General features: G+C 40.7%; 59 protein-coding genes and 6 tRNA genes (2 of these 65 cut by a window edge). 46 read left to right on the forward strand and 19 right to left on the reverse strand.

Going from position 1 to position 57671, the window contains the following annotated elements:
• The 15 genes from PISS_RS05320 to PISS_RS05390 form a co-directional block, all read left to right on the forward strand.
• Positions 1-493, forward strand: partial view of a monovalent cation/H+ antiporter subunit A gene (locus PISS_RS05320; protein WP_058154385.1) — the 3' end only. Its footprint begins 2300 nt before the window's first position; only the last 493 of its 2793 coding nucleotides appear in the window; the start codon falls outside the window, past its left edge; its stop codon occupies positions 491-493.
• Complete coding sequence (locus tag PISS_RS05325) at positions 493-840, forward strand: Na+/H+ antiporter subunit C (RefSeq protein WP_013464542.1); 348 nt, start codon at positions 493-495, stop codon at positions 838-840. Before PISS_RS05320 ends, PISS_RS05325 begins: the two co-directional genes overlap by 1 nt.
• Entirely contained in the window at positions 837-2354 is a 1518-nt protein-coding gene (locus PISS_RS05330) for a monovalent cation/H+ antiporter subunit D (protein ID WP_024602786.1), read from the forward strand. The genes PISS_RS05325 and PISS_RS05330 overlap by 4 nt, the downstream gene beginning before the upstream one ends.
• Positions 2354-2890, forward strand: a complete 537-nt coding sequence (locus PISS_RS05335) for a Na+/H+ antiporter subunit E (RefSeq protein ID WP_016899457.1) — start codon at positions 2354-2356, stop codon at positions 2888-2890. The genes PISS_RS05330 and PISS_RS05335 overlap by 1 nt, the downstream gene beginning before the upstream one ends.
• Positions 2884-3153: a K+/H+ antiporter subunit F gene (locus PISS_RS05340; RefSeq protein WP_008114565.1), complete on the forward strand. Its 270-nt coding sequence runs from the start codon at positions 2884-2886 to the stop codon at positions 3151-3153. The genes PISS_RS05335 and PISS_RS05340 overlap by 7 nt, the downstream gene beginning before the upstream one ends.
• 9 nt (positions 3154-3162) lie before the next feature.
• Positions 3163-3495: a Na+/H+ antiporter subunit G gene (locus PISS_RS05345; protein WP_013464546.1), complete on the forward strand. Its 333-nt coding sequence runs from the start codon at positions 3163-3165 to the stop codon at positions 3493-3495.
• A gap of 128 nt (positions 3496-3623) precedes the next feature.
• On the forward strand, positions 3624-4121 hold the full coding sequence (locus PISS_RS05350; protein WP_013464547.1) for a DUF2059 domain-containing protein: 498 nt from the start codon (positions 3624-3626) through the stop codon (positions 4119-4121).
• A gap of 209 nt (positions 4122-4330) precedes the next feature.
• Positions 4331-4768 carry a MerR family transcriptional regulator gene (locus PISS_RS05355; RefSeq protein ID WP_058154386.1) on the forward strand — a complete coding sequence of 146 codons (438 nt, stop codon included), beginning with the start codon at positions 4331-4333 and terminating at the stop codon, positions 4766-4768.
• Positions 4765-7008 carry a heavy metal translocating P-type ATPase gene (locus PISS_RS05360; RefSeq protein ID WP_058154387.1) on the forward strand — a complete coding sequence of 748 codons (2244 nt, stop codon included), beginning with the start codon at positions 4765-4767 and terminating at the stop codon, positions 7006-7008. Before PISS_RS05355 ends, PISS_RS05360 begins: the two co-directional genes overlap by 4 nt.
• 22 nt (positions 7009-7030) lie before the next feature.
• On the forward strand, positions 7031-7384 hold the full coding sequence (locus PISS_RS05365; RefSeq protein ID WP_058154388.1) for a cupredoxin domain-containing protein: 354 nt from the start codon (positions 7031-7033) through the stop codon (positions 7382-7384).
• Between the two features lie 69 nt (positions 7385-7453).
• Positions 7454-7669, forward strand: a complete 216-nt coding sequence (locus PISS_RS05370) for a TIGR02450 family Trp-rich protein (protein ID WP_016899463.1) — start codon at positions 7454-7456, stop codon at positions 7667-7669.
• A 578-nt stretch (positions 7670-8247) separates the two neighbouring features.
• Positions 8248-8460 (forward strand): EF-hand domain-containing protein, encoded by a 213-nt coding sequence (locus PISS_RS05375; protein WP_008467122.1) that lies wholly within the window; start codon positions 8248-8250, stop codon positions 8458-8460.
• Positions 8461-8620: 160 nt separating this feature from the next.
• Positions 8621-8833, forward strand: a complete 213-nt coding sequence (locus PISS_RS05380) for an EF-hand domain-containing protein (RefSeq protein WP_008467121.1) — start codon at positions 8621-8623, stop codon at positions 8831-8833.
• A gap of 69 nt (positions 8834-8902) precedes the next feature.
• Entirely contained in the window at positions 8903-9118 is a 216-nt protein-coding gene (locus PISS_RS05385) for an EF-hand domain-containing protein (protein WP_058154389.1), read from the forward strand.
• Positions 9119-9349: 231 nt separating this feature from the next.
• The gene (locus tag PISS_RS05390; protein ID WP_016899465.1) at positions 9350-10297 is read left to right on the forward strand and encodes an EAL-associated domain-containing protein; all 948 of its coding nucleotides are present in this window, start codon (positions 9350-9352) and stop codon (positions 10295-10297) included.
• A 31-nt stretch (positions 10298-10328) separates the two neighbouring features.
• On the opposite strand, the gene PISS_RS05395 is transcribed toward PISS_RS05390, so the two are convergent.
• Positions 10329-11942, reverse strand: coding sequence for a M28 family metallopeptidase (locus PISS_RS05395; protein ID WP_058154390.1), 1614 nt, complete (start codon positions 11940-11942; stop codon positions 10329-10331).
• Between the two features lie 162 nt (positions 11943-12104).
• On the opposite strand from PISS_RS05395, the gene PISS_RS05400 reads away from it, so the two are divergent.
• The gene (locus PISS_RS05400) at positions 12105-13475 is read left to right on the forward strand and encodes a Gfo/Idh/MocA family protein (protein ID WP_058154391.1); all 1371 of its coding nucleotides are present in this window, start codon (positions 12105-12107) and stop codon (positions 13473-13475) included.
• Between the two features lie 53 nt (positions 13476-13528).
• Here PISS_RS05400 and PISS_RS05405 read toward each other — a convergent pair whose 3' ends face one another.
• Complete coding sequence (locus tag PISS_RS05405; RefSeq protein WP_058154392.1) at positions 13529-15106, reverse strand: lytic transglycosylase; 1578 nt, start codon at positions 15104-15106, stop codon at positions 13529-13531.
• 153 nt (positions 15107-15259) lie between these two features.
• A complete protein-coding gene (gene gloB, locus PISS_RS05410; protein ID WP_058154393.1) occupies positions 15260-16033 on the reverse strand; it encodes a hydroxyacylglutathione hydrolase in 774 nt (257 codons plus the stop codon).
• A 53-nt stretch (positions 16034-16086) separates the two neighbouring features.
• Here gloB and PISS_RS05415 point away from each other — a divergent pair, with 53 nt between their 5' ends.
• A complete protein-coding gene (locus PISS_RS05415; RefSeq protein ID WP_008465729.1) occupies positions 16087-16848 on the forward strand; it encodes a class I SAM-dependent methyltransferase in 762 nt (253 codons plus the stop codon).
• A gap of 14 nt (positions 16849-16862) precedes the next feature.
• Here the strand turns inward: PISS_RS05415 and rnhA are convergent, their stop codons facing one another.
• Complete coding sequence (gene rnhA, locus PISS_RS05420) at positions 16863-17327, reverse strand: ribonuclease HI (protein ID WP_013464557.1); 465 nt, start codon at positions 17325-17327, stop codon at positions 16863-16865.
• Positions 17328-17395: 68 nt separating this feature from the next.
• Between rnhA and dnaQ the strand changes: the two genes are divergently transcribed.
• From dnaQ to PISS_RS05465, 9 genes are all read left to right on the forward strand, one after another.
• Complete coding sequence (dnaQ, locus tag PISS_RS05425) at positions 17396-18109, forward strand: DNA polymerase III subunit epsilon (RefSeq protein ID WP_058154394.1); 714 nt, start codon at positions 17396-17398, stop codon at positions 18107-18109.
• 9 nt (positions 18110-18118) lie between these two features.
• On the forward strand, positions 18119-19489 hold the full coding sequence (locus tag PISS_RS05430) for a TIGR03503 family protein (protein ID WP_058154395.1): 1371 nt from the start codon (positions 18119-18121) through the stop codon (positions 19487-19489).
• A 98-nt stretch (positions 19490-19587) separates the two neighbouring features.
• Positions 19588-19664, forward strand: a tRNA-Asp gene (locus PISS_RS05435).
• 27 nt (positions 19665-19691) lie between these two features.
• Positions 19692-19768 (forward strand) — tRNA-Asp (locus PISS_RS05440).
• Between the two features lie 41 nt (positions 19769-19809).
• Positions 19810-19886, forward strand: a tRNA-Asp gene (locus PISS_RS05445).
• Between the two features lie 31 nt (positions 19887-19917).
• Positions 19918-19994: transfer RNA gene (locus tag PISS_RS05450), tRNA-Asp, on the forward strand.
• A gap of 38 nt (positions 19995-20032) precedes the next feature.
• A tRNA-Asp gene (locus PISS_RS05455) sits at positions 20033-20109 on the forward strand.
• 37 nt (positions 20110-20146) lie between these two features.
• Positions 20147-20223 (forward strand) — tRNA-Asp (locus PISS_RS05460).
• Positions 20224-20557: 334 nt separating this feature from the next.
• Positions 20558-21121, forward strand: a complete 564-nt coding sequence (locus tag PISS_RS05465; RefSeq protein ID WP_232311339.1) for a transcriptional regulator — start codon at positions 20558-20560, stop codon at positions 21119-21121.
• A 63-nt stretch (positions 21122-21184) separates the two neighbouring features.
• Here PISS_RS05465 and PISS_RS05470 read toward each other — a convergent pair whose 3' ends face one another.
• Positions 21185-23128, reverse strand: coding sequence for a S9 family peptidase (locus tag PISS_RS05470; RefSeq protein ID WP_058154396.1), 1944 nt, complete (start codon positions 23126-23128; stop codon positions 21185-21187).
• A 162-nt stretch (positions 23129-23290) separates the two neighbouring features.
• Here PISS_RS05470 and PISS_RS05475 point away from each other — a divergent pair, with 162 nt between their 5' ends.
• Together PISS_RS05475 and PISS_RS05480 are read left to right on the forward strand one after the other, a co-directional pair.
• Entirely contained in the window at positions 23291-23881 is a 591-nt protein-coding gene (locus PISS_RS05475; RefSeq protein WP_013464562.1) for an ABC transporter ATP-binding protein, read from the forward strand.
• Positions 23878-24990, forward strand: a complete 1113-nt coding sequence (locus tag PISS_RS05480) for a DUF6136 family protein (protein WP_058154397.1) — start codon at positions 23878-23880, stop codon at positions 24988-24990. The genes PISS_RS05475 and PISS_RS05480 overlap by 4 nt, the downstream gene beginning before the upstream one ends.
• On the opposite strand, the gene fadE is transcribed toward PISS_RS05480, so the two are convergent.
• Positions 24991-27453 (reverse strand): acyl-CoA dehydrogenase FadE, encoded by a 2463-nt coding sequence (fadE, locus tag PISS_RS05485; RefSeq protein ID WP_058154398.1) that lies wholly within the window; start codon positions 27451-27453, stop codon positions 24991-24993.
• A 308-nt stretch (positions 27454-27761) separates the two neighbouring features.
• Here fadE and PISS_RS05490 point away from each other — a divergent pair, with 308 nt between their 5' ends.
• On the forward strand, positions 27762-28526 hold the full coding sequence (locus PISS_RS05490) for a class II glutamine amidotransferase (RefSeq protein ID WP_013464565.1): 765 nt from the start codon (positions 27762-27764) through the stop codon (positions 28524-28526).
• A gap of 113 nt (positions 28527-28639) precedes the next feature.
• Here the strand turns inward: PISS_RS05490 and PISS_RS05495 are convergent, their stop codons facing one another.
• From PISS_RS05495 to cmoA, 5 genes are all read right to left on the reverse strand, one after another.
• Positions 28640-29437, reverse strand: a complete 798-nt coding sequence (locus tag PISS_RS05495) for a DUF3108 domain-containing protein (RefSeq protein WP_232311360.1) — start codon at positions 29435-29437, stop codon at positions 28640-28642.
• Positions 29391-30038 (reverse strand): phosphoribosylglycinamide formyltransferase, encoded by a 648-nt coding sequence (purN, locus tag PISS_RS05500; protein ID WP_036956951.1) that lies wholly within the window; start codon positions 30036-30038, stop codon positions 29391-29393. Before purN ends, PISS_RS05495 begins: the two co-directional genes overlap by 47 nt.
• Complete coding sequence (purM, locus tag PISS_RS05505; protein WP_013464568.1) at positions 30038-31090, reverse strand: phosphoribosylformylglycinamidine cyclo-ligase; 1053 nt, start codon at positions 31088-31090, stop codon at positions 30038-30040. Before purM ends, purN begins: the two co-directional genes overlap by 1 nt.
• 196 nt (positions 31091-31286) lie before the next feature.
• Positions 31287-32255 carry a tRNA 5-methoxyuridine(34)/uridine 5-oxyacetic acid(34) synthase CmoB gene (cmoB, locus tag PISS_RS05510; protein ID WP_024600781.1) on the reverse strand — a complete coding sequence of 323 codons (969 nt, stop codon included), beginning with the start codon at positions 32253-32255 and terminating at the stop codon, positions 31287-31289.
• A gap of 15 nt (positions 32256-32270) precedes the next feature.
• Complete coding sequence (cmoA, locus tag PISS_RS05515) at positions 32271-32996, reverse strand: carboxy-S-adenosyl-L-methionine synthase CmoA (RefSeq protein ID WP_016899475.1); 726 nt, start codon at positions 32994-32996, stop codon at positions 32271-32273.
• A 116-nt stretch (positions 32997-33112) separates the two neighbouring features.
• Here cmoA and PISS_RS05520 point away from each other — a divergent pair, with 116 nt between their 5' ends.
• Positions 33113-33796 (forward strand): DUF3334 family protein, encoded by a 684-nt coding sequence (locus tag PISS_RS05520; RefSeq protein ID WP_008111638.1) that lies wholly within the window; start codon positions 33113-33115, stop codon positions 33794-33796.
• A 233-nt stretch (positions 33797-34029) separates the two neighbouring features.
• On the opposite strand, the gene PISS_RS05525 is transcribed toward PISS_RS05520, so the two are convergent.
• Positions 34030-34527 carry a M48 metallopeptidase family protein gene (locus PISS_RS05525; protein WP_058154399.1) on the reverse strand — a complete coding sequence of 166 codons (498 nt, stop codon included), beginning with the start codon at positions 34525-34527 and terminating at the stop codon, positions 34030-34032.
• A gap of 27 nt (positions 34528-34554) precedes the next feature.
• Complete coding sequence (locus tag PISS_RS05530) at positions 34555-35403, reverse strand: DUF72 domain-containing protein (protein ID WP_058155471.1); 849 nt, start codon at positions 35401-35403, stop codon at positions 34555-34557.
• Positions 35404-35640: 237 nt separating this feature from the next.
• Here PISS_RS05530 and aspS point away from each other — a divergent pair, with 237 nt between their 5' ends.
• Positions 35641-37419, forward strand: a complete 1779-nt coding sequence (aspS, locus tag PISS_RS05535) for an aspartate--tRNA ligase (RefSeq protein ID WP_058154400.1) — start codon at positions 35641-35643, stop codon at positions 37417-37419.
• Positions 37420-37508: 89 nt separating this feature from the next.
• A complete protein-coding gene (locus PISS_RS05540) occupies positions 37509-38108 on the forward strand; it encodes a pentapeptide repeat-containing protein (protein WP_058154401.1) in 600 nt (199 codons plus the stop codon).
• 35 nt (positions 38109-38143) lie between these two features.
• On the opposite strand, the gene PISS_RS05545 is transcribed toward PISS_RS05540, so the two are convergent.
• A complete protein-coding gene (locus PISS_RS05545) occupies positions 38144-38467 on the reverse strand; it encodes a hypothetical protein (RefSeq protein WP_008111621.1) in 324 nt (107 codons plus the stop codon).
• A 129-nt stretch (positions 38468-38596) separates the two neighbouring features.
• Between PISS_RS05545 and PISS_RS05550 the strand changes: the two genes are divergently transcribed.
• Positions 38597-39343, forward strand: a complete 747-nt coding sequence (locus tag PISS_RS05550) for an alpha/beta hydrolase (protein ID WP_058154402.1) — start codon at positions 38597-38599, stop codon at positions 39341-39343.
• 70 nt (positions 39344-39413) lie between these two features.
• On the opposite strand, the gene PISS_RS05555 is transcribed toward PISS_RS05550, so the two are convergent.
• Entirely contained in the window at positions 39414-40616 is a 1203-nt protein-coding gene (locus PISS_RS05555) for a bifunctional alpha/beta hydrolase/OsmC family protein (protein ID WP_058154403.1), read from the reverse strand.
• A 426-nt stretch (positions 40617-41042) separates the two neighbouring features.
• Here PISS_RS05555 and PISS_RS05560 point away from each other — a divergent pair, with 426 nt between their 5' ends.
• Complete coding sequence (locus tag PISS_RS05560) at positions 41043-41882, forward strand: isopenicillin N synthase family dioxygenase (RefSeq protein WP_013464577.1); 840 nt, start codon at positions 41043-41045, stop codon at positions 41880-41882.
• 171 nt (positions 41883-42053) lie between these two features.
• Positions 42054-43451, forward strand: coding sequence for a DEAD/DEAH box helicase (locus PISS_RS05565; protein WP_024601635.1), 1398 nt, complete (start codon positions 42054-42056; stop codon positions 43449-43451).
• A gap of 70 nt (positions 43452-43521) precedes the next feature.
• On the opposite strand, the gene PISS_RS05570 is transcribed toward PISS_RS05565, so the two are convergent.
• Entirely contained in the window at positions 43522-44268 is a 747-nt protein-coding gene (locus PISS_RS05570; protein WP_058154404.1) for a DUF3307 domain-containing protein, read from the reverse strand.
• A complete protein-coding gene (locus tag PISS_RS05575) occupies positions 44268-44891 on the reverse strand; it encodes a hypothetical protein (protein ID WP_013464581.1) in 624 nt (207 codons plus the stop codon). Before PISS_RS05575 ends, PISS_RS05570 begins: the two co-directional genes overlap by 1 nt.
• Before the next feature lie 139 nt (positions 44892-45030).
• Between PISS_RS05575 and PISS_RS05580 the strand changes: the two genes are divergently transcribed.
• From PISS_RS05580 to PISS_RS05615, 8 genes are all read left to right on the forward strand, one after another.
• Positions 45031-45525: a LabA-like NYN domain-containing protein gene (locus tag PISS_RS05580; protein ID WP_033103902.1), complete on the forward strand. Its 495-nt coding sequence runs from the start codon at positions 45031-45033 to the stop codon at positions 45523-45525.
• A 187-nt stretch (positions 45526-45712) separates the two neighbouring features.
• Positions 45713-46639, forward strand: a complete 927-nt coding sequence (nudC, locus tag PISS_RS05585; RefSeq protein WP_058154405.1) for an NAD(+) diphosphatase — start codon at positions 45713-45715, stop codon at positions 46637-46639.
• A gap of 3 nt (positions 46640-46642) precedes the next feature.
• Entirely contained in the window at positions 46643-47821 is a 1179-nt protein-coding gene (locus PISS_RS05590) for a cystathionine beta-lyase (protein ID WP_013464584.1), read from the forward strand.
• Positions 47822-47963: 142 nt separating this feature from the next.
• Complete coding sequence (locus PISS_RS05595; protein WP_024601640.1) at positions 47964-48791, forward strand: ABC transporter permease; 828 nt, start codon at positions 47964-47966, stop codon at positions 48789-48791.
• Complete coding sequence (locus tag PISS_RS05600) at positions 48788-49696, forward strand: ABC transporter ATP-binding protein (protein WP_058154406.1); 909 nt, start codon at positions 48788-48790, stop codon at positions 49694-49696. Before PISS_RS05595 ends, PISS_RS05600 begins: the two co-directional genes overlap by 4 nt.
• Positions 49696-50070: a PH domain-containing protein gene (locus PISS_RS05605; protein ID WP_013464587.1), complete on the forward strand. Its 375-nt coding sequence runs from the start codon at positions 49696-49698 to the stop codon at positions 50068-50070. Before PISS_RS05600 ends, PISS_RS05605 begins: the two co-directional genes overlap by 1 nt.
• Before the next feature lie 208 nt (positions 50071-50278).
• Positions 50279-51067: a putative porin gene (locus PISS_RS05610; protein WP_013464588.1), complete on the forward strand. Its 789-nt coding sequence runs from the start codon at positions 50279-50281 to the stop codon at positions 51065-51067.
• A 213-nt stretch (positions 51068-51280) separates the two neighbouring features.
• On the forward strand, positions 51281-53557 hold the full coding sequence (locus PISS_RS05615; protein ID WP_058154407.1) for an acyl-CoA dehydrogenase: 2277 nt from the start codon (positions 51281-51283) through the stop codon (positions 53555-53557).
• Positions 53558-53683: 126 nt separating this feature from the next.
• Here the strand turns inward: PISS_RS05615 and PISS_RS05620 are convergent, their stop codons facing one another.
• Positions 53684-54133: a hypothetical protein gene (locus tag PISS_RS05620; protein WP_013464590.1), complete on the reverse strand. Its 450-nt coding sequence runs from the start codon at positions 54131-54133 to the stop codon at positions 53684-53686.
• A gap of 145 nt (positions 54134-54278) precedes the next feature.
• Entirely contained in the window at positions 54279-55247 is a 969-nt protein-coding gene (gene cysK / locus PISS_RS05625) for a cysteine synthase A (RefSeq protein ID WP_028835324.1), read from the reverse strand.
• A 377-nt stretch (positions 55248-55624) separates the two neighbouring features.
• Here cysK and PISS_RS05630 point away from each other — a divergent pair, with 377 nt between their 5' ends.
• From PISS_RS05630 to uvrC, 3 genes are all read left to right on the forward strand, one after another.
• Positions 55625-56776: a dicarboxylate/amino acid:cation symporter gene (locus tag PISS_RS05630; RefSeq protein ID WP_016899481.1), complete on the forward strand. Its 1152-nt coding sequence runs from the start codon at positions 55625-55627 to the stop codon at positions 56774-56776.
• Between the two features lie 167 nt (positions 56777-56943).
• Complete coding sequence (gene uvrY, locus PISS_RS05635) at positions 56944-57594, forward strand: UvrY/SirA/GacA family response regulator transcription factor (protein WP_016899482.1); 651 nt, start codon at positions 56944-56946, stop codon at positions 57592-57594.
• Between the two features lie 9 nt (positions 57595-57603).
• Positions 57604-57671, forward strand: the beginning of a protein-coding gene (uvrC, locus tag PISS_RS05640) for an excinuclease ABC subunit UvrC (protein WP_058154408.1). Its footprint extends 1756 nt past the window's final position; only the first 68 of its 1824 coding nucleotides appear in the window; the start codon lies at positions 57604-57606; the stop codon falls past the right edge of the window.

The following is a 57671-nucleotide window of genomic DNA, read 5'->3' on the forward strand; positions in this document are numbered from 1 at the left end:
TTATATGCCAGCAAGCGACAGTGAAGGGCGCCCATGGTCTAAAGACCGTCACCCTATTTTATTGGCTTGTATTTCACAAAGCTTATTACCATTGGCGCTATTAGTATCCGCTTATATTTTCTTACGTGGTCATAACTTACCGGGCGGTGGATTTATTGCCGGCCTCGTGACCTCTATTGCCTTTATTTTACAATATATGGCCCATGGTACTGCGTGGATTAATGAACGTTTTGATGTTAACTATCGAAAAATTATTGCATCAGGTATCGCTATCGCCATGTTTACGGGTGTCGGAAGTTGGTTCTTCGATAAACCATTCTTAACTACCTGGTTTGATTACTTTGATATTCTGTTTGTTGGTAAAACAGAGCTAGCTAGCGCCATTGTATTTGACTTGGGCGTGTACTTAACCGTTGTTGGCGCGACGCTAATGATCCTTGCGAGCTTAGGTAATATGACAGCGAACGCAGAGAAAGAAGAGGTAAATATTTAATGGAACTGTTATACGCATCTTGCGTTGGCGTGCTAGTCACCTGTGGTGTGTTCTTATTATTAAGAGCGCGCACATTCCCAGTGGTACTGGGGCTGACAATGATTTCTTACGCGGTTAATTTGTTTTTATTCTCATCAGGGCGCTTAACTATCAATAAAGCGGTGGTACTTGGAACTGGCGCTGATTACGCCGATCCGCTGCCACAAGCCTTAGTATTAACAGCTATTGTGATAGGATTTGCCATGACTGCGTTTGTGGTTATTTTATCGATACGAGGGCGAGCAGATTTAGGGAATGATCATGTTGATGGCACCCTAACCAGAAGTAAACGCAAGGAGAGAAAATGATTCAGCATTTAGCATCTTTGCCTGTTTTAATGCCTATGTTAGCGGCAATCATTCTGCTACTGCCACCGTGTGGCAAAAGTTTATTTGCACGGCGATTAACTTCAAGCCTAATGGCTATTTTAACCTTTGTAATTACAGTATTACTGCTGGTTCAGGTTAAAGATAACGGGATTATTGTTTATGCAATCGGTAACTGGTCAGCGCCGTTTGGTATTGTACTGGTAGCAGATATGCTCTCAACTTTACTGGTTACTTTAACCGCTTTTTTAGGCCTTGGTGTGGTTTTATATGGGTGTGCCGGCGATGACGAGCAAGGCAGCTTTTTCCATCCCTTGGTTCATTTTTTAATATTAGGGGTAAATGGTGCATTTTTAACGGGCGATTTATTTAACGTCTTTGTCTTTTTTGAAGTGTTACTAATTGCTTCTTATGCGCTATTAATGCACGGCGGCGGTAAACCAAAAACACGTGCAGCACTGCATTACGTTATTTTAAACTTAGTTGGCTCAAGTGTATTTTTAATTGGCTTAGGTATTTTATATGGGGTATTGGGTACCCTAAACATTGCTGATATGGCTAATAAAGTACCGCAGTTAACTGGTGATGATGTTTATTTAGCTAAAGCGGGCGGGTTACTATTGCTTGTGGTATTTGCCCTTAAAAGTGCACTATTACCACTGCATTTATGGCTCCCAAATGCCTATTCAAGTGCGACACCTGTGGTTGCTGCATTATTCGCGATTATGACCAAAGTAGGTGTTTACGCCACTTTACGCGTATATACAGTGGTATTTGGTGAGCAAGCCGGTGAACTTGAGCATATGGCGCAGTCTTGGCTATGGGCGTTGGCCATTGCTACCATAGTGATTGGGGCAATCGGGGTGTTGGCAGCACAAGATTTACGTAAGCTTACCGCAAACTTAGTACTGGTTTCTGTGGGTACTTTAGTGGCACTGGTTGCACTTCAAAATATAAACGCCACAGCTGCACTATTGTATTATTTGGTGCACTCAACGTTAGTGACTGCAGCACTATTTTTACTGGCTGATTTAATTGCAACTCAGCGAGGTAAAGCCGGCGACAGATTAGTTGGCGGACGCGCAGTTAAACAACCATTCTTGTTGGGAGCGTGTTTTATTATCGCTGGACTAACCGTCATAGGTATGCCGCCACTTTCAGGTTTTGTAGGTAAAATTTGGATTTTAAAAACCACCTTAAACAGTGAGCAAGCACTGGTATTTTGGCCTGTTTACTTAATTATGAGCTTAGCGTTAATTGTTGCTATATCACGTGCAGGCACGAGTTTGTTTTGGGAGCATAAAGACAAAGGCGGTGAGGCTGCTGATGTTGCTAATGCACATCCGTTGCAAGTTATCGTACTTGTTGGCCTGCTCACAAGCTCAATACTGTTGGTTGTTTTTGGTGATTTGGCAACGCAATATGCACTTGAAACAGCAACTCAACTTCATGATATTAGTGGTGGTATTAATGCGGTACTCAAGGGAGGTCTGTAATGCGCTTAGAAGCTCGTTTTCGTTGGTTACCCACACCGTTTCGTAGTCTATTTTTATTTATAGTATGGCTATTATTAAATAACAGTGTGTCTGTAGGGCATATTATATTGGGTGCATTGTTAGCACTGCTTATTCCTTTATTTAGTATGTCGTTTAGAGATCCACAACCACTCATATTAAAGCCTGGCTTGGCGTTTAAGCAGTTACTTATTGTGCTTTACGATATTATTGTGGCTAATTTACAAGTGGCCTTATTAATACTGGGCCCTTCAAAAAATTTACGTCCAGGTTTTGTTAAAGTGCCTATCGATTTAATGCATGAAATGCCAATTACTATTTTAGCTAGTTGTGTGTCTTTAACGCCGGGTACAGTCAGTGCTGAGGTTTATCCTCTCATTAAGTCACTTAATGAAGACGATGAACCGGCGCAGCGATATTTATTAATTCACGTGTTAGATTTAGATGATGAGCAAGCACTTATCAAACAAATTAAAGCACGCTACGAAGCTCCCCTAAAGGAGATATTTCAATGTTAGATACAGTATTACTGATTGTTTTTTCAATGGTTGGATTGTCATTACTACTAAATCTATGGCGACTTATTATTGGTCCATCAGTACCAGATCGTATTTTGGCGCTCGATACAATGTACATTAACGTTATTGCATTGATTATTTTATATAGCATCAGTATGGGAACAGGTTTATATTTTGAAGCCGCTTTGCTTATCGCAATGTTAGGCTTTATAAGTACGGTGGCAGTATGTAAGTATTTACTTCGTGGCGATATAATTGAGTAAGGTATTAAAATGATAAGTGAATGGATCGTATCAATATTGCTGTTATTAGGTGGGCTCTTTATTTTAATTGGCTCTATTGGCTTAATTAAACTGCCGGACTTTTTTATGCGTTTACATGGGCCAACTAAAGCAACCACTTTAGGGATGGCAAGTATACTCACGGCTGCGATGGTATTTTTTGCCAATTCAGCTAGTGGCTTAAGCGTAAAAGAAATATTAATCACTATATTTTTATTAATCACGGCGCCCATTAGTGGTTATATGCTAATTAAAACCGCTATTCATCATAAGTTAAAAGCCAAAGATGGAACGAAAGGACTCGATAATATCGAAAAAGATTAACCCTAACAAACGACAAAAAGCCGAATAATGGTAGTTATTCGGCTTTTTGTTTTTTTGGTTGTTCCCATTTACAACACTTATTGAACATGTGAGTATGGCGTAAATTCAAATACAAAAAGGATATTAATATGGGTAAGGTATTACTTTTATCACTACTTATTTTTTCAACTAGCCTATATGCAGCGCAAACTACTAAGCAACAAAAAATTGATGAGCTGGTAGAGGTGATGGATATGGACGCTATGGTTGACTCTATGTATTCTCAAGTTGAGGGCATGATGCAAAATATGTCGGTGCAAATGGGGGTAAAGCCAGATGAAAAGCCAATATTTGACAAATATTATGCCGATATGACTAAGGTGCTAAAAACCAAAATGAGCTGGCAAAAAATGCAGCCTATGATGGTTAACCTTTATGATAAGCAATTTAGTGAGCAAGAGATTAGCGATATGCTCGATTTTTATAAAACAGAGTCAGGGCAAGCTATTTTGAAAAAAATGCCACAGGTGATGCAAGCATCTATGCAAATGTCACAATCTCTAGTGCAAGAAGCCATGCCTGAGATCCAAGCAATTGCTGGGCAGCTAGGTGAAGCACTTAAACAATCGCGTAGTGAAGCAAACTAAACTATAGTTAACCTAAGTCGTAGCAAAATAACGTCTACATTTTCTAGCAGTCACTATTTTGTGACTGCTGTATTCTTCCTCTTCTTTAAGCAAACGTAATCACTTATTTAATGTGCCGATAACGCATTCCCTGAGTTTTAAAATAGCGGTTGACCTGTGTGTTACACATAGGTTTATTATGTCACTATTAAAACCCGATGGAGTGAGTTATGTATGTTAAACAGCTAGCTAAAATCATGGGAGTGACCCAAGATACAGTGCGGCACTACACGCGTATAAAGCTACTTAAACCCATTCGTAGCCAAAACAATGGCTATCAAGTGTATACCGCTGCCGATCAACAGCGTTTAAAGTTTATTATTAGTGCACGGCAACTCGGTTTTTCTATTAAAGATATTCAGCAAATAGTTGCTCAGTCGGAGCAAGGGAATTGTCCGTGTCCACTGACACGACAATTAATAGCAAAGCGACTTGAAGAAACAGAGCGGCTATTTCAAGAAACACTCAAACTAAGAACGCGTATGCAAGCAGCGGTAAAACAGTGGGAAAACTCAAGCGATGGTGCCGCAAGTGCTGATATATGTAGTTTAATTGAGACCTTTGTAGATCCCCTTAACGAACAAGTGAGTTCCGAGGAAGCAAAATGAGCAACAATAAAGACACAGTGCAAAATTTTATAATTGAAGGTGCCAATTGCGGCAGCTGCGTCGCAAAAATAGAAAAAGCGCTAAAAAGCGTATCAGGTGCGCAGCGTGTTGAAATGAACTTTGCTGATCGCAGTGTGCAAGTTGAAGGCAATGTGCCATCAGCAGAGCTGATTGAAGCAGTCGAAAATATTGGTTACAAGGCTAAGCCAATGAATAGCGAGTCGGAGCAAGACGCGCTAGATGAAAAAGCCAAAGCCGATAACGCACATTATAAAAAGCTAATGCGTAATATGGTATTGGCGCTAGGCGTTGGCGCTCCGCTTATGTTGTATGGGCTTATTTTTGATATGAGTGTCACCACCAACGCGCAGCGCATTGGCTGGTTTATTGTTGGTATAGTCACTTTAGTGGTTATGGCCATTGCGGGTAAACAGTTTTACAACGGCGCATGGCAGTCATTTAAAAACCACACCGCCAATATGGATACACTGATTGCGTTGGGCACAGGTACCGCGTGGTTGTATTCTATGGTGGTAGTCATTGCGCCAAGCGTGTTACCCGAGGTGGCTAGGCATGTTTATTTTGAAGCCTCAGCGATGATCATCGGTTTAATTAACCTAGGCCTTGCCTTTGAGGTAAAAGCCCGCGGTCGTACTTCTGATGCGATAAAACGCTTAATCGGTTTGCAGCCAAAAACCGCTCGGGTAGTGCGTGATAACGAAGAGCAAGATATAGCTATTAGTGAGGTACTAAAAAACGAGACTGTGCGTGTACGCCCCGGTGAAAAAATCCCTGTGGATGGTGAAGTCATTGAAGGTCGCAGCTCAGTGGATGAGTCAATGCTCACGGGTGAGCCTATGCCAGTGAACAAAATTGAGGGCGATACCATTGTTGCAGGCAGCATTAATAAAAGTGGCACGTTGCTATTTAAAGCCACCCATATTGGCAGTGAAACCACACTTGCCAGTATTATTAATATGGTTAAACGAGCACAAAATTCTAAACCCTCCATAGGGCATTTAGCCGATGTAATATCCGGCGTATTTGTTCCTACGGTAATGATTATTGCAGTGCTCGCGGGCCTTGCTTGGCTTAATTTTGGTCCCGAGCCGAGCATTGCTTATGCGGTAGTGGCCGTGACTACGGTGCTTATCATTGCCTGTCCGTGTGCGCTGGGTTTAGCAACCCCTATGTCAATTATGGTTGGGATAGGTAAAGCCGCTGAATCGGGAATACTTATCCGTAATGGAGAAGCGCTGCAAACTACCTCTAAAATAACCACCATGATTTTAGATAAAACCGGCACGATCACAGAAGGTAAACCCACCGTTACCGATATCATTAATTTTAATGATAGCGATAAAGTACACGTCCTTAAGCTTGCTGCTAGTCTTGAAAGCGGCTCTGAGCATCCTTTAGCACAAGCTATTGTAAGTTATACTGAAAATGAAGATATCACGATTGAAAAAGTCAGCGATTTTAACGCTGTGACGGGGAAAGGTGTTACAGGCACATTTGATGGACAAACTTTATTGTTTGGCAATGAAGCGCTTATGAGCCAACATAATATCAGTATTGCAGAGGCAAAAGAGCAAGCTGAGCAATTAGCCAGCGCCGCTAAAACGCCAATGTATTTTGCTATTGATACCCAACTACAAGCCATTATAGCGGTAGCCGATCCGATAAAAGACGATTCAGCAGAGGCCATTAAACGTCTACAAAAAAAAGGTATCCATGTTGTTATGCTGACCGGTGATAACCAAGCTACCGCTAAAGCCGTCGCTAACAAAGTCGGTATTAAGGACTTTATTGCCCAAGTAATGCCTGATGACAAAGCCAGTGAAGTAACTAAACGCCAAGCTAAAGGTGAAATAGTCGGTATGACGGGTGATGGTATAAACGATGCGCCGGCACTGGCACAGGCCGATGTTGGGTTTGCTATTGGCACTGGCACCGATGTGGCGATAGAAAGCGCTGATATCACCTTAATGCGTGGTTCATTACAGAGTCTTGGCGATGCCATTGCGGTTAGTAGCGCCACTATAGTCAATATTAAGCAAAATTTATTTGGTGCATTTATTTACAATGTGGCAGGTATTCCAATTGCTGCGGGGCTGTTATATCCATTCTTTGGTATATTACTCAACCCGGTTGTTGCAGGTGCTGCTATGGCGTTGTCATCACTAACTGTGGTCACAAACGCCAATCGCCTGCGCTTTTTTAAACCCAGTAAATCGTAATTTTATAAATAGGAGTAGCATTATGTTGATGATCAATATACTCGGTGCGTTGTTAATTGCGGTTATTATATACTGGTTTTGGCTATACAAACCTAAGCAAGTGCAGAGTAATAATAACAAAATAACGATAGTGGTTAATAACGGCGTTTATTATCCTGCCCATATTAAAGTGGCTGCTGATAAAAAAATAACGCTGACGTTTAATCGACAAGACAGCGCCCCATGCGCCGAAACGGTGGTGTTTCCTTCACTCGATATCAGTAAAACGCTCGCTATGGGTGAAAATAACACTGTTGAGCTGCCGGCACTTAAAGTGGGTGAATATGCTTTTCATTGCCAAATGCAAATGTATAAAGGCACGTTAGTAGTGTCTTGAATATCAGATTAATAAAACTAAAAATGGCTCTGATGCGTATGTTCAAGCAGAAAACTTAGAAGGCGTAGTATGAATAAATTAAATCCTAAAAAACTGCTTAATAGTAAATGGACAGCGATCCCAGCAATTAATAAGGATAAACATTTTATTATTGTTGAGGTTGAGTTTGATGAAGACGGCAACGTCATTGAATGTATCACTGAGGCGGTAATGTCAAAAAACCAATACCCAATCCAGTGGCGCGATTTAAAAGATCAACAAAAATGGTTGCAAGGTTGGAAATAAAGCAGGCTGTTTAAAACACATTGCTCACGCTCATAGCCCTTATGAGTATGAGCGACTAGTTTATTGTTTTTTAGAGCAACACATTGCTAGCGACTCTCCTCTATTACAGCTTGTTTTCATCCCAATTCGCCATTTGGCAACAAAACGATAGTTTTTAAATCGTTCTTCAAAAGTTTTTATAAAAAATAATAGAAAAATTATTTTAGTTATTATATTTCAATGCGTTATGCGTATTATTTTATACCGTTAAAGTAAGTATGTCGGATGTGTTCAGAGTCGGTTTATTCTCATAACTGCTCTAAACATGATTTTTCCGGTTTTTTCATTCCCATGTCTCTTTTTATTATAATTTAACTTATTGATTTTAAATGTTTATTTATTTCAGCCTCAGTGGTTGTTGCTAAAAAGCAACAAAATCATGGTTTATTTTTATTAAAATGCTTCAAAATCATTCTAACTGCATGTTTTTAAATAACTTTAAAAACATGGCATCGAAGTTGTAATACCTAAGCTGTATTTAGCAAAAAACGTGATAAAGCACATCGCTTCATCACACAACCTAATGAAGGAATTACATTATGAAAACACTTAAATCAACACTGGTATTAATGGCTTTAGCTTCTTCATCAGCGGCTTTTGCAGCAACCGATTTTGACACACTCGATGTGGATGGCAACGGCGCTATTAGCCAAGCTGAAGCATCAGTTGACGCCTCACTTATGAGCCAGTTTACTGAGCTTGATACTGACCAAAACGGTGAGTTATCTAAAGCAGAGTTTTCTAAGGCGTAACCAGCTTTAGTGCTCAATACTACTACTGATTCTGAGTTGCCCAAGACAACCTAAATAGGCAAGGGAGCTTATGACAAAGAATCGCAAGGATATGAGGTTGATAGTTTTGAGCCAATTATTTTTTATTTGACGAACATTGCACACTTTGAAGGATTATATTATGAAAAAGTTACAATCAACACTGGTATTAATGGCGCTTGCTTCTTCATCTGCAGTATTTGCAAGCACAGACTTTGAAACGCTTGATGTAGATGGCAGTGGCACCATCAGCCAAGCAGAGGCATCGGTTGCTGCTGAGCTTATGGAGCAGTTTGCAGAGCTAGATGTAGATGGTAATGGTGAACTTTCTAAAGACGAATTTTCAGCGTATTAGTTTCCCTTAAGGATCTTTGAAAAGGACTTCTTACCATTTTAATTAAGGCATTTAGCCTAAGGATTAATTATGAAAACATTTACTAAAACACTCGCTTTAATTGCACTTGCTTCATCTTCAGCGTCTTTTGCTGCGGTTGACTTTGATTCTTTCGATACTGATGGCGACGGCGTCATTAGCCAGTCTGAAGCACAAGCTAACTCACAACTAGCTCAATTATTTGATGATTTAGATGTTGATAGCAACGGTGAGCTTTCAAAAGAAGAGTTCGCAAAAATTCAGTAATTATATTACGGATGAAAGCGTTTATGTAATTTATAAACGAGACATAAAAAGCAGCTAAGTAGTAAATACTCAGCTGCTTTTTTGTGCGTGGCGAGAAATAGTGTGTGCAGTTGTCACTAAAATAGTGCAATGGCGTCAATGAATTTAAATTAAGTTATTGATTTTTAAGTTCTTTAATTTTTGGTTTTAAACTTGCTTAGCTGTTGATTAGGGTATTTAAGGAGCCTAACTATGGCGAGAATGAGTTATATAAGTAGTGTTGAGCGCTATAACGAATATGAGCAGATAATACATAGCTTATTAGAATCAATTTTAATGAGTATAGATGACGGCATCGCTAATAATCGTGATATGCGCTATTTAACAAAGCATTATCCTTTTTTAGAATTACAATACTGTTTGGACGAGAAGGGCTCACAACAGGGCAATAACGTTTGCTTTAAACGTGCCTACAATAAAAAATTGGCACAGAGAGGCAATAATCAGGATTTAAGTGAGCGGCCTTATTTTTTAAATGTAAAAGCCTGTAATGCTATTTGTTTTACTGCGCCTTATATTTCTATTGCGACCAACCATTTATGTATATCTGCGATTAAAGAATTAAACAAACCTATCAATAATCAACATTATTTAGTTGTTGATGTAAGTTTAACGCAGCTTATTGAGTTTGTGATGGGTGATACCGCTCGTGCGACTATGTCACCTTATTTTAAAGCAGGTTATGGAATTATTGTGGCGTGCTTATTTAGTTTGGTGCTTTTTTTACTCAACATCGTATTTATCGACATCTATGAATTAATAACTCACGTAAATAGTTCGTCCGATCCCCTAGAACCCTTTAGCATCATCATTTATATCACGTTAGCATTGGCTGTTTTTGATCTTGGCAAAACAATTCTTGAGGAAGAAATCCTCATGCATAAAGATATTTTTAGACACTCATCAACACGACGAACCATTACCCGGTTTATCTCTACCGTGTTAATTGCTATATCAATTGAAGCACTACTCACTATGTTTAAAGCCGCATTAGGGCAATCAGAGTATTTAATGCCAGCTATAGCGATGATGCTTGCAGTGGTGGGACTTTTAATTGCTTTAGCGATATATGTGTATTTAGGGGCAAAAGCTGAAACATTGCTTACACAGGCACGGGTAAAACTAAAATCCTCCGAGTAGGAGGATTTTAAATAGTAATGTTTAATTGTATTTATTGTTTGTCAGCGGTGCGTTTAGTTTTAAAGTCAGACTCGCTTGTCCATTTTGGCCAATCACCGTTATTCGCCAGTTGTGAGGCTATATCAACAATCAGTTCTATATCTTGTTTTACCCCACCTAATGACCAATCAGCTGAGTAATCGTCAGCTTCTTTATGGTATTTATGACTGATGTAGTCAGGATCGGTATCACCTAGGCTCATAAACAGTAAGCTTGGCACACCTTGTTTGGCGAGTGAAAAATGATCCGATCTAAAAAATAAGCCATTTTGCGCACGAGGATCCAGTTTAACTTGACGTCCTTGCGCGTTTGCGGCTTTAGCTAAATAGTGTTCCATAGTCGAGAGGTCTTTACCGTACTGTAAAATATAGTCGGTGCTATCGAGTACGTTCATCCCATCAATATTTAGTAGGGCAACCATATTCTTTGTTGGGATCACGTCACCAGAGGCAAACTGGGCTGAACCAATTAAACCGGTTTCTTCGGCGGTGAAGTTGGCAAAAATAATCGAGCGTTTAAACGGTGTTTGCTGATGCATTTTTTGCATTATACGAGCAATCTCAAGGGTGGCCGCGGTGCCTGATGCGTTATCAACGGCGCCATTATAAATTTTAGGACCGCTATCAGTTTGTTTAGTGCCAAAGTGATCCCAATGGGCACTAATAACGATGTATTCATCTGGGCTTTCACTGCCTGTGATTTTTGCGACCACATTATGTGATTTTGCATGTGACACTTCGTTTTTAAATGCAAGGGTTGCTTTTAAATTCAACGCTTTAGCTTGAAATTGCTCACTAAGTGCTTGTTGTTTTAATTGTTGGTAATTTAAGTGTGCTGATGCAAATATTTGCTCGGTGGCATCGAGTGTTAGCCAGCCCATAACGGGCAATTCAGATGCATTGAGGTTGTTATCCATTAGACTGTATTTAGTGCCGGTATTTGAGCTTTCAACTACCCCCCAAGGGTATGCGGCAGGAGCTGTTTCGTGAACAATAAATACCGCTTTAGCGCCTTGGCGCGCGGCTTCTTCATATTTATAAGTCCAACGACCATAATAAGTCATGGCATTACCAGTAAATAACGTATCGTCTTGAGTGGCAAAGCCCGGATCGTTTACCAGCACAATAACGGTTTTACCAGTTACATCAATATTGGCGTAGTCGTTCCAGTTATATTCAGGGGCATTTATACCATAACCGACAAAGACCACATCAGAATTGCGAACATCAATAACAGGCTGTAATTGTTTAGTACGAGCAGTAAAGTCTTTACCCGCTTTAAAGCTTAAATCACCCATGGTCAATTGCATGTTTTGATCTGCGGTGATCATGGCCATTTTAACCGGATGTAAAAAATCACCGTTATAGGCACCAGTTAACCCTATGGCTTTGTATTGTTCACTCAAATAGCCAACGGTTTTTACTTCACCCAATGTTAATGGACCGCGACCTTCAAAGTCATCAGAGGCAAGGGTTTTAATATGCTGTTTTATATTATTTAAACTAACGCCCGGACTGTTTTCGAGCGAGGAAGTGGGGGTTGCAGACTCTGAGCAACCCGTTAGTACAATAACTAAAAAAAATGTGATGGTTTTTATATAAGACATAATAAGTTAGGAAATAATATTTTTTTCGACTATAACCCCAAACAATAACACAATGCGAATTTTTATCCCTTTTAAACCTATTTTTATGCAGCTTACCTCTTTGGCCCTTTACCCATTAACCGCCATTAGGTAAGTTAAAAATAATAACAAAAGGGATAAGTAATGAAGCAATTTAATCGTCGGGATTTTTTAAAGGCAGCCAGTGTAGCTGCCGCTGCTGGTGTGGTTAGTGGCTGTGCATCTAGTGGCAGTGTTCATACTAGCGCGCCTATGCAACAAGGGAGCTCCGTTATCGATTTGGTCGCACCTAAAATGGATGTGGTGAGAGTAGGGTTTATTGGTGTGGGTCAGCGCGGGTATGGCCATGTAAAGCGTATGAGCCACATTGAAGGCACTCAAATAGTGGCTATTTGCGATACTCATACAGAGGTTTTAGAACGTGCCGCTAATTATTTAGTTGATACGGGAGTGGCAAAGCCTGCATTGTATAGTGGCAGTGAGCGCGCTTATCAACAAATGCTCGAACGACAAGACATTGATATTGTGATTATTTCAACACCATGGGCATGGCATGCGCCAATGGCTATCGATACCATGAACAGCGCAAAACATGCTTTTGTTGAAGTGCCTCTGGCACTGACTGTTGATGAAATGTGGCAAATTGTCGATACCGCAGAGCGTACGCAAAAAAACTGCATGATGATGGAAAATGTTAACTACGGCCGCGACGAGTTAATGGTATTAAACATGGTACGCCAAGGTGTATTTGGGGAGCTGTTACATGGCGAAGCGGCGTATATTCATGAACTGCGCTGGCAAATGAAAGAGCTTGAGCACAAAACAGGCTCATGGCGAACGCAGTGGCATGCAAGACGTGACGGTAATTTATATCCTACGCATGGATTAGGGCCGGTATCGCAATACATGAATATAAATCGTGGCGATCGGTTCGATTTTTTAACCTCAATGAGCTCACCTTCACTTGGCCGAAGCGCCTATGCGCAACGTGAGTTTGCTTCCGATCACCCCCGTAACCAGCTCAATTATATTGCTGGTGACATGAACACGACGCTGATTAAAACTCTCAAAGGGCGCAGTATTATGGTGCAGCACGATACGACAACCCCTCGGCCGTACTCACGACATAACTTAATACAAGGCACGAATGGCGTGTTTGCAGGTTTCCCTAATCGTATTGCCCTTGAAACTGGTGGCTCAAAAAGTTTTCATGAGTGGGATTATGATATGAGCGCATGGTATGAGCAGTACGACCATCCCTTATGGACAAAAATGGGTGAAGAGGCGCAGCGCAATGGTGGTCACGGTGGCATGGACTTTTTAATGTTTTGGCGGATGATTTACTGCTTAAGAAATGGTGAACCGCTAGATCAAGACGTTTATGACGGGGCGGCATGGTCGGTTATTTCGCCGTTATCAGCCCAGTCTGTGAGTGAGCGTAGCCGCTCAATAGATATTCCCGATTTTACTCGCGGGGCATGGCAAACCGCACAGCCTTTGGGCATTGTAAGCTAAGCCAAATAAAAAAAGAGCGCATGCGCTCTTTTTTTATTTATTGGTTATGTTTATTAGCTACTTCTCACATCAACCTTGAGTTTAAGCTTTTGGCCTGGCTGTAAGTATTTTTGCCCAGCCAAGTCATTCCATTTAATTATATCGCTCACGGTTAAATTAAACTTAGAGGCTATACGCGCTAATGAATCACCCCGACGCACTTTATAAGTAATAGTGCGATTAGTGTTATTCGCTGACTCTTTAGGCTGATTTGCTGATTTATAAACAACCAATTTTTGATTTAAACGCAGTACTGCATTTTTCTTCAGCTTATTCCACTTAGCTAATTCACCCATAGTGACATCGTATTCGCGGCTTATGTCCCACAATGTGTCGCCACTTTTTACCGTGTGTGAGAGCTTAGTACGCAAACTTTTATTAGCGGCCGCGCGTACTTGCTGAGGTAAATGTTCACTGTTAATTTTACCATCTGTTAGCGGCACTAAAATTTGTTGGCCAACACGAATGACGTTTGAATTAAGCTTATTTAATGACTTTATTGCATTGGTGCTAGTGGTAAATTTACTGGCAATTACCGACAGGCTATCACCTTTTTTAACTTTGTATTGTTGCCAGCGAAGACGATTTTTAATGTCAGTTGCAGCCAATTTTTCTGTAAATTGCTCTACTTTATCGGTGGGTATTAATAAAAAGTGTGGACCATCAGGGTCTGTTGCCCAGCGGTTAAATCCAGGGTTTAGTCTGTATAGCTCGGTAAGGGTCATGTCGGCCATGTCGGCTGCCAGCGCTAAATCAATTTGTGACTCAATATTGACCACTTCAACCACTTGCGCGTTAATGATAGGCTTCCATGACACATTAAAATCATCAGCGCGCTTTAATAAATCGGCTAATGCTAATAATTTAGGCACGTAGGCAGTGGTTTCACGAGGTAAATCAAGTGACCAAAAATCGGTAGGTAAATGCTTTTTACGATTCTTTTTAATCGCACGCAGTAAGCGGCCTTCACCTGAGTTATAAGCTGCAATTGCGTTCAGCCAGTCACCCTCAAGGGTTTTGTGTAAGTATGAGAGATAATCAAGCGCTGCGCGAGTTGATTGCACAATGTCGCGACGGCCGTCATACCACCAGTTTTGTTTTAAATCAAAACGCTCGCCGGTTGCTGGCATAAATTGCCAAATACCCGATGCGGTGCGATGCGAGTAGCCATAAGGGTCAAAAGCACTTTCTACTATAGGTAAAAGTGCAATTTCGATTGGCATTTCACGCTTTTCAATTTCTTCAACAATAAAGTGCAAATACGGCTCAGCACGTTTAGAAATACGATCTAAGTATGCTTGATGGCGCGCATAATAGTTACGCTCAGCGACCACTGGGCGATTTTGGGGAATATCGATAGATAATTGGTAACGAATACGCTCCCAAACATCGTCAAACACAGGGGCTTCCTCTTCGATATCGTTCACTTGTTGATATTGCGCGTTCATCATCAGCGCCGTGCTAATATCGTTTGGGCTTGCGCCTTCAAGCTGGTCTAGTGCCTGATTTTGTGAATCTGTGTTTAACGTTGTCAGTGTTTGACAACCGCTTAGCGTCATCACTAAGACCAATAAAAGAGGAGATTTATTCATAAATACCAATACATAGGGTAAAAAACTCGGCGAATACTACCCATAATGAGTCAACATTGCCACTTATGACCGTTAAAAGTTCCAAACAAATATGATTAGAAAATGTTAACTTGTTGTTTATTAACTAATCGTTTTATTATTGTTGTTACTAGCTTAAAAATGATCTTTGAACTTTCTAAGACTAGCAAAGTTTTCCCAAGGTTCATTGTTTTTTGTAACTAAACAATACTCTTTTGGTAATGACTCTGTAATATTGGGTAAGTTGCTACGCATAAAAGGGTTAATTTTTAGCTCTTGGCCTATGGTGCTTGGCAAGCTTATTTCATCATTTTTTCGCAATTCATCTACTTGCTGGCTGTAAGCGAGTAATTCGGGGTTTCGCGGCTCAACCGCTTTTGCAAAGGCCAAGTTTGCTTGGGTGTATTCGTGGGTGCAATACACTTTGCAATCACTTGGCAGTGCTCGCAACTTATTAAATGAATGCCACATTTGCTCTGGGCTGCCTTCAAATAAGCGCCCACAACCACCACTAAATAGGGTGTCGCCAGTAAAGGCAAGTGCATCATTAACATAACAAATATGATCGAGTGTGTGGCCAGGCGTGGTGATAATATTAAATGAGGTGCCTAAAACGGTAATCGTTTGGTCTTCATTTAAAGGCTCTGTTATTCCTTTAAATGGACTGTTACTTGGGCCGTAAACCTCAACGTTTGGATACTGTTTTACTAATTGGGCAACGCCATCAGTGTGATCATAATGATGATGCGTTATTAAAATACCGCCTAGGGTTAAATTATACTGTGCTAAATGCTCAGTGACCGGCGCAGATTGGCCAGGGTCAACCACCCACGCTTGATTATTATGCTCGGTGGTTAAGCACCAAATGTAGTTATCAGAAAAGGCTTTAATTGCTTTGACTTGCACCATGTATCGTTGCTCTATAAAGTGGTATTTAATTAATATTATAACGAGCTTATATAATGAAACCAGCCCTTAGTTTTCAAGAAGGCCCCAAACCGTTGTCATGGCAACAGTTTCCGCATGGTGATTATTTACGTTGTGATATAGAACGCAAATTGTCGCCGTGGTTACCACGTATGTTTGGCTATCATATGCTTAAATTGGGTAATTTAAGTGGCGAGTTAGATACCAGCAAAAGTTCCATTAAGCATCAAGTATGCGTTGCAGAGCCAGGCCCTTATACCGGAGTGGTGGCTGACATAGACGAACTGCCTTTTTATGAGCACAGTATAGATGCGTGCATTATGAGCCATTGTTTAGAGTATCACTCAGATCCGCATCATATATTACGTGAGGCTCATCGTACGCTTATTCCCGGCGGTTATATTGCCATTACCGGTTTTAATCCTTTTAGCTTTTGTGGGTTAGCGCAATTACTGCCATTTAGTGGTCAAAAATTACCGTGGACAGGGCGCTTTTTTACCCCTGCACGCGTTAAAGACTGGCTTAATTTGCTTGGGTTTGAAATTGTGGCCGATGAGCGCTTTATTTATTCATCGTTGGCACGCGGTAACCGGTTGTCGCGGTTTGCGTTTTGGCGCAGCTTTACCAAGCAATATTTAAAACCTATGGGCAGTGTATATTTGCTGGTGGCACGAAAGCGTGTTGCGCCACTTACGCCAATAAAACCTAAGTGGCATGCACGGCCACAATTTGCGCCAATAAAAGGGGTAGGGCTTAGGCAGACCTCAAAGCAACATTATCAGCAAAATAAAAAATAGCATGATGTAGAGGGTTACGGTTGGTAACCTTCATCATCAATTAAGTTGTTGCCGCTGGCCGCATCACGGGCAAGGTCGTCAACAATTTCATTATATTTATGGCCACTGTGACCTTTTACCCATTTCCAAGTAACATCGTGCTCGGCGCAGGCTTTATCGAGACGTTTCCATAAGTCGACATTTTTAACCGGCTTTTTAGCAGAGGTTTGCCAACCGCGTTTTTTCCAATTGGTGATCCACGACTCAATGCCTTGTTTTACGTATTGGCTATCGGTAGTCAGGGTAACAGGACATGAACGATTAAGTGATTCTAGCGCAACAATGGCAGCTAGCATTTCCATGCGGTTGTTTGTTGTGAGTTTGTAACCTTGACTTAATTTTTTTTCGTGGGCTTCATAAATCATAAAAATACCATAACCACCGGGGCCTGGATTACCTAAACACGAACCATCGGTGTAAATCTCTACGGTTTTTTGCACTGTTTTACCTTGATATTATGTACAATAAAGTGATTATAGAAAGATACCAGAGTCAGGCTTAATTCGATATGGCACGCAGACAAATAGTTTTAGATACAGAAACCACCGGCATCGACCCTAAACAAGGGCATCGAATCATTGAGATTGGCTGTGTGGAGCTAATGAATCGCCGGTTAACCGGCAATAATTTTCACGTTTACATAAATCCACAACGCAGCATTGAAGAAGAAGCAATCGACGTTCACGGTATTACCAACGAATTTTTACGTGACAAACCGCTTTTTAGAGACATTGCCCAAGAGTTTTTTGACTATATTAAAGACGCAGAACTCGTTATTCATAACGCGCCGTTCGATATTGGCCATATGGATAATGAATTTGCGTTATTAAATCAAGGTTATCAAAACACCCATGATTTTTGTGGCGTGCTTGATACCCTTAAAATGGCGCGTGACTTGCATCCAGGACAAAAGAACAACCTGGATGCGCTTTGCCGTCGCTACGATGTTGATAACACTAAGCGGACGTTACATGGCGCCTTACTGGATTCTGAAATTTTAGCCGATGTTTACCTGGCAATGACCGGTGGACAAGTAAAGCTAAACCTAAATCAAAACAAAGATGACTCAAGTGAAGATCAAAAAGGCGGTATTAGACGCCTAAGTAGCGACAGGGCGCCTTTGGTAGTTATAGCAGCAAGCGAAGCAGAGCAAAGCGCACATCAAACGCGTTTAGACATTGTACAAAAGGAGGGCGGCCATTGTTTATGGCGCGCTGAATAGGGCATTATTATGAAAACGCTATTAGTAGTTTCACTGCTTTTAATTGCCGTGTGTTTCCACCCCGATGCACACAGCGTAAAGCAAGTTGAAGAGTTAAAAGGCAGCGGTAAACAAAATGAAATCCCGTTACTGGATAACCGTTTTCGTATAGATGACAAAATTGATGAAATAAAATTAATATTTTTTAGACGTCCTGGCTCGCCTGCCGTTATTTTAGTTAGACCCGATGGCGCTAAGTACTTTGCAACCAATGCGGTAAGAAACACCAGCCTAGATTGGTACGACGAATTAAATTACGATCTAGTGGTTATTCGCAACCCTATGCCTGGGCCATGGCAAGTTATTGGCCAAATAATGCCACAGAGCCGTATTGTTGTAATTGGTGAGCTATCGCTTAAGGTTGATCCACTCCCTAAGATTCTTTTTCAGGGTGAAACTGTAAAGGTAACCGGTGAGATTTTAAATGATGGCGAGCCCATTCGCGCTAATCTTTTCAAAGATGCGGTATCGCTCAATGTGAGTTTTGTGAGTACTAATAATGAAAATTTTGAAAATTTTGGAGCGGGCATACAGCAAGTTACTGAATTTAAAGACGATGGCTACGGATTTGATGAAAGTGCAAAAGACGGTGTGTTTACGGGTGAGTTTACTTTAAATTTTACTCCAGGCGAGTGGCGGCCAGAACTTTATATTACCACCGATGTCCTTGAGCGACGAGTTGTTCAAGACACGATAGTTGTGCATGAGCCGCCTTTTAGTTTTACCTCAGTTGAAGCAACCGATGAGGGGGACGATCACCGTATTACTATAAATATTGATGAAAAGTTATTAAAGCCTGAAACCGTGATCATGCAAGGGAAAATTTATTATCCCAATAATGAAGAGCAAGTATTTTACTTAGACACTAATAACACCGCAGTAAGAGAACTGGCTTTACAAGATTACGGATGGGGACGTTACAACATTGAAATTTCTGTGTTTGGCTCAACAGTAAATGACAGAGAGTTTATGGCTACGTTGCCAACCTATTTATTTGAAATAGAAAGACCGATAGAAGTTATTCCTGAAATTCCAAAAGCGAGCCTCATTAAGGAAGAAAATATTCCAGAGCCTGTTATAAAACCAAAAGTAATGGCAACCGGTGTAATGGTAAGTTTAATTATTGGTGGGAATTTGGCCATATTATTTATTGGTTGGTTATGTATTCGTGTTTTTGTGCAGAATAAACCAATAAAACTTAAATTGAATTTTGCTTTTTTAAAGAAAAAGAAAGCAACCGAGGCAAAAAAATCAGAACAGCAAAAAACAACTGATGCAGAAAATGGCTCAAAAAATGACAAAACAGGTGAAATTTTAAACCTTTCGATGTCAGATGACTAAAAAACCTGTAAAAAAACAAAAAAGCCCTTGACGAAGTAGGGGCTGGTTCGTATTATTCACGCCGCTGTCAGGGGAGACTCAGACAGCAACGAAAATGCGGAGTGGTAGTTCAGTTGGTTAGAATACCGGCCTGTCACGCCGGGGGTCGCGGGTTCGAGTCCCGTCCACTCCGCCAATTTTCGACAATTTGTAAGTAAAAGCTGGAGTGGTAGTTCAGTTGGTTAGAATACCGGCCTGTCACGCCGGGGGTCGCGGGTTCGAGTCCCGTCCACTCCGCCAACACTTACACAACATATGGTTGTAAAACATATTCTTATTATGGAGTGGTAGTTCAGTTGGTTAGAATACCGGCCTGTCACGCCGGGGGTCGCGGGTTCGAGTCCCGTCCACTCCGCCAATAAGAAAAAATAACAGTTTAAATACGCGCTGGAGTGGTAGTTCAGTTGGTTAGAATACCGGCCTGTCACGCCGGGGGTCGCGGGTTCGAGTCCCGTCCACTCCGCCAACTATTTAAACACTGTTATATTACAAAATTTGTATGCTGGAGTGGTAGTTCAGTTGGTTAGAATACCGGCCTGTCACGCCGGGGGTCGCGGGTTCGAGTCCCGTCCACTCCGCCAACAAATTAAGTAATGACAAGTAAAAAGATATCTCTGCGGAGTGGTAGTTCAGTTGGTTAGAATACCGGCCTGTCACGCCGGGGGTCGCGGGTTCGAGTCCCGTCCACTCCGCCACTTGTTATTTCCTCAATAACAAGCAATAAATAATTTACTTATTAATAAATCCAAACATCATTTTTATCAGCTATCAGCTCGACTCTTATATACTAACCTGCTAATATTCTTGTCTATTCTTCAATATTCAGCTTCTTATCTCTGCATGAATTACCAAGAATCTAATCTCACTTTAAAAAAGGAAGCATTAAGATGAGTACATTAGGTCAGCAATTAAAGCAGCTAAGAAATAATAAAAAATTGAGCCAACCTGAATTTGCCCAGCAAGTAGGTATATATATCAAAACTTGAAAACGATAAATCAATTCCCTCGAATGAAATATTTAGAGCTTTATTGATAGCATTAGACCTTTCAATTGATGAGTTTATGAAGCCCCTTACCTACAGCCATGACAAAACAAGACTCATGCAAATACCCGATTTAGAGCTGTGGTTTAAAAGTAAAGCAGTAAAGAGCTCAGTCGCACAGCGTAAAATTATATACCTCGCTATGTTTCTGATTTCTTTTGGCTGTGCATTATTTTATGCAGGACATAAAAATTATCTGTTCAATGAGCGCTTTTACGAATATAAATCACTGGGTGTGATCAAAAATGATGAACCTCTAAATATATATACTCATTGGAGCAATTATATTATTGATTCAAACCGAGAGAAAAGAGAGGAAAAAACTCGTGAAATGCTGGCCAGAAGGGTACCCAGTTTTAAGTTAATGGATGAATACATCGGTGAATCATTTGTTGAAGAAGTCGAGGGAGGTAAACGACTTTATAACGTAAATGAACTCTCGCGAACAATACCACATGCAGGCAATAGTTGGTTTGAGTTTTTAGGTATTTTGGCTGCTGTATTTGGTTTGGCGTTCGCTTTACTGGAACCCAGATTAACCAAGCAATAAAAAAGTAATAAAAAGCCTGCGTACATGAAAACGCAGCAGGCTTTAATATAAATTGGCTTCCAATTATCCTTGTGGGCCAAATAACTCTTTTAAGTAAGTATCTAAAAAGTTGAGGTAGGCGTTTGAGGCGCTGATACGGTTTTCTTTTTTGCTAAAACCGTGTCCTTCATCATCAAATAATACATATTCTACTGGCACACCATTAGCTTTAACCGCAGCAACCAACTCATCGCTTTCAACTTGTAATACGCGTGGATCATTAGCACCTTGTATCACCATTAAAGGCTTAGTGATGTTATCGGCATGAAACAGCGGTGAAATAGCACGGTGACGTTCACCATCGGTGGCAGGATCGCCCATTTCATCGTAAAGCGCCTTTTTAAAGCTTTCCCACCATGGTGGAATTGAGTTCAGTGTGCGTACCCAGTTAGTCACACCAAAAATATTGATACCTACTTTGAACTCTTCCGGTTTAAAGGCAAGCGCGGCTGCGGTCATAAAACCGCCGTAGCTACCACCCATGATGCCGATTTTATCTGCATCGACCCAATCTAGGCTTTGTAAGTGTTTTTTACCGTAGATAATATCTTGTAGATCATCGGTGCCATGTTTTTTATCGTCTAAATGGAAAAATGTTTTACCATAGCCTGAGCTACCGCGGTTATTGACGGCAAAAATAGCATAGCCATGATTAACTAAATGTTGCTGCATTGCGCTATAACCAGTTCGGCTTTGCCCACCTGGGCCGCCATGCACCCAAATAAGTGCAGGTACTTTATTGGTGCTGCTGGCTTGTTTTGGTTTGTATAATACGCCCGGTATTTCTAAACCATCAAAACTTTTAAAGCGCACAATGGTGCTCTCTACTAAGTCGTTTTGATCTATATCTTCACTTAATGTGTTGGTAAGTTGCTTGGCTTCATTACTGCCAACTTGCCAAACAAATAAGTTGCTTGGTGAGGTATCTGAATTTAAATAAAACGCCATGGTTTTCTCATCGCTTGAGAAATTCACACCACGTAGATTTCCCGCAGGTAATTTAGGCATGGCAATTTCATCCCCTGTTTGCGTGTCTTTTACTGTGACCTTTGTGCTGGCATCAGCATTTACACCGCTTACTTGGTATCGCCCAGATTTAGAAAAATCAATAAAGCTAACGTCCCAATCATCTTTTAATGCTGGACTGTGCTTGCCTGTGGCGAGCTCATATTGCCACACCTCTGAAAACTCTCCTTTAGCGTCTGTTGAGTAGTATAAATATTTGCTGTCTACAGAGAAGGTCTCAGGCGTATATTGTGCTGGTGTATCGTGTTTTGAAATTAATTGCGGCTTGAGGGTTTTCTTATAGGTATCAAGAATAAACGTATCGCTGTCTTTATTGGTATTATTTTTAGACAGCGCAATGTAGCGTCCATCGGGGCTAATTGCGCCCACATCTAGTCCTTGTGTGTTTTGATAAACGGGCGTGACTTTATAGGTTTTGCTATCTACGCGATACAAGTCCATAAACTTGGCATCGCGTTGATTACTGGTAATAAAAAACTGACTGCCATCTTTAGTAAAGCCTGCAAAACTCGCGCGGGTTTCTTCCCCTGGGGTTAAATCTTTGATTGAACCATCAACTTCACGCACATAAACATGGTAGCGCTCATTACCGCCTGAGTCCTTGGTAAATAGTACACGCTCATCATTTGGGAAATAGCGAATAGGGTAGGTGCTGTCTTCAAAATTGGTTAGGCGCGTTTTGCTACCTGTTTTTACGTCAACTTCATACAAGCTGTAAATACCGCTTTCATCGCTACTAACTAGAACTTTATCGCTAGTCGGGGAAAAGCTACTGCCCATGATAGATGTTGTATCAAAAAAGGTTTTAGCGTTATAGGTTTTTACTTGTCGTGTTTGCTCAGTTGCCACAGGGGTAGAGGCTGAATTATTAGATTGACTGCAACCTGTTAATGCAATTGATACTGCACAGGTAATACAGGCAAATTTGAGGGCTTTTTTCATAGATACATTCCTTGGATTATAATTATGGACTTTTAGTGTTAACCGAAGGTTTTTTAAACGCAAGTAATTAGCCTATTCGAACTGCAATAAAGTGTTACAAACCATGTAGCCCACGAAAATAGAAAACCAGTTATAATTCACTTTCAAAATCAGGGAGTATTTATGATAGAAGTCATTGGGTTACATAAACAGTTTGCTGAAAACGTATTGTACAGTGGTTATAGTGTGCAGTTTTGTGCACCTAAAATATGCATTGAAGCGCCTAATGGCCAAGGTAAAACAACGCTGTTGATGATGTTGGCAGAGCTCGAAACGCGCCAAAGTGGGCAGATTTTATTTTCTAAAAAAGCATTAACCGAACCGCATAAACAAGTTGCTATAGCCTCAGACTGTATTGCTTTACCTGACTTTCTTACGGCAAAGCAAATTATTAACTTGTCCGTGAATACGCTGGGTTGTGATTGGCCAACGACAATAATAGATGGGTTTAATTTCAATGAATTTTTAAATACTCGTTTTGATGCGCTGTCGTCAGGTAATCAAAAGAAATGCCAGTTAATTTTAGCGCTTATGCGTGATGCACCTTATTTACTTCTAGACGAACCCAGCGCAGCACTTGATCAAGCCAGTATTCAGTATTTATTAGTACTGCTTGATGAATATCTAATAGATAAGCCAAATGGGCAAATAGTCATCACCTGCCATGAACCAGCGCCATTTATTGAGCGTGGCTTTGAGTGTATACCGTTATGATTGCAAATTTAAAACAATCAATCGGGCAATATCGCTCTTTTATGGATTATCGTTATCAGGCTTACAAAACTGAACTCACGCAATTATTGTTACAACTAAAAAGCTTTGGGTTGTTATTTTTAGTGGTGTTAGGCTCGTCAGTGTTGGGTTTGATATTGCTACTTTTTTTAGGCCTTGGAAAAATTATAGACAGCAGCGCAGCACCCCAATACGGTGCACAAATGGCTTTATTTTATTTGTTACTACAAAGTGTGATGCTCAGCGCAATGAAGTCAGCAATTAAAAATAGTAAGCAGCGGTTATTTCAGCAAACTATTGCACGATCAGTTTGGTTATATTTAGTCGATATTAAACTATTAACGCTCAGTAATGCATGGCTTATAGCCAGTGTATTAATTGCGCTAGATTTAACGCTATCACAATGGGTTAAAGTACCGCATTTTATTGTATTTATGTTGCTGCAGTTTAGCTTGGGCGTTTTGTGTTTATACAAAACCAGCGCACTGGTATATGGCTTTTTGTTTAGCACGATATTAGTGCTGGTTCCTATTCATATGCAGCCGCTCACTTATCATATGGGCTTTTCTTTATCGTTTGCGCTGAGCCTTTTTGTCCCCGTGGTTAATGTTAACGGGCGTATTGCAGTAAGTTCATTATTGGGCTTTTGGTTTTGTTATTTATTAAACCATTGTTGGACACTTGTTTGGCGCGTGTCGTTACTTTTATGTGTATTCATGGCATCAGCTGCGCTAATAAACGAACGTGCTGATTTAGTACCTATACTTGTGATATTAGCCATGGCTTTTATTGTACTCTTTAGTAGTTCATTGCAATTTGATTGCGGTAGGGTGTATGAGCAGTATCGATTGTTTTTTAAAACATGCGAGCAAGAACGCGCCTTTTATATTAGCCAGTTTTTACCTAGCATATTGCTGTTTTTATTAGCCACAATAAGTTATAGCGTTATTTTTGGTTACACTCATATTGTATTATTTGTCATTGGAAATATGTGGTGTGTATTACAGGTTTACCTTGCACAAAAAAAACCAGCGCATTATGCGCTGGTTTGGCTAATTTCAACAGGGTTGCTGCTAGCTTTACTAAACTAGTTAAGCGGCATCTGCCTTTTTAGATTTAGCTTTGCTATTACGCGCTGCTTTGCCGGCAAGTAAATCTGCAGGGTCAAAGTCGTCAACGTTAATAACGTCTAAGCGAGCTTGTTCAACAGCTGCTAACTTATCAGCTTCAGCTTGGCTTAAAATGCCGGCTTCTAAGCCCATTTGCGCCACTTTATCAAGTTGGAAGAATGGCAATTTAACGCCTTTCTCTTTACATACGCGTTCAAATAAAGGCTCTACCTCTAGCACATCTTTAAGCGTTTGCTCTTGACGACCTACAAGGTTAAGCGGCTCGTTTGTAAGGTATACATAACTTGCTAAACGATTACGCGTTTCGCTAGGCACTTGCAGTAATTGCGCTAGCTTATGCTCAAGTTTGTCGGTAGGTTTACGAACCGGGCGACCAAACGGGAATAACAATACTTTTAATACGCCACGAAGTGGTGCAGATGGCATATTGTTGATTAAATCAGCAAGCGCACGTTGACAGTGGTAAAGGTGATCCTGACAGCTCCACTGAACCAGTGCAAAATCTTCTTTTTTACGGCCTTCGTCGTTATAACGTTTAAGCGTTGCAGACACTAAGTAAAGGTAGCTTAATAAGTCACCTAAGCGTGCTGAAATACGTTCTTTACGTTTAAGTGAACCACCAAATACTGCCATACTAATATCAGACATAAGTGCAAGTGATGCACTAAAGCGTGAAGCCATACGATAAAACTCTGCCGTTTCGTCTTTGTACGGTACGCTAGTAAAGCGAGCGCCAGTAAGTGCAAGCCACTTAGTGCGCACTAGGTTAGACATGGTAAAGCCAATGTGGCCCATTAGCGCTTTATCAAATACGTTAAGCGCTTCTTCGCGGTCTTCAATTTCACACGCACCTAGCTCGGTAAGTACAAATGGATGACAACGAATAGCACCTTGACCATAAATAATCATATTACGGGTCAAGATGTTTGCACCTTCAACGGTAATGGCAATAGGTGCACCTTGATAGCCACGACCTAAATAGTTATTTGGCCCAAGCATGATCCCTTTACCGCCTAGCACATCCATTGCATGAATGGTGGCATCGCGCATTTGCTCGGTAAGGTGGTATTTAATAATAGCCGAAATAACAGATGGTTTTTCGCCTAAATCAACCGCGCCAGTAGACATACTTACTGCAGCGTCTGAGCTGTAAGCATAACCGGCAAGTTTCGCCATTGACTCTTCAACCCCTTCCATTTTACCAATTGGTAAGCGGAATTGACGACGAATACGGCTGTAAGCACCGGTTGCTACAGCAATCATTTTAATGCCACCGGCTGAATTTGACGGCAACGTAATTGCACGACCAACCGATAAACATTCAACGAGCATACGCCAGCCTTGACCAGCCATTTCTGGGCCACCAATAATGTAATCAAGTGGTACAAAAATATCTTTACCGCGAGTAGGGCCATTTTGGAACGGCACATTAAGCGGAAAGTGACGACGACCAATTTCTACCCCAGGGGTATCTGTTGGGATAAGTGCACAGGTAATACCAGGCTCTTTAACGTCACTTAATAATCCATCTGGATCTTGTAATTTAAATGCTAGACCAAGAACCGTAGCTACAGGTGCAAGTGTAATGTAACGCTTGTTCCATGTAAGGCTTACACCGACTACTTCTTCGCCATTCCATTGCCCTTTACATACTACACCATAGTCTGGAATTGAGCTTGCATCAGAACCTGCCTCTGGCGAAGTAAGAGCAAAACATGGAATTTCTTGACCGCTTGCTAAACGCGGTAAGTAATGATTTTTTTGATCTTCAGTACCGTAGTGCTGTAATAACTCACCCGGGCCTAACGAGTTAGGTACACCAACAATTGACGAAAGCAATGTTGATTTACTGGTTAGTTTTTGCAGTACACACGATTGTGCAAATGCAGAGAATTCTAAGCCGCCGTATTCCTTTTTAATGATCATGGCAAAGAATTTGTTATCTTTTAGATATTGCCATACATCCTGAGGTAAATCAGTTAGCTCATGCGTAGCTTCCCAATCGTCCAGCATACTACATACAACTTCAACAGGGCCGTCGATAAATGCCTGCTCTTCAATAGTAAGTTTTGGAACTGGATACTGGTGAAGCTTTTTCCAATCTGGGTTACCACAAAATAAATCAGCTTCCCACCAAGTTGTACCGGCATCAATAGCTGACTTTTCGGTGTCAGACATGCTCGGTGTAACTTTTTTGAAGACCTTGAAAATAGGCTTGATAATATATTGCTGACGAATGCCAGTAACAGAAAGAGGCACTGCGATGATTAAAAAGATCACCCAGCTAATTAAACCAAAAGCACCAGCAAAGGTACCAATTAATAATGTTGCGGCAGAAACACCAAGTGCTGTGTTCCAACTCGCTCTGTGGTAAAGCGCAATGCTGAGCAGTGCGATTAAACCGAGTGTAAATATGAGTGTCATTGCTAATTCCTTAATAGAGGTCAGACCACCTCGTTTAGAGTAGCGCTAGTAACGCTAAGTTTCAAGTACATTACTTAGATTAAAGTGTAGTTATCGGTACGATTATTACAATGCGTCGTATGTTATACGAACAGTTTGGCTGTAATGGTTTATTTTGGCTTATCATAAAAAATATAAGCATTAAAAAAATCAATTAATCTAGTAGTAATATAAGTTTAATTAAGTAAATATACTTATGGTGATCAGTGTACGCTTATTAAAAATAGAACGATATTCTATGTTTAGCTTTTTAAAGGTTTATTTATTTTATGTGTGAATTACTTGGCATGTCAGCCAATGTGCCAACGGATATTTGTTTTAGTTTTTCAGGGTTGTTGGAGCGCGGTGGCAATACGGGGCCGCATAAAGATGGCTGGGGCATTACTTTTTATGAAGGCAAAGGTTGTAGAACCTTTAAAGATCCCGAGCCAAGTTACCAGTCAGAAATAGCTAAATTAGTTAAAGCTTATCCGATTAAAAGCGTATCGGTGATAAGTCATATTCGTCAAGGCAACCGCGGGCGAGTGTGTCTTGAAAACACCCACCCGTTTACTCGTGAGTTGTGGGGGCGTGAAATAACCTATGCTCATAACGGGCAGCTTTCAAATTATCATGATTTAAAACCTGAATATTATCGACCTGTGGGTAATACCGATAGCGAGTTGGCATTTTGCTGGTTGCTTGACAAAATTCGTGAAAAGTACCCGCAGCGACCAAGTAATATGGCGTCGGTTTTTAGATATGCGGCTAAGCTTTCGCATACGCTACGTGAAAAAGGCGTGTTTAATATGTTATTGACCGATGGTGTATTTGTTTTAGCGTATTGTACTAATAATTTACATTACATAACGCGCCGTGCACCGTTTGGTAAAGCAACACTTATTGATGCCGACATGGTGGTCGACTTTCAACAAGAAACCACGCCAAACGATGTGGTAACGGTTATAGCAACAAGGCCGCTAACCAACGATGAACGCTGGCAAAAAATGCAGCCAGGAGAGTTTGCGTTATTTAAAATGGGTGAATTAATGTAGGTTGGTAGAGTAAAACGAAACCCAACTTAAAGTTTCAAATCTAAGTATTAAAATGAAAAGCCCAAGTTATGGTTGTCACACTTGAGCGTTTCGTATTGCATCTTGTAAGTAATTTATTCGGGGGTTATTTCGTTTTTAACTTCTTCAGGTAAAGCCGGTGGATTGATCACGGTAAACGATTTCATCTGCACTTCAAACTGTTCCACACCTTTTTCACCTTTCCACATGCGCACGAGCATATAATCCATTTCTGGGGCAAACCATGCTAAGGCTTGGCGTTTGTCATTGTCGTATAAACGTTTTACTTTAATGGCTTCTACGTTACCAATCGGTAAGGAAATCATTTCGGTTTCTACCACTTCAAAGTCGTAGTCACGGCAATTACCTTTTTTATCAACCAGTGGAAACGAGAAACTGGTTTTTCCTTTTTTAAGTCCTTCTCGAACTTGCACTTGATAAGAAATACCATCTTGGAAGTTATCATGCCATTGGCATTTTAACGGGTAGTCGCTGGTGTTACTGGTGACAGTTTGTGTTTGACGATCAAAGTTAATTTCATACTTTTTGTCAGGCCCAGTCCCCGTGCGGATCATAGAGTACTGAATAGGCTCTACTTTATCGTTAGCAAAGCTAAAAGTTGATGACTCTTGACGTGAGTCAGAGAAAATCATCCATTCAATATCGCTATGGTAAGTGACTTGGTAGTTATTATTATCGAGTTTTTTAAGCGTCCGCTCGGCTGTACCATGATTTGCGCCTTTGCGCAAAATATCGTAGCTGGCTTGATACTGGGTTAACTCACCTGCAATCAGGCTGGTAGGAAGTAATAAAGTGCCCGCACATAATAGCCAGGCACTTAATTTTTTATTTTGGGTAGTGCGCGCCGTGTGCAGGAAGTTGTTTTTCGTCAAGAACTGCATAATCTGCTTCCATCGTAAGTCGTTGTTCACTGAACCACTTGACCACCAAAGGATAAATTATGTGCTCTTGCGCATGCACACGCTTAGCGAGCGTGTCTGCTGTATCGTCTGCTAATACAGGCACTTTGGCTTGAAGAATAACGGGTCCGCCGTCTAATTCTTCAGTAACAAAGTGAACACTAACGCCGTGAACGTCGTCTTTTGCATCAATTGCTCTTTGGTGGGTATTCAGCCCCTGATACTTAGGCAACAAAGATGGATGAATGTTCAACATTTTTCCAACATATTTTTGCACTAAGCTAGGAGTTAGAATACGCATAAACCCAGCTAATACAACTAGATTTGGTTCAAAAGAGTCAATTATATGCATTAACTGGGCATCGTACGCTTCGCGTGAGTCAAACTCTTTATGACTCAGCACGTGTGTGGCAATACCTGCATTTTTTGCACGCTCTAACCCATAAGCGTCTGCTTTGTTACTAATAACAGCCGCTATATGGGCGTTTATCTCGCCGCTTTCACAGGCGTCTATAATGGCTTGTAAATTTGAGCCACTGCCTGAGATCAAAACTACTAGACGAGTGGGTGCCATTACGCAGCACCACCTACAATTTCAACTTGCTCTTCGCCAGCAACTGCATCTTGGATTTCACCAAGGTGCCATGCGTTCTCGCCAAGGTCTTTTAAGATATTTAAGCTATTTTCAAGCTCATCCGCAGGTACAACTAACACCATGCCTACACCACAGTTAAATGTGCGGTACATTTCATGTGTTGTAATGTTGCCGTTTTCTTGCAACCAGCTAAACACACTTGGCCACTGCCAGCTATTACCTTTAACAACCGCTTTAGCAGATTCAGGTAATACGCGTGGGATATTTTCCCAAAAACCGCCACCAGTAATATGCGAAAGGGCATGCACGTCTACTTGCTTGAACAACTCAAGTAATGGTTTAACGTAAATACGTGTTGGTTCTAAAAGGTGCTCACCTAAGGTTTTGCCATCAATCACTTGATTAGTATCAGCGTTAGAGACTTCTAAAACTTTACGAATTAAAGAGAAACCATTTGAGTGAGGACCGCTAGAAGCAAGGGCAATAAGTTGATCGCCTGCAGCTACTTTAGTGCCATCAATAATTTTTGATTTTTCTACCACACCGGTACAAAAGCCTGCCATGTCGTAGTCTTCACCATCATACATACCTGGCATTTCAGCTGTTTCGCCACCAATTAGGGCACAACCTGAAATTTCACAACCTTTACCAATACCGGTTACTACGTCGGCTGCTGTGTCTACATCTAGTTTACCCGTTGCATAGTAATCTAGAAAAAACAGGGGTTCAGCGCCTTGTACTATTAAATCATTTACACACATCGCAACTAAGTCGATACCTACAGTATCGTGCTTTTTAAGGTCAATTGCTAAGCGTAACTTAGTGCCAACACCGTCAGTGCCTGCTACAAGTACGGGTTGCTTATAACCTTCAGGAATTTCGCAAAGTGCGCCAAAACCACCAATTCCGCCCATCACTTCAGGACGACGAGTTTTTTTAACTACGCCTTTAATACGCTCAACAAGTGCATTACCAGCGTCGATATCTACGCCCGCGTCTTTATAGCTTAGAGACTGTTTTTGTTCGCTCACAGGTTTTCCTCAAAATAGTTGTTTTGATGCTTACTTAGAAACGCGCGTATTTTACAACAATTGCAAGGGCGCGGCTAGTTGAAATCTGGATTTGATTTTAAAGACAAGGACACTTGTCCGCTAGTTGCTGTATTAGTAAACAAAAAAAGCGCCCAATGGCGCTTTTTAATATGGAAATAAAAATTAATACTACAAATTAGGCTTTAGCTGTGAGTATTGCTCTAAGTGGAGCAGGGTAGCCTTCAATGGTTTTACTGGTGTCAGCGGGGTCTAAAAAGTCAACTAAAGATTCGTTTTCCATCCAGTCAGTTTTACGTTGCTCGTCGAGCGTTGTAATAGCACAATCTTTAATTTGCACGTCTTTAAAGCCAACTCGTTCCATCCACAGTTTTAATGCCGCAGTGCTTGGAATAAACCATACATTACGCATTTTCGCGTAGCGGTCGGTCGGTACTAATACGGTGTTTTCATCGCCTTCAATAACTAATGTTTCAAGCACCAGCTCACCACCTGGGCGAAGCTGTGCTTTTAATTGCGCTAAAAAGTCGATAGGGGAACGACGATGATAAAGCACCCCCATTGAAAATACCGTATCAAACGCTTTGAGCTCTGGCAGGGCTTCTACACCTAATGGTAACAAATGCACGTTTTCATCTGGGTTAAAGTGTTTAATTGCCTGAAACTGGCACAAAAATAAGTCAGATGGATCAATACCCACCACAAATTGAGCACCTTCACCGCGCATACGCCATAGGTGATACCCCGAGCCACAACCAATATCTAATACAGTACGGCCTTTTAATGGCTCAATATGCGGTAGCAGTCGATCCCATTTCCAGTCGCTGCGCCATTCGGTATTTATTTCAATACCGTGAACGTTAAACGGGCCTTTACGCCAAGGCATCATCCGTTTTAATAAATGCGTGGTTTGCTTTTTTTCGCCTTCAGACATTTCGCCAGGCGCACCTATTGCTACTTTGCTGACAATATCAACTTGGTTTGTTGATACCTCGGGTAAGTTTTTCAGCACTTTTTGCCATTGTGGCAAATCGCCATGACTTGCCTCTTGTTGCCAATGCTTTAATTGCGCAGGCAAGGTTTCTAGCCAGTGGCTAAGTGGGCTTTGTGCAATCGCAGCGTAAAATTGGTTAAACCATGCAGACATGTGTCACTCTCTAAATTATTTAATTGCTACCATTGAGCAAAAATTAAAACATTGATACCACACTTGCGTTTGGCTAAAACCAATGTCGCTTAAACGTTGTGTATGTGTACTAAGTGTATCGGGGCGCATTACGTTTTCAATGGCAGTACGCTTTTGGCTTATTTCAAGCTCAGAGTAGCCATTATGGCGTTTAAAGTCGTGGTGCAAGTCAATCAGTAAGTTATCGCACTGCTCGTTTTCGGCTTTAATTTTTTCACTTAATAACAAAACGCCACCGGGCTTTAAATTAGCGTATATTTTTTCAAGTACCGCTTTGCGCTGCGCAGGTGGTATAAATTGCAGGGTAAAATTCATTGCCACAACCGATGCGTTTTGAATATCAAGCTCGTTAATATCACCTAAAGTAACCGTTACAGGAACGTCTGATCTAAACCCTTGTAAATGAACCTTACAACGTTCAACCATGGCTTGTGAGTTATCTACGGCGATAATTTGGCAGCTATCGGTTTTAATATTACGACGCATACTTAAGGTTACTGCCCCTAATGAGCAGCCCAAGTCGTACAGGTTAGAATTAGGCTGAGCATACTCACCCGCTAATTTTCCCATAGTACTTACAATAGTGGCATAACCGGGTACCGAGCGTTGGATCATGTCGGGAAATACTTCAACCACGTTTTGATCAAAACTAAAGTCTTTTACTTGTTGCTCAGAGGCATAAATACTGTCTTTTATACTCACGAAGGCAGTCTCTTTGAAAATAATAGTGCTATTTTAACATTTTATGCTGGATAGTCAGTGATAAATTCAGTAGCTTGACTAGAATTATGAAGAATAAGTATAAAAGAGATTATTAAATGAGCAAAAGTAAGGTTATTAGTACCGACGATATATTAGCAACATTATGCCACTCAGTAACGGGTGTACTTTCATCAGCCAGCGGCAACGAGATCAGCTATTCAGCCATGGTACAAAAAATAACGCGTACTTGTATGCGACCAGACATAGGCTGTTTTGTTTTATTTGACGGGGGCTTTACCGGCTTAGTTGTCACCAACTTTACAGCGCAAGCGGCCATGGAAATTTACGGCGATTATATGCGTAACATGGGTATGCCAGAAGACGAAATCGCACACAGCCACTTATCTGATGACGTTTCAAACGTGATGGGTGAGTTGATGAACCAAATAGTGGGCGACTTCACGTCGAAAGTGCGTGAACAACTTCATACCTCTATTACCCAAAATCAGCCAAAAATGATGGCTATTAATAAACAAGTGCAAATATCGGTTGATACCACTATGGATCGTCCGCAAGCACGTCGCGTAACGTTTACGACTCGCAATCAAAATATCTTCTATTTAGAATTAGCGATGGATAAAACAGAGTTTATTAAACTTCACGACTTTGACATTGTAGAAGCGATAGACCCAGACGATATTATCGAAAATGAAGCCAAGCAAAAAGCGGATAAAGAAAAAGCGAAACAGCCCAAGCAAGATGATAGCGACGACGATTTTATGGCCGAACTAGGGCTTTAATGTTTTTACGTAGGTTGGGTTGAGTGAAACGAAACCTAACACGCTTTTAAGCTCTTAGCTGTCAGATTAGAAAGTGACAATAATAAAAACGCGATGTATATCGCGTTTTTTGTTAACGAGGGCTTTCATTGTGAACTCGTGTGTCATTATTTTGGCTGACCGCTGACCGCTGACCGCTGACCGCTGACCGCTGACCGCTGACCGCTGACCGCTGACCGCTGACCGCTGACCGCTCAATTATACGGATTCTCACCCATCGCAATAGCTACACAAAAAATCCGTAAATCCAACTCTAGCTGGTGATACTCTGGCTCCATATGACAGCACAGTTTATAAAAGCCTTTGTTATGGTCTTTTTCTTTAAAATGCGCGAGTTCGTGCACAACTAATGCTTTTAACAATGGCTCGGGGGCGCGCAGTAAATCGCTGTTTATTGCTAAATCGTGCTTGCGGGTTTTACCTTGCATACGGTACGTGTGGGTACCGAGCGCATTGGCAACCATATCACCTTGTTTTTTAAACGCAGCGCGTCCAAATGGCGGGGCGTTTTTTAAATACTGCTTTTTAAGCTCAGTGGCGTAGCTATACAGTAACTTATCACTGGTAATACGATGCGCCTGTGGGTACTTTTTAAGTAAATACTCACTTACCTTTCCTGCTTTTATTAGGCTTAATACTTGCTCAACGATATTGGCAGGGTAGCCGGTAAAGTAACGTGCGTATTCACTCATTATTGTCTCTGTATTTTGAATTTATTTTTAAAAAAGTGCTTGCTGGTGGGCTTCTTTTTCGCCACTAAATGGATTGAGTACATTGTGATTATACCCCAAATCTTGGCAAAACTGACGAGCCAGCAGCGGCGCTTCGCGGTTATCAGCGGTATGAAAAAACACATAAGGACTTTTGCCCTCATCAAGCCACTGAGTTACTTTGCTAAGCCAAGGCTGATAAAAGGTCTTATAATCGTTTTCTAAATCAGCAATAACAAAACGTGCCATAGGCTGCGAGCCCGTAGCAATAGCGTGAACTGGTAAATGCGGTTTTTTCTGTTGTGCGTCTATTAGCGCTTCGGTGGTTGGCTTTACTGCAAAGAGCGCCCGAGTATCCATAGCAATACGGTTTATATTATTTGCCATTAAAAGCTGATTAAGTGCGATTTCGGCCTCACCTTTTTTAAAAAAATCAGGGTGGCGTACCTCAACCCCATAGTTTAGCTCTTTAGGAAGTAACTCAATAAAAGCGGCAAGCTTAGCTAAATGTTGTGGCGCAAACGCTTTAGGTAATTGCAGCATTATTTGCCCTGTTTTTTCAAATAGAGGGGCGAATAAATTAAGCCAATTAGTTAGCTCATGTTGCACGTTAGTAAGTTGGAGTTCGTGACTAAAGCGCCGATGAAACTTAAAGGTAAATTTAAACTCATCGGGTACACTGGCAGCCCATCGTAATACGGTGTCAGGCGAGGGATCGGCATAAAAACTGGTGTTACCTTCTACCGAATTAAAATGCTGCGCATATTCGCTAAGCATATCGGCATTTTTACACTGGCGTGAAAATAAATTTCCTTTCCATACGCTGCTCGACCACTGCGGGCATCCAATATATAGCATACAAACAAAAGCCTTGATATAAAGTGCCGGTAGTGTAACAAATAACAAAACAGTGCGCTGTAAATTCCACCCCGAAAGGTAAACACGCCCTAGCATCTTCAACCTACTTGGGTATAATGCAGGGCTTAATTTGATTATTTTGAATTGCTAGCGGCTTTATTTTCATTTTGGTGTTTATAAAAACTTTTAAAACAACAGTGTTTAACCGCTATATGCCTTTTATCTGACAGGAAAACTATGCGCTCTATATACTGCGGACAGCTAAATAAAACTCACGTAGATCAGGAAGTTGAACTATGTGGCTGGATCAACAAACGACGTGACCTTGGTGGACTTATCTTTGTCGATTTACGCGATAGAGAAGGTTTAGTACAAGTTGTATTCGATCCGGAAGTTGAAGGATTAATGGAAACAGCTAACAAACTTCGTCAAGAATTTTGTGTTCAGTTAAAAGGGATTGTACGCGCTCGCCCAGACAGCCAAGTAAATAAAGACATGGCTACCGGTGAAGTAGAAATTTTAGGCACGGGTTTAACGATTATTAACCGCTCTGAGCCTATGCCACTTGATTTTAACCAAGTGAACTCAGAAGAGCGTCGTTTAAAATACCGTTACTTAGATTTACGTCGTTTAGAAATGAGCGACCGTATTAAATTACGTGCTAAAGCAAGCAGCTTTGTACGTCGCTTTTTAGATGAAAATGGCTTTTTAGATATCGAAACGCCAGTACTAACTAAAGCAACGCCAGAAGGTGCGCGTGATTACCTAGTACCAAGTCGTGTACACAAAGGTAGCTTTTACGCATTACCGCAGTCGCCACAGTTATTTAAGCAATTGTTGATGATGTCGGGTTTTGACCGTTACTACCAAATTGTTAAATGTTTCCGTGATGAAGACTTACGTGCTGACCGTCAACCTGAATTTACTCAAATAGATTTAGAAACCTCGTTCATGAGCTCTGATCAAGTACGTGGTATGACAGAAAAGATGATCCGTGAAATGTGGCAGTCATTACTAAATGTTGATTTAGGTGATTTCCCAATTATGCCTTACTCTGAGGCAATGAGCCTATATGGTTCTGATAAGCCAGACTTACGTAACCCAATGAAGCTTATTGATGTAGCCGATTTAGTAAAAGACGTAGAGTTTAAAGTATTCTCGGGTCCAGCAAATGATGAAAAAGGCCGTGTTGCAGTACTAACGGTACCAGGTGGCGCATCACTTTCTCGTAAGCAACTAGATGACTACACTAAGTTTATCGGTATTTACGGTGCTAAAGGTTTAGCATGGATGAAAGTAAATGACCGCGATGCAGGCGTTGAGGGCGTGCAATCGCCAATCGCTAAATTCTTAAATGAAGATGTGATCACGCAGTTACTTGAACGTACTAATGCACAAACAGGCGATATCATTTTCTTTGGTGCGGATAAACGCAACACCGTAAATGAAGCCATGGGCGCACTTCGTTTAAAAATTGGTATTGATTTAGAAATCACTAATTTAGATAGCTGGGCACCACTTTGGGTTGTTGACTTCCCAATGTTTGAAGAAGATGACGAAGGCACATTACACGCTGTACACCATCCATTTACTGCACCAAAAGATATTAGTGCCAGTGAGCTTGAAGCAAACCCAGCAGCGGCTATTTCAGATGCTTACGATATGGTATTAAACGGCTACGAAGTCGGCGGTGGCTCGGTACGTATTCACAATGCAGATATGCAAGAAGCGGCATTTAGAATTTTAGGTATTGAAGCGCAAGAGCAGCAAGATAAATTTGGTTTCTTACTTGACGCTCTTAAATACGGCACACCGCCGCATGCAGGTTTAGCGTTCGGTTTAGACCGTTTAGTTATGTTGTTATGTGGTACTGATAACATTCGTGACGTTATTGCCTTCCCTAAAACCACACAAGCATCGTGTTTATTAACCGATGCACCAAGCAAAGCTAACAGCGATTCGCTGACAGAGCTTGCTATTAGTGTAGTTGAGAAAGAATTACCAAGCGCAGAATAAAGCTAGCTTTTAGTTAGATCAAAACCCCTTAGGCTAAATACCTAAGGGGTTTTTTGTTCGGCAAAACCCAATTTAGGTGCTTTATTTTTATGAGCGAGCTATTTAAAGAAAGTCATTATTTTGATCAGTCATTTTCAAACTTTACAGCAAATGCAAAGCGCTTTAGCGATATTGAGTTTGAACAATGTCAGTTTGTTGATTGCGATTTTAGTCACAGCCAGTTTAGTGCCTGTCGGTTTATAGAGTGTGAATTTATTAACTGTAATTTGACTGAACTTAATTGGAATTACAGCTCGCTAGAAGAGGTGAGCTTTGCAAATTGTAAGCTCAATAGCATAGTGTGGGGGCAAGTAAATTGGCCGCAATTAGCGCTAACGTCACCGGTGAGTTTTAAACAGTGTGAGCTGAGCCACAGTTCGTTTTTTGAATTACAGTTAAAAGCGTTAACAATGACGAGTTGTTTTGCCAAAGATGTTGATTTTAGGCACGCTAACTTAGCTCAAAGCAACTTCTCGGACACTGACTTTAGATATAGCTTGTTTCATAATACAAATCTTAATAAAGCGAACTTTGTAGGCGCTTCGCAATTTAATATTGATATAACAAGCAATGATGTGAGTAATGCAAAGTTTGAACGGTTTGAAGCGTTAAATCTATTAACAGGACTTGATATCGAGCTGGTTGATTAGCCGCAAGAGCTTACGGCTAATACGTATATTTACTATTAGCAAGCAGGGCCATTTTTGTTACGTGCACTAGCAAGTGCGCGGGCTATGCTCAGTAGCTCAGGCGAAATATCATCCGCGCCATCTTTAATCAGTTTAGTTACATCACCAGATGAATATAAGCTATCACGCGGTGATTTAATCCCAAGCTCTCTTACAAAGTCTTTGGTTTTACCTGTACTGCCGGTTTCAATGAACTTAAAAATAATCCGTTCGTTGTTACTTTTCGGCTCGGCTTGTAACACTTTAATTTCTTCTTGGTAGGCTTCAATTCTGCTTTGTAAAATATCGATGCGCTGTTCAATGCTGCTGTATGATTTCATTAATGGATTCTTTTGCGATAATAGTAAAACAATAATCGCTATTATCGCACAAATTAGCAAAGGCGCGCGCTAACCTTTATAATAAAAATTAATGTTAGTTAAAAATGTATAAGTAATACAAGGGAATGCATGTTAAAAATTATAAAAAAGCGTTTAATGTTAAGTGCACTGACTTTAAGTACTACGCTATTTGCATCATCAAGTTATGCCCAAGACGATGCAATCATTGATGAAAGTCGTAATCGCTCTATACCTGTAAATATTACCCTACCAGCTAACCACCTTAAGTGCAGCGCGCAAGTCAAATGCCCAGTGGTATTTGTAAATGCAGGGTATGGCATTAGCCACAATGAATACACTTTTGCGAGTAAGTTATTTAATGCGCAAGGTTATTTAAGCATTGCGGTAGCGCATGAGCTTAAAAGTGACCCTGCACTTAATCGTGCGCAGCCATACCTAACTACTCGTATGGAAAATTGGCACCGGGGTGTTGTAACACTCAAATTTTTAGTTAATGAGCTAAGTGTTAAATACCCTGAGTATGATTTTACAAAACTCACTTTATTTGGTCACTCAAATGGTGGAGATATCTCAGCCTTGTATACAGCTATTTACCCAAGTGAAGTAAGCCAATTAATTACGCTCGATCACCGCCGCATGTTATTGCCACGCAATAAAAACATACATGTGCTCACACTTAGAGGTAGTGATTACCCAGCCGATGCGAACGTGCTTTTAACCGATAAAGAGTTAACTGTTTATCCTGTTACACAAACGTTGATATCAGAATCACGTCATAACGATATGTACGATGGCGGCCCTAAATGGCTGGTGGATAGAATGAGTAAAGAGGTAGCGGCGTTTTTAGAAAATTAAACGATACAGTCAGCTTTTAAATTAAAATCCTAAAAATAGCGCAGGCCTACTGCGCTATTTTAGTTTTAAGTTACTCTACCAGTTCACTCACCACCAAAGGGCTATTATGTAGCGTTTTATGCACAGGGCATTTATCGGCTATTTCGAGTAATCGATTTCGCTGAGCGTCAGTTAAATCTCCTTGTAAGGTTATTTTGCGGGTAATGGCCTCTATATTGCCGGTTTTTTCGCAATCATCACAATTTTGGTTGTAATTACGGGTATGGTTAAGCTCTACTTTTATATGCTCTAGCGGTAACTCTTTGCGACTTGCATACATGCGAAGTGTCATTGCAGTACACGCTCCAAGCCCAGCGAGTAAATGATCATAAGGGTCTGGGCCTAAGTTTTTGCCGCCGACATCGGTAGGCTCATCAGCAAGCCATGTATGGTTTTTAGTACTCACGTGCTGAGTGAATTGATGATCTTTTTCTTCAACTAATACACTGCCGTTAGTTAATTTTGCACTATAGGGTGTTTTCTCGTATTTAACATAGCGATTAGCCCACGTAGCAATGACATCGGCTGCGTAGTTAGCGTCTTCTTTATTGCTGAGTAAGTGATCGGCATTATCTAAACTTATAAAGCTTTTTGGATGCTTGGCAGCGGCGTAAATTTTTTCGGCTTCACTAATATTCACGGTGGCATCAATAGGAGAGTGCATAACCAACAAAGCACGCTTAAGCTTGCCTATATGGCTGTTATCGTATTTGGCGATGTCATCTATAAATTGCTTTTTAATCGTAAACTCACGCCCAGCTAAACACACTTTTGCTTCACCCGATTGGTTTATTTCATCTAAATGAGCAGCAAAGTTATGAGTAACATGCTGGGCATCTGATGGCGCGCCTATAGTCGTAATAGCTGACACTTCGGGTATATGCTCTGCTGCTGCAAGCACCGCAGCACCACCTAAGCTGTGACCTATTAATAACTGAGGTGCTTTAAAGTGTGTTCTTAAGTGATTGGCAGCAGCCACTAAGTCTTGAATGTTTGATGAAAAGTTACTGTTGGCAAAGTCACCGTCGCTATTACCAAGCCCTGTAAAATCAAAGCGTAATACAGCAATGCCTTGCTGAGTGAGTGCGCGGCTTATTCGTGTTGCAGCCGCTACATCTTTAGAGCAGGTAAAACAGTGGGCAAATAAGGCATAAAATTTCACCTCACCAGAGGGCTGTTCAAGTTGTCCAGCAAGTTCTAATTCACCGCTTTTAAAAGAGACTTTTTGTCGCATGGGAATACCTTAACTAATTGATAAAGTGTGTGGTGCTGATAAATAAGAGATTGGTACGGTGGGATGAAAATTCAATATTGGCATTATTTTGATCTCGATCAAGCTAGAAAGGGCTTGCCAATTGAGTGCGGACATATGTCCTTATAATTTCAAAGGGGTTTGTCTATCCTCGCACAGCATAAAAATGCAGCCTTTATTACTTGAATTAAGTAGTTAAGCTATATTTGAATGTAATACCAGTTTGCATAAACCTGTGATTAATTTAATGTATTAAGTCGTTGTTTATCGTCGTTTAAAAAACCTTATCTAGAACAAGTAGATATAATTTTTTTGCGTAGTTAGCATGTAATATTTAGTTAATTTAATGGATCTTTACTCAAGCGAATTGGTAAATGGCTTCTAACAACCTACTTACTGGAATGTACCATGCAATTACCCACAGTTGATTATAAAGCGGACGATGCGGCTGCGCAATTTGTTGAATCGTTGAGAAATACTGGTTTTGGCGTATTAAAAAACCATCCTATTCCGCAATCTTTAGTTGAGTCTATTTATAAAAATTGGCAAGACTTTTTTAACTCAGAGCAGAAGCATGAGTTTTTATTTTCAAAAGAAACGCAAGATGGCTATTTTCCACCGTCGGTATCAGAAGTTGCTAAAGGCCATACAGTAAAAGACATTAAAGAGTACTTTCATGTTTATCCTAAAGGCCGTGTTCCTGCTCAATTAGAAGCTGATGTGCGTGAGTACTACCGTTTAGCTAATGAATTTGCGGCAACATTATTAAGCTGGGTTCAGGCTGAAGCGCCTGAAGAAGTCCGTGCTAAGTTCTCTATCGATTTAAAAGATATGATTGCCCAGTCTGAGCAAACGTTGTTGCGTATTTTACATTACCCGCCAATGACAGGTGATGAAGAGCCAGGTGCTATTCGTGCTGCTGCGCACGGTGATATTAACTTATTAACCGTATTGCCAGCGTCAAACGAGCCAGGTTTACAAGTACAAAAAACCGATGGCGGTTGGTTAGATGTGCCATGTGATTTTGGTAGTTTAATTATTAATATTGGTGACATGCTACAAGAAGCATCAGGTGGCTATTTCCCATCAACGATTCACCGTGTAATTAATCCATCAGGTAAAGCAACAACCAAATCACGTATTTCATTACCTTTGTTTTTGCATCCTCGTCCAGATGTGGTGTTATCTGAACGCTACACAGCAGATAGCTACTTACAAGAGCGTTTACGTGAGCTAGGTGTAAAATAATCCTTTAGCATATGTAATGCTCAGGTAAATAAAAAGCGGCTGTTTAGCCGCTTTTTTAGTATTTGTGTGTATTGATTTGACACAAAGTAAATAATGGCATGCATTCTGAGCTACTAAAGGTATAATGCGCGCAACTGGCCACTTTGGCCTAATTTGAAATAGAGAGTTTATATGAGTTTTGATGGTTTAGGTTTATCACAGTCTTTAGTTAATGCGGTTTTAGAAAAGGGCTATGAAACGCCAACGCCTATTCAGGCTCAAGCTATCCCAGCAATTATTGCGCGTCGCGATGTAATGGCCGCAGCACAAACAGGTACCGGTAAAACCGCTGGTTTTACTTTGCCACTAATTGAGCGTTTATCGTCGGGCACTAAAGCAAAAAGTAATCATGTACGTGCGCTTATTTTAACGCCAACCCGAGAGCTTGCGTTGCAAGTAAGCGAAAACGTTGAAGAATACGCTAAGCATTCTGATGTGAGTTCGTTTGTGGTTTACGGTGGTGTAAAAATTAACCCACAAATGCAGCGCCTGCGTAAAGGGGTTGATATTTTAGTGGCCACACCTGGGCGCTTAATTGATTTACACAATCAAAACGCGGTTAAATTTGATAGCGTTGAAGTACTGGTTTTAGATGAAGCCGACCGTATGTTAGACATGGGCTTTATCCACGACATTAAACGCTTAATTGCAAAAATGCCTGAAAAACGTCAAAACTTAATGTTCTCAGCAACCTTTTCTGACGACATTCGTGCATTGGCCAAAGAGTTAATTAACGATCCGGTTGAAATTTCAGTCGCTGCCAAAAACACGACTGCTAAAAGCGTGACTCAATGCGTGTACGCAGTAGATAAAGCGCGTAAAACGGCCTTATTAAGCCATTTAATTCGTAGCAACAATTGGCAACAAGTACTGGTATTTAGCCGTACTAAACACGGTGCTAACCGTTTAGTTAAGCAACTGGAACGTGATGATATTGTTGGCGCAGCAATCCATGGTAATAAATCTCAGGGCGCACGTGTTAAAGCATTGGAAGGCTTTAAAAGTGGTGAAGTGCGCGTATTAGTGGCAACCGATATTGTTGCCCGTGGTTTAGATATTGTTGAGCTTCCACACGTAGTTAACTACGACTTACCTAATGTATATGAAGATTATGTTCACCGTATTGGCCGAACTGGTCGTGCGGGTGCATCAGGGCATGCCATTTCGTTTGTAACGGTCGACGATGCAGTGGATTTATACGGTATTGAACGCTTTATTGGCGAGTTAATTCCTCGTGCTGAAGAAGAAGGCTTTGAACCGGCTAACCCTGTTGCTGAGCGCGCCCTCGATGCTCGCCCACTGCCTGCTAAAAAGCCAAAGAAAAAACAACCATTTAATAAGCCTAAATCTGATAGCAGCAAACCTAATAGCAAAAAGCCTAACAATGGTGGCAATGGTACAGGCCCACGTCGTGGTGGCTCTAAAAAGCCAGCAGCAAAAACAGACGAGAATGCACAAAACCCTTGGGCAAAGCGTCAATCGGTAGGGGGCACTGGTCAGCGCCGTCGTCGTCCAGCAAATAACGACTAATTGTCACTGCGTTTAGTTAAACGCAGCTGCAAAAAAAGCGCTAGCTTTAAGGTTAGCGCTTTTTTTGTTTTTAATTTATCAGTAAGTAATTAATGCCTAGGCCAACAAACAGCGTAACGCTAACACTCAGTAACGTGCCTAGCATCACATATTCCGTGAGTTGTTTATCTTTACTGGCACTTAAGTCGCCAAATCTAAACACGGATTTGGCGGCAATTAAAAACCCAAGCCCAGCAAACTGATCTAATAAAATAAATGTCAGCATAAGTACTCGTTCGAGCATACCAATACTTTGTCCTGCTAAAGGGAGGCTACCATCACTAGAAAAGTGATTAGTTAAACGCTCTAACATCATTCTTATAAATACCGCACTGGGACTTAAAATAATAAGGTAACCAGTTATAACCCACAGCACTTTTTCGTTGAACAATAACGCCATAAAATTGTTAGTAAATTGCTGATTATCAGTGAGCCAAATGCTTATCACAACAAGGACGGTGATATGGGCAATTTGGTCTAATAAAAAAGGCACCACGCCTTTATTTGAATACGATTTTGCAATATCAATAAAGTAGTGGCTGATCATAATAATACTGGTGGCCAGTAATACGCTGCTTAGTTGTTGCCAGCCAAAGCTATATTCCCAAAGTGCAACAACGACAGCGCTGGTAACTCCGTGAATCAATACATGGTAGTAAAGTTTTTTTGCTTTAAAATGACGGGTGTTTCTGTCGTTTACCCAGCTCAAGGGTTGCCAATAAAAATCAGCGAGTAAGTGGCCAATAATCAGTGCAACGAGTAATAGTGAAAATTCCATTAGTCATGTCCTTGCTGTATGCTTTTAAGCTGTTGTTGTGCATGTAAAATAAATCGTTCTATCAGCTGATAGTTAGCAAGATTAAGCAGCTTAGTAACGTTTTCTCGGCTGGTGTTGAGCTCATTAGCTAAGGCTGCATGGTTGTTATTAGTATGGGTTAAATATACATACAAAGCATTTGCTTGTTTTTGGGTTATTTTACACAGTAATACATCGACAAACGCTAGGTTTAGCTTAAAGCTCTCATCAACTGGTTGTTTTGCAATAGCAAATGTAAAGCGCTGGTTTGTCATTTTATCTAGCTCATGACCAGAGAGAGTAAACGCAGAGCCTGTAGCGGTTTTTATACTCGTACCAGGGTTATCTATGTGTCCCAATGCCATGCTTTGACGCAATTCATAGCCGGCAGATTTGAGCTGTAGATAGATAAGAATAGCGGTGGTAACTAACCGTTCACTTTTTTCTACTTGCAGCTGAAATGCATCCCCACGGTAAATATCCCAAGATGTTGTTTTATTACAATTTGCACGTAAACTTTGCTCTAGCTGATAAAGCATGGCATCGTATTGTTGTTTAGGTATTTTTTGCGATTTAATTATATCGCCGCTGATCACACCAATCATATAAATCCAGATAGATTATTTATATGTAACTAATTTTGGTTACATCTTAAAATGTAACCGTATTTGGTTACATTGGGTTTGGTAACTAATTTAAGTTACTTAACACGCAATTGCAAGTATTACTCATTAGGACATAATAATGACCTCACAACAAAGCAGTAAACCTCGTGTAGGTATTTTTGTCGATGTACAAAATATTTATTACACCTGTCGCGAAAGCTACGGTAAAAACTTTGATTACAATGCCTTTTGGCGAATGATAGAGCAACAATACGATATTGAATGTGCGTTTGCTTATGCAATATACCGAGGTGATGAAAAGCAAAATCAGTTTCAAAATATTTTGCGCGCTATTGGCTTTGAAGTAAAACTAAAACCCTTTATTCAACGCCGTGACGGCAGTGCCAAAGGCGATTGGGATGTAGGTATAACCATAGATATGCTAGAGCAGGGAAAGCAGCTTGATAAGGTTATTTTACTCTCGGGTGACGGTGACTTTGCGTTATTACTTGGGCACTTAAAAAATCAATACAATGTTCCGTGTGATGTATACGGTGCTGATAAATTAACCGCAGAGGTGCTTAAGCAAAGTGCTGAGCAATTTCATTTAATTGACAATCAGTTACTACTTTAAAAAGTATAAGCGCTGCGTTGGTTCGGTTTAATTTTGAGCAGAATGCCCACCTTCAACATGAGCATTTTTAATACAGCGGGTTCATAGATTAATTAAGCCTAATTTAGGCTTTTTTTATGGCGGTAATAAATTGGGTTTAGTGGATGATTATGGTAATTTTAAGAATCAATTAGTATCAAGGAATTACATGCTTAACTACAGTAATATGCCATTAGACAGAGGCTCAAATGCGCGCAAAGACCCTACTTGGGTAGACGCAAAAAAAACAGCAGACAGCTTATGGCTTTTAGTTAAAGGCAATCACACCTTATTTGCTAACAGTAGCCCTGAGGTGGTGTATTTGGCTTACCTACAGGTGGCACATTTAGATTTAACGCAGGCTATTTTTTTAGGTTCAAATGAGCAAGATAATGCCGTATTTGCGCTAGATGTAACCGCACTCGACGAGTCGTTATTAGCAACGATTATTGATGACGCCCAGTTTGCAGATATTCGCCAGTTTGGTACACAGGTGGCACTTGAAGATGGCTCAAATGCAGCGCTTGCCCGAGGGTTATGTTACTGGCATGCCACTCATAGTTTTTGTGGCCGTTGTGGTACCAAAAATCACTTAGTTGAAGCGGGTCACTCTCGATTATGCGACAATCCTGCGTGTTTGCACCAGACTTTTCCGCGTACCGATCCTGCGGTTATTATGGTAGTAACTAAAACATTTTCTGATGGGATTGAACGCTGCTTATTGGGTCGCCAAGCAACTTGGCCAAAAGGATTGTATTCATCCCTTGCAGGCTTTGTTGACCCTGGTGAAACCCTTGAACAAACCGTGATCCGAGAAGTAAAAGAAGAGGCGGGTATTACTGTGGAAAAAGCAGAATATATTGCTTCGCAACCTTGGCCGTTTCCTTCGTCAATTATGCTGGGTTTTATTGCCACAGCAAGCAGTGATGAAATAAGCACAGAGCAAGATGAACTTGAAGATGCAAAGTGGTTTTCTCGCGAAGAACTTGCACAATTTAAAGATTGGCACCATCAAGGGGAGCATTTAAAGCTACCTAGAGCTGATTCGATTTCGCGTTATTTAATTGAATATTGGCGTACTCAGATAGAAGGATGAATCATGTCGAGCAAAAATAAAAATACTCAGTTAGTCTCATCAGGGCGCAAAAAAGCGTACACCCATGGCGTAGTCAATCCTGTGGTACAGCGCGCTTCAACGATTGTGTTTGATTCTGTGAGTGAGCTTAAAGAAGCGGCTAAAACACGCGGTGATAAAACGTTATTTTATGGCCGTCGTGGCACCACTACGCATTTTGCCCTGCAAGAGGCAATTACTGAACTCGAAGGGGGTGAAGGCTGTGCCTTATACCCATGTGGCGCGGCAGCGATAAGCCAAACATTGTTATCGTTTTTAAAGTCCGGTGATCATATTTTAATAGTGGATACTGTTTACGAGCCAACCCGTGATTTTTGCGACAAGATTTTAGCGGGGCTGGGCATTACTACGACCTATTATCCGCCCATGATTGGCGCAGATATAAAAGAGTACATTCAAGACAATACCAAAGTGTTGTTTTTAGAATCTCCGGGTTCAATTACCATGGAAATTCAAGATGTTCCCGCTATGGTGCAAGTGGCAAATGATCATAATGTGATGACGGTGCTTGATAACACTTATGGTAATGGTTTGCACTATCGCCCACTTGAACATGGTGTTGATATTAGTATTCAAGCGGCAACCAAATATATTGTAGGTCATTCAGATGTGATGATGGGCGTAGCTGTAGCGAATAAAAAATATTGGCCAACACTTCGTGAACACTCTTATTTACTCGGGCAATGTACCAGTGCAGATGATGCGTATTTAGCACTACGAGGTTTGCGTACCATGGCGGTGCGATTAAATCAGCATGAAAAAGCGGCTATTGAGGTTGCTAAATGGTTAGAGCAGCACGAGTTAGTTGATCATATTCGCCACCCAGCATTTGAAACATGTCCTGGGCATGAATTTTTCAAACGCGATTTTGACGGTAGTAATGGTTTGTTTTCGTTTGTAATGAAAACCGGTAACCAAAAGGCCATTGATGCTTTTTTAGATAGCTTGCAGCATTTTAAAATGGGCTTTTCTTGGGGAGGCTTTGAGAGCTTAGTAACGGCAAACCTATCAATGAAAGGGCTGCGCTCGCAAACAGGATGGGAGCATGGACCTGTTATTCGTTTGCACATTGGCTTAGAAGATGCTGAAGATTTAATTGCCGACTTACAGCAAGCATTAGCTATTTATGAGCAACATTTATAATTACTAATTGTTAAATTACATTATTTGTTACAAAGCCTACCTCTGAGTAGGCTTTTTTTTGCTAGCAATTCAACGTGTTTACACTTAGTGTTGTTAAATAACGCTTATTTTAAAGCATGAACAACGTCATTAAGGATAGTCAATGGCAACACCATTACCAATAAACGTAGGGCGCTTAACTCAAATTGCGGGTTTTGAGCTTGTACGTATGTTTTTAACTAAACGAGGACTTATTGCACTGGCGGCTTTTGCGCTAGTGTGGCTTGTTATTTTACGTTACCCCATAGGGCAGGCAGTGGGCATTATCAGCTCCCCCGATTTTGAACAAATAGCCCGTGATATTTCCGGCTCTATTGGATTAAATAAGTTACTTGATTGGCCTGAAGCCGAATTTGCTATGTATTGGCTAATTGCTTTGTATAGTTTTCCTGTTTTTAGCTTATTTATTTGTAGTGATCAAACTGTGGGTGACAGAGAGAGGGGGACTTTAAGGTTTTTATCACTGCGCTCAACCCGCTTTGAAATACTCTTTGGTCGATTTTTAGGGCAGTTAGCGGTACTAACCTGTTTAGTTGGCATTACATTGGTAGCGACATTGGCGGTGCTCGGGTTTCGCGATCCGAGCTTACTTGCTGGTGGCGTTGGCCGTGCAGTTTCAATATTTTTAATTCTCATTGTTACTTTTGCGCCGTTTGTTGCGTTAATGAGTTTGATTAATACTTTTGCGAGCTCATCTCGCTTATCTATTGTGTTAGCCATTTTATATTTTACAGCCGGTGGCATTATTGTTGGATTGCTGGAGTGGCAAATACCCGCATTAAGTGTGCTTGATTATTTATTCCCTGGTGTGCAAATAGAGTTATTAGCGGGACAGAACTTACCGCTATTGAGTGCATTGGCTATTCCGCTTGTGCAAACAGCGGTGCTACTTGTGGTTGCGCAACGTGTTTTTGCAAGGAGCTCACTATGAAATCATTAATCACAGGGCGTAATTTAAGTAAATCGTACGGCTCAAAACTGGCTCTTAATAATGTGAATTTTGAGATTCAAAAAGGTGCTCCCGTTGCGCTTGTTGGCCCTAATGGCGCAGGAAAAACTACTTTATTTAGTTTGCTGTGCGGCTATATAGCCCCTAGCATGGGAGAGCTTGAAATACTCGGCCATAAACCAGGCAGCGCTGCTTTATTTAATAAAGTGAGTGCATTACCGCAAGATGCCCAGCTTGATCCGCGTTTTAATATAGATAAACAACTTAGTTTTTATGCCAAGCTACAAGGCATGAGTACTAAGCAAAGCCACGTAGAGGCACTTCGTGTGCTTGATTTAGTGGGCCTTAGCGAAATTGCAAAAAACCGCGCTGGGGATTTATCCCACGGTATGCGCAAGCGTGTAACCATAGCGCAAGCATTAATTGGCTCACCACAAATTGTAATGTTAGATGAAGCCACGGCAGGGCTTGATCCTATTCATGCCAGAGAAGTGCGCGAGTTGGTATCTCAGTTAAGTGACCAAGCGACGTTTATTTTAAGTTCACATGATTTAACTGAATTAGAACGACTGTGTTCCCAAGTACTCCATTTGGATAAAGGCGTATTAAGCGAGCACCAAACTAAAGCAGTGAACACCGATAAGCACTTTTACACCTTAATGCTTAGCGACGTGTATCAAAATGTGGAGCAACAACTCCAAGCACTTGAGGGGGTGAGTCGTGTTTATATGAGCCAGCACAAAGAGTACGTGATTGAGTATCAACTAACCAGTGATCCGCTCGATATAGCACTATTGCAATTTTGTCGCCAACATAATTGGCAGTATCGGCAGTTAGTAAATGGCCATACATTAGAAAATCAAATATTTAAACAGGAGAAACTATAATGGGACTATTTAGTGGTTTAATGGGTAATGCCAGTGAAGTGGATGACGCTGATTTAGAGAAAGTGTTGGCAAATACCCTTATTGAAGGTGAGCAAGTTGAAAAAGCGTATAAAGTTGTCCGTGATATGTTTATCTTTACTAATAAGCGACTTATTTTAATCGATAAGCAAGGCGTGACAGGGTCTAAAATGGAAATGATCAGTATTGCCTATTCTAAAATTACTAAATTCAGTAAAGAGAGTGCGGGGCACTTTGATTTAGACGCCGAGTTAAAAATATGGGTAGGTTCAGATCCAACGCCTATTAGCAAGGACTTTAAAGCAGGTGATAACATAAATGATGTTTATAGGATAATCAGCCAGTATTCATTATAGAAACAAACAAAAATCGGTGTAAAATTAAAGTAATTGTTTACAGCTTGTTGCGATTACTTTAACATAAATTACTCCAACACTTTCTTACAAATTCCCTAACAAATACAATTGCTTGATTCAGTTTTCGTTCAGTTTCGCGGCGTTAGCATACCCCCACTTTAGCAATGTAGTTAAAGTACAAAAACAATGTACATAGGGATGTTTCATTATGAAAAAGTTAGCAATTATTATTTCAGGTCTTTTATTATCAAGTGCTGCACACGCTGCAGATAGCTATCAATCAATCAGTAACTTAGGCTACACAGATACTGATAACAACGATACTATCAGCGTGGACTCTACTTACTACTTCTCTCCAAAGAGCACACTAGGTCCATACGACCAATTCGAATACATTAACAAGCAAAGCAACGTATTTGGTGGCTACGCTGATGACGATTTTGGCGATGTGACTGCTATTGGTGGTGAATACTTCGTTGAAGATTTTGTTGTTGGTGCGTCTTACCAAAATGCTGATTACAACTCTAACAACGAGTCATACACACTTTCTGCTGGTTACTTCTTCAACCCTGACTTACTTGCAAAAGTAAGATTTGTTGATCAAAAAGATGGTGATAACGTTACATTCTTTTCTTTAGCATACAACCACATGCTAAACGATACAGATTACGTAGGTATCACTGTAGAATCAGATGATGATTTTGATTCTCGTTCAGTAGCTGCTAAATACTTTGTTGATTTACAACAAGGTAACTACTTAACAGTAGAAGGTACATTTGTAAGCCTTGACGAAGCAGATGATCAATGGAACGTAGAAACAAACTACTACTTCTCTAAAGCGACTTCTGTATTTGCAGCTTACGATAAAGAAGACAACTACAGCTTTGGTGCTCAACACTTCATCAATAAAAACATTGGTTTAAAAGTGGGTTACGGCAACAACGCAGATGACTCAGATAACGATGCTTACTTTGCTAACATGCGTTTTCAGTTTTAATTAAATAATTAAAACCAGTTAAGTAGTAAAAAGCCCACATTTTGTGGGCTTTTTGCTGTGTGTAATAAATTAGTGACTTTACTCATCGTTATATTTTAATCGCAATAGAATAACTTCATCATTTAGTGGCACTCGTCTGACAGCCCATTGTATTTAAATTAAGATCGGTCATAATTAAATCAGTGTTTTTATAACTGTAAAAGGAATGTGCTCATGTCAGTATTTATTATATTACTGGTTGTGGTGGTCGTGGTGTTTGCGATTAAAGATATCCGCCTTAATTTAATTACTCGACCTACTTTTAAGATGTTTAAAAAGGTGTTGCCGCCATTATCGCAAACAGAGCGAGAAGCCATGGAAGCGGGCGATGTTTGGTGGGATGGCGAGTTATTTAGTGGTGAGCCTGACTGGCAAAAATTACATAATTATCCGCGCCCTAAGTTAAGTGAAAAAGAAACTGCATTTATAGATAATCAAGTTGAAACTTTATTAGCCATGCTTGATGACTATAAAATTGTACAAAAAGACAAAGATTTACCTAAAGAGGTTTGGGACTTTTTAAAAACCGAAGGGTTTTTTGCAATGATCATCCCTGAAAAATTTGGGGGTCTTGAATTCTCTGCTATTGCTAACTCTACGATAGTGTCAAAAATTGCGACTAAAAGCTTAACGGCCGCCGTAACGGTCATGGTGCCAAATAGCTTAGGTCCTGGTGAGTTATTACTGCATTACGGAACAACTGAGCAACAAAATCGTTGGTTACCTAGCCTTGCAAAAGGCGACGATGTACCTTGTTTTGCATTAACGGGCCCAGAGGCTGGCTCTGATGCTGGCAGTATCCCAGATTCAGGCGTGGTGTGCAAAGGCGAGCATGATGGTAAGGAAGTGTTGGGACTGCGTTTAAATTGGTCAAAACGTTACATTACCCTTGCGCCTGTGGCGACTGTGTTAGGTCTTGCATTTAAAATGTACGATCCAGATGGATTGTTAGGCGATGAAAAAGAGCTCGGAATAACGTGTGCACTTATTCCAACTGATCACCCAGGTGTTAAAACAGGAGAGCGTCATTACCCACTTAACATGGCGTTTATGAATGGCACAACGTACGGTAAGGATGTATTTATTCCGCTTGATTGGATTATAGGTGGCCAGCAAGGGGCAGGGCGCGGTTGGCGCATGCTAGTAGAGTGTTTAAGCGCAGGGCGTGGTATTTCATTACCGGCATTAAGCACTGCAACAGGGCACTTGGCAGCTAAGATGACCTCGGCTTATACGGTTGTACGCCAACAGTTTGGCGTGTCAATTGGGCAATTTGAAGGCGTACAAGAAGGGTTGGCACGTATTGGTGGACTAACTTATGCATTGGAATCATGCCGATTAATGACCGCAGGTGCAATTGATTTAAAACTTAGCCCGTCAGTAGTAACTGCTATTGCAAAGTACCACATGACCGAAATGGGTCGAACGGTAATGAATGATGCAATGGACATTCATGCAGGTAAAGGGATTCAGGTTGGGCCTAATAACTATTTAGCACACGGTTATATGGGTATTCCCGTCTCTATTACCGTAGAGGGCGCCAATATTCTTACCCGTAACCTTATGATATTTGGCCAAGGTGCAACCCGTTGTCATCCTTTCGTGTTAAAAGAAATGGAAGTTGCAGCAATGGATGACGATGATGCTGCACTTGAGCAATTTGATGGCTTGTTAATGAAGCACATTGTATTTGCACTGAGTAATGCAAGTATGGCCTTGGTGCATGGTTTAACTCGCAGCTACTTTGCTAAAGCGCCTGTATGTGGAGAGACGGCCGTCTATTATAAACAATTAGGTAGAATGAGCCGAGGATTGGCGTTTACAACGGATGTTGCAATGTTGATGTTAGGTGGTGAACTTAAACGTAAAGAAATGATATCGGCACGTTTAGGCGATGTGTTAAGTCATTTATATATTGCATCAACGGTATTAAAGCGTTTTGAAGATGAAGGGCGTCAACAAGCTGATTTGCCTTTTGTAAAATATGCTATAGAGACATCGTTATATGCAATAGGCCAAGCATTTGATGGCTTCTTTAAAAACTTTTCTAATCCAGTGATTAACTTTGCACTTAAGCGTATTGTTTTTCCATTAGGTAACCATTATCACAAACCAAGTGATGCTATTGCCCAGCGTATTTGCGAGCACATGACTCAACCAGGGGTATTTAGAAATAGACTTACCCATTTGTGTTATGTGGATGAAAATGCCGGAACGGGTGTTATGGAAAATGCTTTCTTAGCAATGCACGATATGCACAATCAATTTAAGCAGTTGAAACAGTGGCAACGAAAAGGCAAGGTGCCTGCCACCTATGATATTGAACAAGCGATTGATTACGCACTTGAACACGAGCTCGTAACGAAGGTTGATGGTGAGACAATGCATCATGCTAATAAGCTAAGAATGCAGGCTATTGCGGTTGATAACTTTAATCCAGAAGACATCTAACGCTGAGTTATAATAATAAAGAAGATAATAAAAAAGCCTTAAATTTATGATTTAAGGCTTTTTTTATGTTGTGTATTTTTTAAGCTCGAATATACGGTTATCTTTACTAAGGCTCTGAATGACTGATCAGCGCCCGTAAGGATCGGCGATGATTTTATCTACGTACCACTTACCTTTTATTTTAAGCATTTCAATGCTGCGGAAATCATCGATTTTTTTACCATTAAAATAACCGGTAAACACAATGTTTATTTTAGCTTGATTGCCATACTGTTCTCGCAGGCTTGAATTTGACATATCAATTTCAATCACAACTTCATCGTACTGTAAATTAATAAGACTACGCGCAAACTGTTTGGCCGTCCCATACGATTTCATTATGCGGGCTAATTTAGGCGTTGCGAAATCGCTGGCTTTTTGCAAGTTATGCTGGTTATAAAGCGCATCAAAATACACAGTAGCAGTGTCGCCTGGACGATCATTGTCAATATACTGCTCTTTAGGTTTAGTATTTTCATTACAGCCAACGATCAAAATACTAAAAATGAGCACAAAAATGGTTAAAATTGTTTTCATATTTGGTCAGGTTGATTACTTATACATAAAGTGTGTGATGGAATGGAGAAGATGTAAAGAGGAGTGAACTAAATAGATAGTAACTTATTAAAAAAGCAATAAAAAAGGATGTTAAAAAACATCCTTTTTTAATCAGAACGCTCGATTATTGAACAAGCTCTTGTTCGCTAAACTCTTCGTCAAACATCGGGCTTGATAAGTAACGCTCTGTTGCACTTGGCAAAATAACCACAATATTTTTATCTGCATTTTCAGGACGTTCAGCAATACGTTTCGCTGCAACCACAGCTGCACCTGATGAAATACCAACTAAAATCCCTTCTTTTTTCATTAGCTCGTGACACATTGCTATACATTCTTCATTAGAGACTTGCTCTACACCATCAATTATTGATAGGTCTAAATTCCCAGGAATAAAGCCTGCACCAATACCTTGAATCTTATGTGGCCCAGGTTTTACTTCTTCACCAGCAAGTGTTTGGCTAATTACCGGAGAGTGGCTTGGCTCTACAGCGATTGATTTTACATTTAAGCCTTTTTCTTTTTTAAGATAACGGCTTACACCTGTGATAGTTCCACCAGTACCAACGCCTGCAACAAAGAAATCGATTTTGCCATCAAGTGCATCAAAGATTTCTGGGCCAGTTGTTTCAAAGTGAATTTTAGGGTTTGCAGGGTTTTCAAATTGTTGTAATAAAATAAACTTTTCAGGGGCTGATGCTTGAATTTCTTTGGCCTTAGCAATAGCACCGTTCATACCTTTAGCACCGTCTGTTAGTACAAGATTAGCACCGAGTGCTTTTAATAGCTTACGACGTTCTAAGCTCATGGTGTTTGGCATTGTAAGCGTTAATTTGTAGCCGCGTGAGGCTGCTACAAATGCCAGTGCAATGCCCGTGTTACCTGATGTTGGCTCTATAAGCTCTTTATCTTTGGTAAGTTGACCTGATTTTTCAGCTTCCCAAATCATCGATGCACCAATACGGCATTTAATACTAAAGCTTGGGTTACGCGACTCAACTTTAGCGTATACATTCCCACCTGTAACACGGTTAAGTTTTACCAACGGTGTGTTACCGATGCTTAGTGAGTTATCTTCAAAAATAGTAGACATAATGTTCCTTTAGGTACAATCTGATCAACACATTAACAGTTAGTCTGTTAACTTTATAAGCCTACTTTACTGTGAGATAAAAAAAGTTAAAGTAAGCTTTGGCTATAACATATATTAATTCCGCTTATAACGGATTGAACTAAAAACTCAACCTGTTATTTTTTTAGTTATTAAAAAGGTGAACTTGAGGCCATTTGTTCGTTTTTAACTTTGTACTGTATTTTTTGTTTATGTAGTCGTTATTTAAACAAATCAACACTACATACTTATATTTTGTTGGTTAATTGTGCAAATGAACTGCGGTTGAACAGTTTATTGACACAAACTATTCAAAACATGATAAAAACACATTATCTAAATTCAATAAAGTAATCACCATGAAGTTAATCTTAAAATTAATTGCCGGTATTGTGGCCGGTATTTTAGTCGGACTCTATATTCCCTTAACTGGCGTTGAGCTTTTATACACAGTAAAAGAGCTTATTGGCCAGCTTATTAGTTTTACAATTCCACTGATTATTTTGTTTTTTATTGCCTCTGGGATTGCCGGGCTTCCTAAAGGGTCAGGGCATTTACTGGGAAAAACGGTTGGTTTTGCTTACGGCTCAACAATTATTGCCGGTACCTTAGCGTTTTTATTAGTCACAGCGATTATTCCGTTCCTAAGCGGTGGAATTTCATTTGAAGCTGAAGCAGTCACCGAGGTAGGTAGCTTTATTGACTTAGAAATTCCACCATTAATGGGTGTAATGACTGCTTTAGTCACAGCATTTGTATTTGGTATTGGTATGAGCCAGCTAGGTTTAGACACATTAAAAACGGTGTCTGATCAAGGGCGCGATATTATAGATGGTTTACTTGCTAAAGTAATTATCCCAGCATTACCGTTTTACATTGCGGGTGTGTTTGCTGAAATGACCGTGGCAGGTACCGTTGTTGATACATTACAGGCCTTTGGTGTAGTACTCATTGCCGCATTAGTGATGCATTGGTTATGGTTGAGTGTGCTTTATATTGTATCGGGCCTATTACTTAAGCGTAATCCTATTGAGCTAATTAAAAACATGCTACCTGCGTACTTTACTGCATTAGGAACCATGTCGAGCGCGGCAACCATTCCAGTCTCTTTGCAATCAAGTAAAGCAAATAATGTTAAAGAAGATGTAGCTAACTTTACAGTCCCATTATGTGCCACTATTCATCTATCAGGTTCAACAATTACAATAGTTACCTGTGCTATGGCTGTGATGTTTTTATCGCCTAGCATGGAAGTACCTTCACTAATGGCTATGCTGCCATTCATTATGATGCTAGGTGTGGTTATGATTGCTGCACCAGGTGCCCCAGGTGGCGCGGTAATGTCGGCGTTAGGTTTATTAACTAGTATGCTTGGTTTCAACGAAGGTGCAGTGGCACTAATGATTGCGCTGTACCTTGCACAAGATAGCTTCGGCACTGCGTGTAATGTAACTGGCGACGGTATCATTGCTTTGTGGGTAGACCGTTTTAGTGAAAAAGCCTCAGCTTAAATCACTATGGTGTATTTACCTACGATAGGTAAATACGCTTTGACAATATTGGGTCATAGCGACCGACGGCGAAAGCATAATATTAGTTATGGTTTCGTCGTATCTATGCTAATGTTGAAAATTAATTTTGTTAACTTGCATCTTATTAGGCTAGTGAGGGTGTTCCATTGATTAACGTACTTTTAGTTGATGACCATGAACTTGTGCGCACAGGGATCAGACGTATTCTTGATGACATACGTGGTTTTAAAGTAATAGGTGAAGCTAAAACAGGCGAAGAGGCTGTACAGTTTTGTCGTCAACATGCGCCAAATATAGTATTAATGGATATGAACATGCCTGGTATGGGCGGGCTTGAGGCAACTAAAAAGATTTGCCGTTATTGTCCCGATGTAAAAATTATTGTGCTTACAGTTAATTGTGAAGACCCATTTCCGAGCAAGGTTATGCAAATTGGTGCTCATGGTTTTTTAACCAAGGGGGCAGGATCTGATGAAATGGTGCGTGCTATACGTTGCGTGCATGCAGGGCAACGTTATATTGCGCCAGAAATAGCACAGCAAATTGCGCTTGCACAGGTTACTGGGCGAACTGATGAAAACCCATTTCAAAGTTTGTCTGAGCGTGAACTGCAAATTATGCTGATGATCACCAAAGGTGAAAAAGCACAGGATATTGCTGAGCGCTTAAATTTAAGCTCTAAAACAGTAAACAGTTATCGCTATCGTATGTTTGAAAAGCTTAACGTAGGGGGCGATGTAGAGCTTACTCATTTAGCCATACGTTACAAAATGATTGATATAGATATCTCTTACTAGTCGATATATATGTCTGAATTTGATCATGCCCAGTTTTTAAAAACATTATCGAGTGAGCCTGGCGTTTATCGCATGCT

The organism is Pseudoalteromonas issachenkonii (assembly GCF_002310795.1).
GTDB lineage: Bacteria > Pseudomonadota > Gammaproteobacteria > Enterobacterales > Alteromonadaceae > Pseudoalteromonas > Pseudoalteromonas tetraodonis.

Coding starts and splice junctions, on each gene's coding strand:
- PISS_RS05325 (WP_013464542.1), top strand. CDS start 493: ATGGAACTGTTATACGCATCTTGCGTTGGCGTGCTAGTCACCTGTGGT.
- PISS_RS05330 (WP_024602786.1), top strand. CDS start 837: ATGATTCAGCATTTAGCATCTTTGCCTGTTTTAATGCCTATGTTAGCG.
- PISS_RS05335 (WP_016899457.1), top strand. CDS start 2,354: ATGCGCTTAGAAGCTCGTTTTCGTTGGTTACCCACACCGTTTCGTAGT.
- PISS_RS05340 (WP_008114565.1), top strand. CDS start 2,884: ATGTTAGATACAGTATTACTGATTGTTTTTTCAATGGTTGGATTGTCA.
- PISS_RS05345 (WP_013464546.1), top strand. CDS start 3,163: ATGATAAGTGAATGGATCGTATCAATATTGCTGTTATTAGGTGGGCTC.
- PISS_RS05350 (WP_013464547.1), top strand. CDS start 3,624: ATGGGTAAGGTATTACTTTTATCACTACTTATTTTTTCAACTAGCCTA.
- PISS_RS05355 (WP_058154386.1), top strand. CDS start 4,331: ATGTATGTTAAACAGCTAGCTAAAATCATGGGAGTGACCCAAGATACA.
- PISS_RS05360 (WP_058154387.1), top strand. CDS start 4,765: ATGAGCAACAATAAAGACACAGTGCAAAATTTTATAATTGAAGGTGCC.
- PISS_RS05365 (WP_058154388.1), top strand. CDS start 7,031: ATGTTGATGATCAATATACTCGGTGCGTTGTTAATTGCGGTTATTATA.
- PISS_RS05370 (WP_016899463.1), top strand. CDS start 7,454: ATGAATAAATTAAATCCTAAAAAACTGCTTAATAGTAAATGGACAGCG.
- PISS_RS05375 (WP_008467122.1), top strand. CDS start 8,248: ATGAAAACACTTAAATCAACACTGGTATTAATGGCTTTAGCTTCTTCA.
- PISS_RS05380 (WP_008467121.1), top strand. CDS start 8,621: ATGAAAAAGTTACAATCAACACTGGTATTAATGGCGCTTGCTTCTTCA.
- PISS_RS05385 (WP_058154389.1), top strand. CDS start 8,903: ATGAAAACATTTACTAAAACACTCGCTTTAATTGCACTTGCTTCATCT.
- PISS_RS05390 (WP_016899465.1), top strand. CDS start 9,350: ATGGCGAGAATGAGTTATATAAGTAGTGTTGAGCGCTATAACGAATAT.
- PISS_RS05395 (WP_058154390.1), bottom strand. CDS start 11,942: ATGTCTTATATAAAAACCATCACATTTTTTTTAGTTATTGTACTAACG.
- PISS_RS05400 (WP_058154391.1), top strand. CDS start 12,105: ATGAAGCAATTTAATCGTCGGGATTTTTTAAAGGCAGCCAGTGTAGCT.
- PISS_RS05405 (WP_058154392.1), bottom strand. CDS start 15,106: ATGAATAAATCTCCTCTTTTATTGGTCTTAGTGATGACGCTAAGCGGT.
- gloB (WP_058154393.1), bottom strand. CDS start 16,033: ATGGTGCAAGTCAAAGCAATTAAAGCCTTTTCTGATAACTACATTTGG.
- PISS_RS05415 (WP_008465729.1), top strand. CDS start 16,087: ATGAAACCAGCCCTTAGTTTTCAAGAAGGCCCCAAACCGTTGTCATGG.
- dnaQ (WP_058154394.1), top strand. CDS start 17,396: ATGGCACGCAGACAAATAGTTTTAGATACAGAAACCACCGGCATCGAC.
- PISS_RS05430 (WP_058154395.1), top strand. CDS start 18,119: ATGAAAACGCTATTAGTAGTTTCACTGCTTTTAATTGCCGTGTGTTTC.
- PISS_RS05470 (WP_058154396.1), bottom strand. CDS start 23,128: ATGAAAAAAGCCCTCAAATTTGCCTGTATTACCTGTGCAGTATCAATT.
- PISS_RS05475 (WP_013464562.1), top strand. CDS start 23,291: ATGATAGAAGTCATTGGGTTACATAAACAGTTTGCTGAAAACGTATTG.
- PISS_RS05480 (WP_058154397.1), top strand. CDS start 23,878: ATGATTGCAAATTTAAAACAATCAATCGGGCAATATCGCTCTTTTATG.
- fadE (WP_058154398.1), bottom strand. CDS start 27,453: ATGACACTCATATTTACACTCGGTTTAATCGCACTGCTCAGCATTGCG.
- PISS_RS05490 (WP_013464565.1), top strand. CDS start 27,762: ATGTGTGAATTACTTGGCATGTCAGCCAATGTGCCAACGGATATTTGT.
- purN (WP_036956951.1), bottom strand. CDS start 30,038: ATGGCACCCACTCGTCTAGTAGTTTTGATCTCAGGCAGTGGCTCAAAT.
- cmoB (WP_024600781.1), bottom strand. CDS start 32,255: ATGTCTGCATGGTTTAACCAATTTTACGCTGCGATTGCACAAAGCCCA.
- PISS_RS05520 (WP_008111638.1), top strand. CDS start 33,113: ATGAGCAAAAGTAAGGTTATTAGTACCGACGATATATTAGCAACATTA.
- PISS_RS05525 (WP_058154399.1), bottom strand. CDS start 34,527: ATGAGTGAATACGCACGTTACTTTACCGGCTACCCTGCCAATATCGTT.
- PISS_RS05530 (WP_058155471.1), bottom strand. CDS start 35,403: ATGCTATATATTGGATGCCCGCAGTGGTCGAGCAGCGTATGGAAAGGA.
- aspS (WP_058154400.1), top strand. CDS start 35,641: ATGCGCTCTATATACTGCGGACAGCTAAATAAAACTCACGTAGATCAG.
- PISS_RS05540 (WP_058154401.1), top strand. CDS start 37,509: ATGAGCGAGCTATTTAAAGAAAGTCATTATTTTGATCAGTCATTTTCA.
- PISS_RS05545 (WP_008111621.1), bottom strand. CDS start 38,467: ATGAAATCATACAGCAGCATTGAACAGCGCATCGATATTTTACAAAGC.
- PISS_RS05550 (WP_058154402.1), top strand. CDS start 38,597: ATGTTAAAAATTATAAAAAAGCGTTTAATGTTAAGTGCACTGACTTTA.
- PISS_RS05555 (WP_058154403.1), bottom strand. CDS start 40,616: ATGCGACAAAAAGTCTCTTTTAAAAGCGGTGAATTAGAACTTGCTGGA.
- PISS_RS05560 (WP_013464577.1), top strand. CDS start 41,043: ATGCAATTACCCACAGTTGATTATAAAGCGGACGATGCGGCTGCGCAA.
- PISS_RS05565 (WP_024601635.1), top strand. CDS start 42,054: ATGAGTTTTGATGGTTTAGGTTTATCACAGTCTTTAGTTAATGCGGTT.
- PISS_RS05570 (WP_058154404.1), bottom strand. CDS start 44,268: ATGGAATTTTCACTATTACTCGTTGCACTGATTATTGGCCACTTACTC.
- PISS_RS05575 (WP_013464581.1), bottom strand. CDS start 44,891: ATGATTGGTGTGATCAGCGGCGATATAATTAAATCGCAAAAAATACCT.
- PISS_RS05580 (WP_033103902.1), top strand. CDS start 45,031: ATGACCTCACAACAAAGCAGTAAACCTCGTGTAGGTATTTTTGTCGAT.
- nudC (WP_058154405.1), top strand. CDS start 45,713: ATGCTTAACTACAGTAATATGCCATTAGACAGAGGCTCAAATGCGCGC.
- PISS_RS05590 (WP_013464584.1), top strand. CDS start 46,643: ATGTCGAGCAAAAATAAAAATACTCAGTTAGTCTCATCAGGGCGCAAA.
- PISS_RS05595 (WP_024601640.1), top strand. CDS start 47,964: ATGGCAACACCATTACCAATAAACGTAGGGCGCTTAACTCAAATTGCG.
- PISS_RS05600 (WP_058154406.1), top strand. CDS start 48,788: ATGAAATCATTAATCACAGGGCGTAATTTAAGTAAATCGTACGGCTCA.
- PISS_RS05605 (WP_013464587.1), top strand. CDS start 49,696: ATGGGACTATTTAGTGGTTTAATGGGTAATGCCAGTGAAGTGGATGAC.
- PISS_RS05610 (WP_013464588.1), top strand. CDS start 50,279: ATGAAAAAGTTAGCAATTATTATTTCAGGTCTTTTATTATCAAGTGCT.
- PISS_RS05615 (WP_058154407.1), top strand. CDS start 51,281: ATGTCAGTATTTATTATATTACTGGTTGTGGTGGTCGTGGTGTTTGCG.
- PISS_RS05620 (WP_013464590.1), bottom strand. CDS start 54,133: ATGAAAACAATTTTAACCATTTTTGTGCTCATTTTTAGTATTTTGATC.
- cysK (WP_028835324.1), bottom strand. CDS start 55,247: ATGTCTACTATTTTTGAAGATAACTCACTAAGCATCGGTAACACACCG.
- PISS_RS05630 (WP_016899481.1), top strand. CDS start 55,625: ATGAAGTTAATCTTAAAATTAATTGCCGGTATTGTGGCCGGTATTTTA.